This window comes from Ochrobactrum sp. AN78 (genome assembly GCF_029909885.1).
In the GTDB taxonomy this organism is placed as follows: Bacteria; Pseudomonadota; Alphaproteobacteria; order Rhizobiales; family Rhizobiaceae; genus Brucella; species Brucella quorumnocens.
This window is the reverse complement of record NZ_JASAMU010000001.1, coordinates 112,274-169,944: the sequence shown is the minus strand read 5'-3', so window position 1 is coordinate 169,944 and position 57,671 is coordinate 112,274. Positions and strand designations below refer to the sequence as shown.

Below are 57,671 nucleotides of genomic sequence, written 5' to 3'. Positions count from 1 at the left end.
TCAAACAAGCTCTAAAACATATGCCTCAAAATCGGAACCGATTTTGAAAAGCAAAATGCCCTCCGGCAGTTTTCTATTCTGCAGAAGGGCATCTATCACTTGAATAGATCGATTTCACCTTCCGCATCTCTTCCGACTTGGAAGCGATGCGGATGCCATAACGGGCTTTGGCTTCAATTATATGACAGTGTGAGGCAGCTTTAGATGATTATCCCGGCTGCATGTGCCACCTGTGCACCAGCTTCATAATAGGCTTCACGCAAGCCGCGGAAATTCTGGGCCTTGGGATCGGTGACAGGCAAAGGCAGATCATCCTCGGAAATCGCGCCGGAAACGAGTTCTGCCAGCAAACGTCCGAATACGGTGCCCGGTGCAATACCGCGACCATTATATCCGGAGAAGCCAACCACATTCCGGTCAAGACGATGGAACTTCGGCAGGCTGTCATTGGTCATACCGATCTTGCCATACCATTCGGCTTCAAACTCGACATTTCCGATCTGCGGGAACAGGCGCTTCAACGATTTTTTAGCCCATGCCGTATGAACGGCCGCGCCCGTATTGCGCAACGCTCCAACGCTGCCAAACACCAGACGGCCTTGGCTGTCGAAACGGAAAGACGATAGAACTTCCTTCGTATCCCAAGCGCCCTGACGTTCTGGCAGAATGCTCTTTTTTAAATTGTCGGAAAGCGGCTTGGTCGCCATGTTGAAATAAGGCAGATGCACCAATTCCGCGCGAACCTCTGCCCAAGGCACATTGGTATAGGCATTGGTTGCGACCACAACCCAGTCAGCTGTCACAGTACCTGTGGCAGTCTTCACCACCCACTTGCCATTCTGCTCGGTGGCACCCGTTACCGGGCTTGCCGTATAGATTTGCGCGCCTGCTGCAACCGCTGCATGTGCCAGACCGCGCACATAAGCAAGCGGCTGAATCGTACCGGCCCGCAGATCAAGCAGCGATCCGGCATAGGCTTTCGTGCCAACCTTGGCTTCGGTTTCCTTCGCATCAAGCAGCTTCACATTGGCACCGCGCCGCGCCCATTGCTCATAGCGATCTTCAAGTTCCTTGAGACCGTTCTTGCCAACAGCGCAATGCAGCGTTCCCTGCTTTTCAACTTCACAGCTGATCTTATGCTTCTCAATCAGTTCAAACACCAACTTCGGCGCATTTCCAAGAACGTCGAGCAAACGATCGCCGTGCTTTTGGCCCAGCACACCTGGCAGATCATCAGGCATGACCCACATGCCTGCATTGACCAGACCGACATTGCGACCCGAGCCGCCATAGCCGATTTCGATCCCTTCCAGCACGATTGCTTTCGTGCCCTTTTCCGCAAGATGCAGCGCCGTAGAAAGGCCGGTAAATCCGCCGCCGACAATCACCACATCGGCGGTCAAATCGCCTTTAAGCGTTGTGGTCTTCGGTGCGGCTGGAGCGGTCTTTTCCCAAAGGCCATGAGAGCGCGGATCGTTGAGCATGAACGGCAACCATTTCATATGATGAAAAACAGACGGCATTTATCGCCAAAACTATTTCACGTGCTGGCAGTCTCAAAGACAGCAATATTTATGCAACAATTCATTCCCGTTCGGAATGAACTAAGCCTGAATAGTCTGTGTTGCCGACCTGCCCCGCGATCCACTGACAGAACACCTGTGTCAGCGGGTTCTCAAGCTTGCCTTCGGGAACCACCAGATAATAGTCATTCTCGGTACGCATCGGCTGCTCAAAAAGCATAACCAGTTCGCCGTTACGCAATTCCTGTTCGATCAGATAAAGCGGCAACAGCGCAAAGCCAAGACCTGCGAGAGCAGCACCGATCACCATCGAAAACTGATCAAAGCGATGGCCACGATAGGCAGACTTGCCTTCCACTCCACAGCTTTCAAACCATTGCGCCCACATCTTGGGGCGCGTCGCCAGATGCAGCAGCGGCTCATCTTCCAGCTCTTCCGGGGTTGCCGGATGGCGCGCTTTGAGAAGACTCGGACTTGCAACAGGCACAATCACCTCTGAGCACAGGAAGGCGCAGGTCGCATGTGCCCAGACCGGCTGGCCATAATGGATGGCAAGATCGAAAGGCTGTTCTTCAAAGTCGAAAACGCCGGAACGCGAGGCCACATTGATTGCGATACCGGGATGCTTTTCAATAAAATCTGGAATGCGCGGCATTAGCCAGCGCGTACCAAAGGTCGGCAGCGTTGCCACACTAAAGGAAGAGGTCGATTGCGCAGACGCCATGGCGCGCAACATCGTATCCTCAGTCTGATTGAGCAGACGCCGCACTTCCGGCAGGAACTTTCGCCCTGCGTCAGAGAGGAGAATGCGCTGGCGGATGCGCTCAAACAGCAATACACCGAGCTGGCTTTCGAGATCCTTGATCTGACGGCTGACAGCACTCTGGGTGAGATTGAGTTCATTGGCGGCTTGCGTGAAACTGCCATGTCGGGCCGCACATTCAAACGCCTGTAGCGTGGCAATGTCGGGGATCAGTCTCCTGCTAAGCTTCATTCCAATCTCGCATTAACATAGTTGCGTTCGTCGCGATCATAACGGCAAAACGGCTGATATGATACATTTTCATCATAATCCCGGCATGTTCCTCCCGCAAATAACATGTCCGTCCCCAAGATGACACAAGTTCTACGGAAGCTTTCGCAATGAACGAGCATAAATTCATTTCGCCAGACGCCATTCGCTCTGCGTTCTCAGCAGCGATGTCGGCCATGTATAAGCAAGAAGTGCCTGCCTATGGCACATTGATGGAGCTCGTCGCCGACGTTAACGCCAAGGTTCTGGCGGATGACACTCATCTGCACGAGCGCCTGACGGAAACCGACTCGCTCGAGCGCATTTCCGAAGAGCGTCACGGCGCAATCCGCCTCGGAACGGCTGCTGAACTTTCCATGATGCGCCGCGTTTTCGCTGTCATGGGCATGTTTCCGGTCGGTTATTACGATCTGAGTGCTGCTGGTGTGCCTGTGCATTCCACCGCCTTTCGCCCGATCGACGACGCAGCACTCAAGCATAATCCGTTCCGCGTTTTCACCTCTCTGCTGCGTCTTGATCTGATTTCAGATGAAAAGCTGCGTGAAGAATCGGAAGAGGTCCTTTCCAAACGCAATATCTTCACGCCGGGCGCTATCGCTCTCGTCGAGAAGGCAGAGGCGGAGGGCGGTCTGAGTGATGCAGACGCCAAGGCATTGGTTACGGAAGTTCTCGAAACTTTCCGTTGGCACGACCATGCCAATGTCAGCGCCGATCTGTATCATCGCCTCCACGATGCACATCGCTTGATTGCTGACGTCGTGTCGTTCAAAGGCCCACACATCAACCACCTGACCCCACGCACGCTCGACATCGACGCCGTGCAGGTTCAGATGCCAGAACGCGGCATTAACCCGAAAGCCGTTGTTGAAGGCCCGCCAACCCGCAAATGTGCGATTCTTCTGCGTCAGACCTCGTTCAAGGCACTGGAAGAAGAAGTCTCGTTCATCGGTGAAGATGGCAAGTGGACACCTGGCTCGCATACCGCTCGTTTCGGCGAAATCGAACAGCGTGGCGTCGCTCTCACACCAAAGGGCCGTGCGCTTTACGACAAGCTGCTCAACGACACCCGCGCAGTTGCACGCCCTGCCCCTGATGGTTCAAACTCGGCTGAATATGTGAAGGCACTGAGCGACATCTTTGCGGCTTTCCCTGACACATGGGCTGGCATTCGCGAAGAAGGCCTTGGTTATTTCGCCTATTCGGTCAAGGATGCCGCACGTCTTGCAGCCTTCAGACCAGATACCGATATTGAGACCCTGATCGAAGGCGGCGCAGTCCAGTTCGATCCTATCATCTATGAAGACTTCCTGCCGGTCAGTGCTGCTGGTATCTTCCAGTCCAATCTAGGCGACGACGACGCGCAGGATTTTGTGGAAAGCCCGAACCAGAAGCGTTTCGAGGAAGACCTTGGCGCCAAAGTTCTTAATGAATTCGAGCATTATGCTCGTATCGAACGCGAATCCATCGAAGCTGTACAGGCCCGCCTGAGCGGTCTTGAAGCAGCAGAATAATAATAAAGCAGTTTAAGAGGATAAACATGAACACCGCTGTTAAAAAACTCGACGTGAAAAAAGAAGCCGCTGATCTGCTTTCCAAGCTTGGCGTTGACGCCTCAATCTACACGTCGGGCGACCTCGCTGGCTTCAGCCCGGTCTCCGGTGAACAGATCGCTTCGATCAAGACCCACAGCAAAGAAGACGCAGTCAAGATCATCGACAAGGCTGACGAAGCTTTCCGCGCATGGCGCACTGTTCCAGCTCCAAAGCGTGGCGAACTGATCCGTCTCTTGGGTGAAGAACTCCGCGCTTCCAAGGAAGATCTCGGCCGTCTCGTTTCGCTCGAAGCTGGCAAGATTCCTTCGGAAGGCCTCGGCGAAGTACAGGAAATGATCGACATCTGCGATTTCGCAGTCGGTCTGTCGCGTCAGCTCTACGGTCTTACCATCGCAACCGAACGCGCTGGCCATCGCATGATGGAAACCTGGCATCCGCTCGGCGTTGTCGGCGTTATCTCGGCCTTCAACTTCCCAGTTGCTGTCTGGGCATGGAACTCCGCTCTCGCTATCGTTTGCGGTAACGCAGTTGTCTGGAAGCCATCGGAAAAGACCCTGCTCACCGCTATTGCATGTGACGCAATCCTGAAGCGCGCCATCAAGCGTTTTGGCGATGCTCCAGAAGGTCTGGCTGAAGTCGTACTCGGTGACCGTACTGTTGGTGAAGTTCTCGTTGACAGCCCGAAGGTTCCTGTTCTTTCGGCAACCGGTTCGACCCGCATGGGCCGCGAAGTTGGTCCACGCCTTGCAAAGCGTTTTGCTCGTGCAATCCTCGAACTCGGCGGCAACAATGCCGGTATCGTCTGCCCATCGGCAGATCTCGACATGGCACTCCGCGCAATCGCTTTCGGCGCAATGGGTACCGCTGGTCAGCGTTGCACCACGCTCCGTCGTCTGTTCGTGCACGAAAGCGTTTATGATGCGCTCGTTCCACGTCTTCAGAAGGCTTATGCAAGCGTTTCCGTCGGCTCGCCGCTCGAAACTACTGCTCTCGTTGGTCCATTGATCGACAAGGTTGCATTCGACAACATGCAGAAGGCACTCAAGGAAGCAGCCGCTCACGGCGGCAAGGTGCAGGGCGGCGAACGCGTCGATGCTGGCCATGAAAACGCTTACTATGTGCGTCCGGCTATCGTCGAAATGCCAAAGCAGCAGGGTCCAGTTCTCGAAGAAACCTTCGCTCCGATCCTTTACGTCATGAAGTATTCTGACTTCGACGACGTGCTGACGAGCCACAACGAAGTTGGCGCAGGTCTGTCCTCGTCGATCTTCACGCTCAACCTGCAGGAAGCAGAACGTTTCCTCTCGGTTGAAGGTTCGGATTGCGGCATTGCCAACGTCAACATCGGCACTTCGGGTGCTGAAATCGGCGGCGCATTCGGCGGCGAAAAGGAAACTGGCGGCGGTCGTGAATCGGGTTCGGATGCGTGGAAAGGCTATATGCGCCGTGCGACCAACACCGTAAACTATTCGAAGGCTCTGCCGCTCGCACAGGGCGTTTCCTTCGATATCGACTAATCGGTCTGATTTCGGATCAAAAGAAAACCCCGCTTTTGGCGGGGTTTTTTATTGGCTTAATCTTTGAATTGGCACAACGCATTGACCGATGCTTCACTTAGCCATGCGATTAGCGAGATTGTCGTTATGACGTGCCGAAAATCATGGCCTTTGAGAACCGGCGCGCAGCGTACTTGAGTACGTGAGCACCGGAAGCGCAAAAAGACGGGATTTGCAGGCCGTCAGAGCGGCAATATCAGCCCATACGTTCGGAGGCGAACGACCCGGGAGAGGCCGGGAATACGACGGTGCGATTGCCGTTGAGGAATGAACGGTGATGGATATGCGCGTGAACGGCACGCGCCAAAACCTGCGCTTCGACATCACGTCCGATGGATACGTAATCCGCAGCACTCTGCGCATGGGTTACACGCGCCACATCCTGCTCAATGATCGGACCTTCATCAAGATCAGCGGTGACATAATGTGCGGTAGCACCAATCAGCTTCACACCGCGCTCATAGGCCTGCTTATACGGGTTCGCACCCTTGAAAGACGGCAGGAAGGAGTGATGGATATTGATGATGCGGCCCGACATTTTCTGGCAGAGCGGGTCTGACAAAACCTGCATATAACGCGCAAGAACCACCAGTTCAGTGCCGGTATCGTTGACGATATCAAGAAGGCGCTGCTCGGCCTCTGGCTTGTTAGCCTTGGTTACAGCGACGTGATGGAAGGGAATGTCGTGGTTCACGACGACCTTCTGGTAGTCAAAATGGTTCGACACGACACCGACGATATCGATTGGCAGTGCCCCGATCTTCCAGCGATAGAGGAGATCGTTGAGGCAATGACCAAAACGCGACACCATCAGCAATGTCTTGGTGCGATGTGCATTGTCGTGGAAATCAAAATTCATCTCGAAAGGTGCAGCGATCGGTGTAAAGCCGTCGCGCAAAGCATCAAGCGGCACGCCTTCCTCAGAAATGAAGCTAACCCGCATGAAGAAGCGGCCAGTATCCAAATCGTCAAACTGCGCACTGTCGACGATGTTGCAACCCTTGCCCGACAAATAACCGGAAATAGCGGCAACGATGCCACGCGTGGATTTACAGGTGACGGTCAGGACAAAGTTATGCATCGGACTTCCTCAAAAGCATTCCCAGCAAAAGTACAGAGCGGTTTACGCCGTACATTGCGTAAAAACTAAATGATAGAGCGGTTCGTATTATTCAGTTTAACCAGAACTGTTCTATCGTGCAGGCACAACCACATCGTGATTTCTACTGCACGACGCAGTGCCAGCCATGCCAGAATGCGTAATGCACTGACCGGATTGCGCTATCAAGTGCTTTACGCGGCAGATGTCGTGAATTTGGCCTGCTCGTTATACGGTGGACGTGACCTTGGCGAGATTACGCGGCTTGTCTGGATCAAAGCCCTTGCGGCGCGTCACTGCTTCAATAATACGATAATAGTTGATTAGCGACACAAGCGGGTCGAGATGTCCATTGCCGGTGCTGGCCGATGGTATGCGATAACCTGGCACTTCAGCATTTCCAAATGATACAAGGTTGGCACCAAACGAGCCGAGACGGTTGAGTGCTTCAATGCTTGTTTTCAATGCCTCGTCCCGCGGGATGAAAGAGATAATTGGAAAGCCATCTTCCACCAGACGCATCGGGCCGTGCATCAATTCTGCGAGCGAGAAAGCTTCTGCATGGATGTTCGCCGTTTCCTTGGCTTTCAGCGCCGCTTCAAGCGAAATGGCATAGGCTGTGCCGCGTCCACCTGTGAACAGCGACCGGGCATTGAAAAGCAGATCTTCGACTGTCTCACGGCCTTCGGGCTTCGTCGCAGCGAGCGCTTCCGGCAAGCGTCCCAATCCGACTTGCAATCCTTTGTCCTCGCTTGCCGCAGCGACAACCCCAGACAGTGCGGCCACAGACGCGATGAAAGACTTGGTTGCGGCAACGCTTTTTTCTTCACCAGCGTGAAGTGCCAGAACAATATCGGCAGATTTTGCCAGTGGGCTATCAGTGACATTCACCACCGCGACGGTCGTTGCACCACCACGTTTTGCTGCCTCCTGCACGGCAATGATGTCGGGACTTGCGCCCGATTGCGACACGGTAAAATGCAGACCACCCTCCAGTTTCAGCTTCGCGCCATAAACGGAGGCCACTGATGGACCAATCGAGGCAACGGGAATGCCGGTGGCGATCTCCATCAGATATTTGAAGAATGTAGCCGCATGATCGGAAGAGCCACGTGCAGCGGTCGTGATCACCCAAGGCGAATTTTCAAACAGCCGCCCGATCTCCGCAAATGTTGCCGCCTCTGCTGCAAGAAGTTTCGCCACCACAGATGGCGACTGTTCGGTTTCCTGTAGCATCAATGATGGGGCAGTCTGCATGATCATTCTCCGGAAAAGAAAAGTCTGCACGAGGCAGACTTTCTTCATATCAATGTTGCGGCTGTGGCTCCACCGCCGTTTGTGTGTTTTTTGCGTCAGGTTCCTTGATACGGAACCATGCCACATAGAGCGCGGGAAGGAACAGCAGCGTAATGGCCGTACCGGCAATGATGCCGCCCATCATGGCATAGGCCATCGGCCCCCAGAACACCTCACGCGCAATGGGGATCAGTGCCAGACTTGCAGCTGCTGCTGTCAGCGCAATCGGCCGCATACGGTGCTGACTGGCCATCACGACAGCATCCCAAGGATGAATGCCATCGGTTATATGCTCCTCTACCTGCACGATCAGAATGACCGAATTTCGGATGAGAATACCGATGAGTGCCAACACCCCAAGGATCGCCACGAAGCCAAGTGGCTTGCCACTTGGAAGCAGTGCTGCAACCACGCCAATCAGACCCAGCGGAGCCACTGCCACCACGAGGAACAACCGCTGGAAGCTCTGCAATTGCAGCATCAGCACTGTTGCCATGACGAACAGCATCAGCGGCACCACAGCCGCAATCGGCCCCTGACTCTTGCCACTTTCCTCAACTGTGCCAGCCGTTACAACGGAATAGCCAGCGGGGAGCTTATCGACGAACGCCTTCACCGAAGGTTCAAGTTCTTTGACGATAGTATCCGGCATCGTTTTATCAACGATACCAGCAGCAACCGTTATCGTTGGAATGCGCGAACGGCGATAAATCACCGGCTGCTCAAGCTCGTAGCGGAAATTGGCAATAGCTGCCAGCGGCACCGAACTGCCGTTGCCAGTCGCAATCTGCAGGCTTTGCAATGTGTCGATGGAATCGCGTTCATGCTTCTGCGCGCGAACAATGACATCGATGAGATAAATTGAATCGCGAACCTGCGTGATGCTGATGCCGCCAACAACGCCGTTCAATGTCGTGGCAATATCCTTGGATGAAATGCCAAGCTTCCGCGCTTTATCCTGCATCACGTCGACACGGATAACGCGCCCCGGTTCATTCCAGTTGTAGTTGACAACACCGAGCCGCTTATCAGCACTCATAATGCCAGCAAAATCCTGAGCAATGCCGCGCAGCTTCTGAACATCAGGGCCGGAAATGCGATACTGCACCGGACGCCCGACCGGCGGTCCAAGTTCAAGGAATTTCACAAACGTATCTGTACCCACATAATCCTTGCGCAGAACGTCATCGAATTTCGCTTTCAGGCGATCACGCGCTTCCACATCCTTGGCCACCACCACCATCTGTCCGAAATACGGATTGGCTGGCTGCACATCGAAAGAGAGAATGAAACGGATCGCGCTTTGTCCGACATAGGTACTCCAATGCTCGATATCTGGATTGTCCTTGAGCATTGTCTGTTCAAAACGCTCCATCTGTGCCTTGGTATCGGCAATGGAACTGTTCTGCGGCAGGGTCCAGTCGATCACCAGTTCCGGACGGTCGGACTGTGGGAAGAACTGACGTTCGATAAAGCCCATACCGAACACAGAAACAACGAACAGAGCGATTGTCGTGATAATGGTGATCCACTTATGGCGCATGGCCAGAAGCAGTGTCGTCGAAAAGGCTTTGAAAAAGCGACTGCGCTTTTCCTCATGATGCTTCATTTTCTTAGGAAGAAGCGTCACACCGAGAAGCGGCGCAAACAACACGGCCACAATCCATGAAACGATCAGCGAAACCGCAATCACCACAAAAAGCGTGAACGTATATTCGCCCGCCTGACTGGTGTTGAGACCAATCGGAATGAAGCCCGCGATGGTCACGAGCGTACCCGTCAACATCGGAAAAGCCGTGTGCGAATAAACATAGGTCGCGGCCTTGTTGATGGGGTCGCCCTGCTCCAGCCGGGCAACCATCATTTCCACCGCAATCATCGCGTCATCGACCAGAAGCCCCAGCGCGATAATCAGCGCACCAAGTGACACGCGTTGCAATGAAATATCCATCAAAGACATGGCAAGGAAGGTAATTGCCAGCACCAGCGGGATGGACAGCGACACCACGAAGCCTGCTCGCAAGCCAAGGCTGATGAAGCTCACGGCCAGAACGATCACAACCGCCTCAAACAGTGCCTGCGTGAAACCCGAAACAGCATCTTGAACAACTTCGGGCTGATCGGCCACTTTCAATACATTGATACCAACCGGCAGTTCCGCCTTCACTTCTTGCATCAATGCGTCCAGCTTCTCACCGAACTCAAGCAGATTGCCATTTGGCTTCATGCCAATGCCCAGACCAATCGCATCTTGGCCGTTGACCCGGAAAATCGATGATGGTGGATCGACATAACCGCGCGTGATGGTCGCCACGTCCGACAAGCGGAAGAAACGATCATTCACACGGAGGTTGACCGCACGAAGATCGGCTTCCGAATTGAACTGCCCGCTGACGCGAACGCTGATCCGCTCAGGCCCGGCCTGCACCACACCGGACGGCGTAATGGCATTTTGATCCTGAAGCGCTTTCAGAATGGCCTGCTGATCAAGGCCAAGGGCTGCCACTTGTCGGGTCGAGAACTCGAGATAGATTGCCTCATCCTGCGCGCCAATGAGTTCAACTTTACCGGCATTGGGTATGGTCAGAATTTTCGTGCGTACATCTTCCGCATAATCACGCAGCTGCCGCATCGACAGCCCATCCGCAGTGAAGGCAAAGATATTGCCAAAAACATCGCCGAACTTGTCGTTGTAATAGGGACCATAAACGCCTTCGGGCATGTTTGGTTTGATGTCGTCGAGCATATGACGCACTTCGGACCAGGCTTTTGTGACCTGTTCCTTGCGGACCGTATCCTTCAAAAAGACGAAGACGACCGACTTGCCTGCCGTGGTGACGCTGCGTGTATAATCGAGTGTGTCGAGTTCTTCGAGCTTCTTCTCGATACGATCCGTAACCTGATTCATCGTTTCATCGATGGATGCGCCCGGCCAGTTGGCCTGCACCACCATCGTCTTCACGGTAAATTCCGGATCTTCCGCGCGCCCTAGATCAAGATAGGAGATGAGCCCCGCGACCAGAAAGACGAGCATGAAATACCAGACCAGCGACCGGTGGTTCAAAGCCCAATCAGAAAGATTGAAACCTTTTTTCATAGGCTGCTTCCCTTCGCATCCAGACGGACTTTTTGCCCTTGCTTGAGTTCGTTCACTCCGGCAATCGCCACATAGCTGCCAACTTCAACATTATCGGCAACAAAACTCTCGCTGCGACGTTCGACAACCTGAATGTCTTGGAGGCTTACGGTCTGTGTTTTAGGATCAATGACCCAGATTTCGGTTTTGCCATCTTTCTCAAGCAAAGCCTGTATCGGCAAAATCACGTGGTCTTTTTCCGCTCTTGCAAGCCCCGCCCTGATGGTCGCGCCAAGGCGGAAACCTTCCGGCGGATTCTCAAGCGCGATCCGAACCCGACGTGTACGGGTCTGAGCATCGGCCTGGGGCGCGACCTCGCGCACAGTGCCATTTCCAGTCACCGTCGGATCAGCTTGCAGCTGCACATTAAACGGCGTTCCCGCCACGAAATATTCTGTCATGCTGTCGGGGATATCGAGAACCGCTTCACGAATGTCGGGCCTTGCAACCGTCATCACTGCCTGCCCTGCGGCCACCACCTGACCAACTTCGGCATTGGTGGCTGAAATGACGCCATCAAAATCCGGACTTAAAACAGCATATCCGCGCTGATCTTCCGCCTTGCGCAATCCAGCCTGCGCTTTTTCAAGCCCGGCCTGGGCGCTGTCACGCGCCTGCTTTGCAGCATCATAATCGGCCTGTGAAATATTGTTGCCTTTGAGCAGAATACGCAGACGTTCTTCACTGGCCGCAGCATTGGCATATTGTGCTTCAGCACTGGAAAGATCAGCTTTTGCCGACTGCACCGAAAGATCGAGCGTGGAAGGGTCGAGCATCGCAACCATTTCGTCTTTCTTGACGAGATCGCCCACGATAACCGGGCGCGCAATGATGCGACCAAGAACCCTAAACGCAAGGTCGGTCGAATATCGTGGTTCGATGGTGCCGGCAAAACTGGTCTGGATCGCAGGCTTGGGTGTTGCAATCGTGTAAAGCACCGGGCGAATTGCTTCGGCTTCCGATGATTTGTCATCATCCTTGCCACAGGCCGCAAGTGTTATGAGCGAACCAACAATAGCGAGGCAGCTCAAGAGCTTCATGGTCGGCTTCATTGTGCACCGGCTCCTTCAAGACCCTGCATAATCTCGGTCTGAGCGCCCGAACGAAGCATTTGTGCGCCTTTCGTAACAATGAGTTCGCCAACACCCAAACCGGAAGCAACGATCACTCGTTCTTTTTCATAGGCCAGCACCTTAACCGGCACGAGGGTCGCAACTTGTGTGTCCTTCGCTACGCGCCAGACAGCTGTGCGGCCCGAATCGGACGTCATGGCGCTCCATGGCAGGATCACCACTTGCTGATTTTCCATATGGACAGTGCCCGTTATAGTGGCACCAAGCGCCATCTGTTCAGGCGTATTGGCAATGCCAACTTTCACGCGCACGGTGCCAGTCTGTGCATCAACCACTGGCGAGATTTCGCGAATTTTTCCTTCCGCCTGAACGCTATCATCCGACAGCAAAGCGAGGGTAACGTCCATGCCAATCTTGGCATAATTGACCAGCGTTTCCTGAACATCGAAGATCGCATCACGCGGACCATCTTCGGCAATCGAAAACGCCGTTTGCGCAGCCTGAACCACCTGCCCGGTTTCAATATTGCGGGCCGTCAACACACCCGAAACCGGCGCATGAAGTTCTGTATAGGAAAGCTCATCACGCGCATTGCCAAGCTGGGTTTCAGCATTCATCAACGTGCTTTGCGCCGTGCGGTAAACTTGCTCGGACTGATCGAATTGCGAACGCGTGGTAAACCCTTGTGCAAGCAAGGCTTGCTGGCGTCTGAAACTGGCTTCTGCCTGCACTAGCTGGGCTTGTGCGGCGTCCTTGGAAGCCTGCGCGACGCGCATATTGGATTGCTGCTCGGCATTGTCGATCCGCGCAAGGATTGCACCTTTTTCGACATGCTGGCCGATTTCGACCATACGCTCCACAACCTGCCCATTAACGCGGAACGATACATTGACCAGCGAACGGGCAGCTATCGCGCCCGACAGCGTAAGCTTTGGCTGATAGTCGATTAACTTGCTTTCTGTCACGGCAACAGCAACGACGCCGCTGGTTTCAGCATGAGCATAAAACGCTGAAGCGAGGACCCCTGTTGTAACAACGAGAACGCCCATAATCGCTCGAAGCGCACTATGTGCCGCTTTCACAAGAGGATAAAATTTTGTGGCCATCTATACGATTCTCGCTCTTTTCCTGGAGGGCACAATGCAACCAAAATAATGCTGAGAAAAGCATGCTTTAAAAACATCATTAATCATCATGTTCGCATATAAAAATGCGTCTCTCAAAATAGCTTTGGGAAAACGCTGGAAATCTAAATAATAAATCAGAATAATTTATAGTCGTATTTCTTCAACAAGCCGATTGCCTGTTGCATTCAACTCATAACGTGTGCGCTGCGTCCGTTCATCACGCTGCCGGATGCGGATATAGCCCCCATCAGCGCCAAGAGCTACAACCTCACGCAACACAAGAGCGTGAGCTACTCCAAGTATTCGTGAAAAACTGCGACTGTCCGATGCTATATCAAACGCAAGCGCAGCAATAATACCGGCGCCAAGCCGCGAAATCCTACCCGATGCAGCTTCAAGCGCATCCACCAGTGCCATATACTCGGCTTCTTCCATCAGGCATTCACCGCCTGAACTGGGCGGAAAGAAACGATCACCGATTTTGACGTTGGCGTGTAACTTTCGTCACCGGCACTACTAAGCGGCACCAGCACATTCATTTCCGGGTAATAGCCCGCGATACAACCACGCGGAATATCATAGGGCACAAAGCGGAAATCACGTGCAACGCGTTCAACCCCATCTGCAAAATCACCGACAACATCGGCTCGATCACCCGCTTCAACACCAATGTCCGACATATCAGCAGGGTTCATGAAAACCACCTGCCGCTCGCCATAAACGCCACGATAGCGGTCGTCCATGCCATAAATCGTAGTGTTGTACTGATCGTGACTGCGGAAAGTCTGCAAGACATAGCGTCCGGGCTTTCCACGCGCCTGTTGATGCTCGACGGCCTCTGGCATCGCCCCGCTCCAGAACGTTGCTTTACCGTTAGGCGTTACCCATTCCAGTTCGCGCGCCGTGTTGCGTAAATGGAAACCACGCGGCACACGGACACGCACATTAAAGTCATAGAAATCGGGCAAGACCCGCGAAATATGATCGCGGATAAGGTCGTAGTCATCAGCCAGTTCTAACCAATCGACAGGCTTTGCACCCAATGTTGCATTTGCCATGCCGGCAATGATTGCAACTTCCGAGCGGAGCAACGCCGAAGCCGGGTGGTTGATGCCGCCTGATCCATGCACCATGCTCATGGAATCTTCGACGGTAACAATCTGCGCCACACCTTTGGAATTAAGATCAATCTCGGTGCGCCCGAGACACGGCAAAATGAACGAATCCTGCCCCGGCAAAAGGTGCGAATGGTTGAGTTTCGTTGCGATATGCACGGTCAATCGCTGGCTGGAAAGTGCCTTGATAATCATCGGACTGTCAGGCGTTGCGCGGGCGAAATTGCCACCCAGAGCAATAAAGGCTTTCGCCGATCCATCGAGCATGGCTCCGATCGCACCAAGCACATTGTGCCCCGGTTCGCGCGGCGCTTTGAAACCAAATTCCTTTTCCAGCGCATCCAGAAAGTCGGCAGACGGGCGTTCATTGATTCCGACCGTGCGATCACCCTGCACATTGGAATGGCCACGAACCGGGCACAGCCCCGCGCCTGGCTTTCCAATATTGCCGCGCAGCAGCATGAAATTGGTGATTTCGCGGATCATAATCACCGAATGACGATGTTGCGTGATACCCATCGCCCAGGTGCAGATAACGCGGCCAGCCTGCATGTAAATGTGAGCGGCATGTTCCAGAGACTGACGCAGAAGCCCCGACTGGTCCTCAATTTCGTCCCATGAAGTTGCATCGACAGCTGCACGATAAGCTTCGAATTCCGCCGTATGCTCTGCCAGAAATTCACGATCCAGAACCGACGGTTCACCAGCTGCGAGCGCTGCATCATCAGCCGCAAAGACCGCCTTGGCCATGCCACGGAACGCGGCAAGATCGCCACCAAGACGCGGTTGATAATAATCGCTGGCGATAGCTTCACTGCCGCCATGCATCATTTCAAGCTTGTTTTGCGGATCGGCGAAGCGCTCAAGTCCGCGTTCGCGGACCGGATTGAAGACCACGATCTTGGCACCGCGCTCTGCTGCGCGCCGCAGATCGCCAAGCATGCGGGGATGGTTGGTGCCGGGATTTTGTCCGACTACAAAAATAGCATCGGCTTGCTCGAAATCCTCAAGCAAAACAGTTCCCTTGCCAACACCTACCGATTGTTTGAGCGCCACACCGCTGGCCTCATGGCACATGTTGGAGCAGTCAGGGAAATTGTTCGTGCCATATGCCCGCACGAAAAGCTGATAGAGAAATGCCGCTTCGTTGGATGCACGGCCCGAGGTGTAAAATTCCACACGGTCTGGCGTATCGAAGCTCTTCAATATGTCGCCAATAGCGCCAAAAGCTTCATCCCACTCAACGGCTTCGTATTTGTCGGTTGCTGCATTGTAGCGCATCGGATGCGTCAGACGCCCCGTGTTCTCGAGCGCATAATCGGTCCACGATTGCAGTTCCGAAACCGTATGCTCTATGAAGAACTTCGGTGTTGTGCGTCGCTCGGTCGCCTCCCAGGCCACCGCCTTCACACCGTTCTCGCAGAACTCGAACGACGAGCCGTGCTCGGGATCGCCCCATGCGCAACCAGGACAATCGAAACCGTCTGGCTGGTTGGCCTTGAGAAGAGCACGCGCACCGGTAAGCGGTGCACCGCTGGCAAGCAATTGCTTGCCACAGCTTTTCAATGCACCCCACCCACCTGCAGCACTCGACCGCTTGCCGATGAACTTGGTTCCCGAAGCTTTGCTCATGTCGTCATCCTCAATTGCATAGCTTTTGCGCTCAACGCGTATCACATAACGATGCAATATTTCTCACAATTTCGGCATCCACTATGCGCCAAAAATGGCCAATCGCCGTCGTAAAGACACTACTGGTCACTCCGATATCGCACCGACCATGGAAGCCGACTTTTAATATAGTTGAATTACACAGCCCATTAAATAGAGTGCTCCCCAAAAGTGTGAAACGGTTTGCACTTGATTTCAGGTCAACAATCCTTCATGCGATTGGTAAAGAAAACTGACCACAAGGGGTGGGAGAATGCCGAACATCGTTGAGATTGCCGATCTGAAACGGCTTGCACAACGTCGTGTCCCGAAGATGTTCTTCGATTATGCTGATTCCGGCGCTTGGACTGAGTCTACTTATCGGGCAAACGAAGCTGATTTCGCAAAGATCAAACTGCGTCAGCGCGTGTTGGTCGATATGACCAATCGTTCGCTTGAAACAACAATGGTTGGTGAAAAGGTGGCCATGCCGGTCGCCCTCGCCCCGACAGGTCTCACCGGCATGCAGCATGCCGACGGCGAAATGCTCGCAGCGCAAGCCGCAGAGGCCTTCGGCGTACCATTTACACTGTCGACGATGAGCATTTGCTCCATTGAAGATGTTGCATCCGTGACCAAGAAGCCATTCTGGTTCCAGCTTTACGTGATGAAAGATCGAGAGTTTGTAAAGAACCTGATCAGCCGCGCCAAAGCTGCTGGCTGCTCTGCGTTGGTTCTCACGCTTGACCTTCAAATTCTGGGCCAACGCCACAAGGATCTGCGCAACGGACTTTCGGCTCCGCCAAAGTTTACGCCGAAGCACATCTGGCAGATGGCAACCCGTCCCGGCTGGTGCATGGGGATGCTCGGCACGCAACGCCGTACGTTCCGTAACATTGCAGGCCACGCCAAGAATGTAGCCGATCTCTCTTCGCTGTCCTCATGGACTGCGGAACAATTCGATCCGCAGCTCAACTGGAACGACGTTGCGTGGATCAAAAAACAATGGGGCGGCAAGCTGATTCTCAAAGGCATACTCGACGTTGAGGATGCAAAGATGGCAGCGAAGACCGGCGCCGATGCGATTATCGTGTCGAACCATGGCGGCCGTCAGCTTGATGGTGCGGTCTCCTCAATTTCGATGCTCAAGCCAATTGTTGACGCTGTCGGTGACAAGATCGAAGTACATATGGATGGCGGCGTCCGTTCGGGTCAGGATGTATTGAAAGCCCGTGCCCTTGGTGCGCAGGGTGTCTTCATCGGCCGTCCATTCCTGTATGGGCTTGGTGCAATGGGCAAAGAAGGCGTAACGCTCGCGCTGGAAATCATTCGCAAAGAACTCGATATCACCATGGCGCTTTGCGGCAAGCGCAACATTAACGATATCGATCAATCGATCATCCATTCGGTCGATTTCAAGTAAAAATTGTAGAACCCGGCTCAGGCCGGGTTTTTCAACGCCTGTATCATGGCTTTACCAACTACGAATACTACCTCTAGTTTAGTGTTCACTAATAAGAAGTAACGATAGTTTAAGCATATTCATTTACCATCTTTAGCCAACGGTTCGGGAACCGCGATTATTTCGGTTGGAGTTGGGTAGATGAGATATGTTTCCGCGATAGCGCTCATGGCATGCAGTATGCTGATCAGTGCAAATGGAGCGCACGCTGCTGACATTGTTTATGAAGAACCGGTCGTGGTGGCACCCGTCCCTCTTGCCTCTGCCTGGTATATTCGCGGCGATATTGGCTATAATTTCAAGAATAAGACTGATGGCGATTGGGCATTCTGGAATCAGTTTGATCCACCTTATCGTGGCATCGATGATACTTTGCGCTATGACGATTTCAAACTCAAAGGTGGCGCTTCCTATGGTGTGGGTGTCGGCTATCGTTTCAATGAAATGTTCCGTACCGATGCAACGCTGGATTTCTTCCGTGCAGGCATCAGAGGTCGCACCGATTGCCCAAGCTACGTAAAATCGGCGCTCGGCTTCAACCCGATTGAAGACAATTGCCATTATGAAGACTCTTCGACAGCCAATGTCTGGACAGCAATGGCCAATGCCTATGTCGACCTGCCTAAAATGGGAATGGTAACACCTTATCTCGGCGCAGGACTGGGTGCAGCTTATGTGAAGTACGATACCTGGAAAACCAAGGAAATCTGCTCCATATGCACCTATACCAGCGACAAGGACGGCCTCGACAGCTGGCGCTTTGCCATGGCTCTGATGGCCGGTGTCAGCTACGATCTGACCGATCAGCTCAAGCTTGATCTTGGTTACCGTTATCTGAGGGTGAACGGCGGCAAGGCCTATGGTTACGATGCTGCTGACCGCAGCACAAACCCGTTTGGCAACGTTGAAGGTCCGGGCGCAACTGGAACACAGGCCAAGGACAACGGCTTCAATATCCATACGGTCCGTGCGGGTCTTCGCTACGAATTTCGTTAAAATTGGCTTACTACATAATTTAGAGCGCATCCCGAAAAGTGTGAAACGGTTTTCGGAAAAAGATGCGCGTTAAAACAGATAATTAGAGCGGCCTTTGTGCTCCCAAGAGAGCGCATGGCGCTCGCTCTAGATTCTTTTAACTGTCGCATGTTCGCGAACGTTAAATGAATCCATTTGAGCGCGACATGCTTTAATCACTATCGAAAAGCCCGGCATTTTGTCGGGCTTTTTTATGCTCGTGCAGCCGGTGCTTTTGAGAGAAGCACCGTGCGGATTGCAAAGCTTGAATGAATGCGCGCAACGCCGGGCAGACGTGATAGAATTTCCTTGTGAATGATTTCATAGGAGGCCGCGTTTTCTGCTTCGACCCGCAGGATGTAATCAGCATCCCCGGTCATCAGGTAGCATTCCTGCACTTCCGGATGGCGGCGCACAGCTTCTTCAAAACGATTGAGATATTCTTCCGTTTGGCGATCCAACGTGATGCGAACGATTGCAACCAGCCGCTCATCGCCCCCAGAAGAACCGACAATCGCGGTATAACCGCGAATAACACCGCTTTCCTCAAGTATCTGCACGCGCCTGAGACAGGCCGACTGCGAAAGGCCAACTTCGCTGGCAAGCTGGCTGTTTGTCATACGGCCATCGCGTCTTAAAGAACGGATGATATTGCGGTCTATGCTGTCCAGTGTCGCCATGAATATTCTTCGAACAATGAGCTAATAAGTGCGTAAATCATGCTAATTTTCGCATAATCTACGACAAAATGCAAAAACATTCGAATAGTCTTCGACTATCATGGTCTCTATTGCTTTGGGGGCAAGGAATAGCGACCAGTCAGCCGCAAAAGCCCGACACCTAAACAATGTGCTTTTGGGAGGAAGCGGATTAAATTCCAGGCATCCCACTAACAAACCGAGCGCACTGGAAATGACCGATATGTCGATGCATTTTTCTCAAACGGAACGAGACCTCGCCGCAGGCGGTGTTCTCACCATCGACTTGGCAGCCCTGCGTCACAATTACTCGACGATTGCAAAGCGCATCGCGCCAACCCGCGCAGCTGCTGTTGTCAAAGCTGACGCTTATGGCTTGGGCGCCGACCGCGTAGCGCCAGCTTTCTATGACGCAGGCTGCCGCGATTTCTTCGTCGCCCATCTTGGCGAAGCAATTACGCTCCGCCCTTTTCTCAATCCTGATGCGACGCTTTATGTGTTGAACGGCCTTCAGCCCGGCACGGAAGCTGCCTGCGCACGTGAGAACATCCTGCCTGTTCTCAACTCACTGGAGCAGATTGAAAACTGGTCGGCACTTGCCGCAAGCCTCAACGAAAAACTGCCCGCTCTGCTGCAAATCGATACCGGCATGTCGCGCCTTGGTCTGTCAGCCAAAGAACTTGATCAACTGGTCGATGACCAGCATCTGCTTGACCATATCGATGTAAAATTCGTCATCAGCCATCTTGCAAGCGGCGATGAACCGGAAAACCCGGCAAATGCCCGCCAGCTTGCGGCCATGAATACAGCTCTCGCACGTTTGCCAAACCTGCCTGTGGCCTTTTCAAATTCCGGCGGCTGTTTCCTTGACAACACCTATCACTACAATCTCGCCCGTCCCGGCGTAGCCCTCTATGGCGTCGGTCCTGAAAGGGGCGAGAATCCTATGAAGCCGGTCCTTGAGCTATCAGCGCGTGTTATCCAGGTGCGTGACATCGATAAGGGTGCGGCAGTCGGTTATGGCGGCACATTCGTAGCAAGCAAGCCTATGCGGATTGCAACCATTGCGGTCGGTTATGCCGATGGTTGGTTCCGCGCTTTGAGCAACAAAGGCTCGGCTTTCTATGGCGACACGCGCCTGCCGATTGTTGGTCGTGTTTCGATGGATTCGATCACGCTCGATGTAACAGCACTTCCAGAAGACACGCTCAAGCTCGGCAGTCTGGTCGAACTCGTCGGACCACATCAGCGGCTCGAAGATGTAGCGCGGGATTGTGACACCATTCCTTATGAAATCCTGACTTCGTTAGGCCACCGCTATACCCGCGTTTACGTCGATAGCGAAACTGGCACACACGCATAATAATAAGAGGCGAACATGCAGATCACCATTCTCGGCAGCGGCGTCATCGGCGTCACCAGCGCCTACTATCTGGCCAAGCTTGGCCATGAAGTCACTGTCGTTGACCGCGAGGAAGGTCCTGCACTGGAAACCAGCTTCGCCAATGCCGGGCAGGTTTCGCCGGGCTATGCATCGCCATGGGCAGCACCCGGCGTTCCTATGAAAGCCGCCAAGTGGCTTTTCCAGAAACATGCACCGCTGGTTCTCCGCCTGACCACAGATCCAAAGCAATATAGCTGGCTGTTGCAGATGCTCGCGAACTGCACCGAGAGTCGCTACAAGATCAATAAAACCCGCATGGTTCGTGTGGCCGAATATAGCCGCGATTGCCTTGTCGCACTGCGCGAGGAAACCGGCATTCAATATGACCAGCGCACACAGGGCACTTTGCAGCTGTTCCGCGAGCAGTATCAGCTCGACGGCATCGGCAAGGATATTGAAGTTCTGCGTCAGGATGGCGTGCCGTTTGAAGTGCTCGACCGCGAAGATTGCGTGCGGGTTGAGCCTGCTCTGGCCCGCGCCAGAGACAAGTTCGTCGGTGGTCTGCGCCTGCCCCATGACGAAACCGGCGATTGCTTCAAATTCACCAATGAACTGGCCAAAATCGCCGAAGGCCTTGGCGTCAAATTCCGCTTCGGCGTCGACATCAAATCGCTGCTGATCTCTGGCGGCAAGGTTTCCGGCGTTGAGACTTCGGAAGGTGTTCTGACGGCTGATCGCTATGTCCTGGCACTTGGCAGCTACACGCCCGCTCTGGTCAAGTCGCTTGGCCTGAACGCTCCGATCTATCCGGTCAAAGGCTATTCGATCACGGCTCCGATCATCAATGAAGAACTGGCTCCGGTCTCGACCGTGCTTGATGAAAGCTACAAGATTGCCATCACCCGCCTTGGCGACCGCATCCGTGTGGGTGGCATGGCCGAAGTCTCCGGCTTTACCAAAGACCTGCCGGCTGCACGTCGCGCAACGCTCGATCTGTCGGTGAGCGACCTGTTCCCTGGTGGCGATCTCAAGGCTGCAACCTTCTGGTCTGGACTGCGTCCGATGACCCCGGATTCAACGCCGATCATCGGTGCAACACGCTACGACAACGTGTTCATCAATGCGGGCCATGGCACACTTGGCTGGACCATGGGACCAGGCTCAGGCAAGCTGCTTGCTGACCTCATATCCGGCAACACACCGGATATACGCGCCGACGACCTTAGCATTGCGCGATATAATTGAGCTGTTCACTCAGCCAATCATATGGCGCAGCAATCCGGCCGATGCAATCGCCACAACGACCGTAACGAGCATCGGAAACCGTGTTGCGGCGGCAATTGTCAGCGCAAGTGCAATCATATCGGCTGGATTGCCGGTGAAAAACTCTGGCGCAATAACGCTGATCAGCACGCAGCCGGGCGCGCTTTCCAGCAGCATCTGCGCTCGCGGGCTCAAAGTGCGATTTCGAAGAAAAATGTAGCCGCCGATGCGGGTCATGTAAGTGACCGACGCCATCAGCAATATGGTCAGAGCGTGGATAGGATCGATCATCATTCTGGCTTTGCCTGCTTCCATGCCACGATCAGGCCAGCAGCGACACCCGCTGGCACATACCAGGCGCCAGGAATGCTCAGATAGGTTATGCCCGCAACAATAAGGCTCACGAGCCATGGCAGAGCGGCAACCGGCCCCTTCCACATGCTGGCAAGAATAACGATAAAGACTGCTGGAAACGCCATATCGAAGCCGAAGCGGTTCACGTCACCAAGAACCGGACCAACCAGCGCGCCGACAGTCGTGAAGAAAATCCAGGTTGCGTAAAGGCCAAGTGCGGCGCCAAAATAATAGCGAATGCTGAAACGGTTGCCTGACTTGCGCGCATCAGCAAGTCCCATGGCCCAGCTCTCGTCACACATGAAGAACAGCGTCAGAAAAGCCTTGCGCTTCGGCAGATGCTTGATAAGCGGCGCAAGCGCTGCACCCATCAGGAAATGCCGACTATTGACCAGAAATGTGATCGCGACAATCAGCAGGATATGCGGCGGAGACGTCCAAAGTCCAATGGCAGCAAATTCCGAACCACCGCCAAAATTCAGACCGGTCATCATCGGCACTTCAACCGGGCTCAGACCCTTTTGTGTGGCCTGTGCGCCCAAGAGCAGTGCGAACGGAACAAAACTCAGACAGACGGGAATGGCTTCCCGCAGGCCGCGCAGGCCTTCAGATCGCCGGGAGACGCCGCTTTGCCCCTCGACAAAATCCATACTACGCATCGACTATTTCCTTTTTGAAGAGCAACAATGCGCTCATTCCGAACCGGGAAAATACGTCAATTCGTGCAGATTATTGTTGCTTTTACGCTCTTAATACACAAAATATTGGCTGTAAATATCAACAATATGTCATTAGGCGCATTATAATGCCAACATCAATTGATGCAATTGATCGTGCCATCCTCCGGGTACTCCAACAGGAAGGTAAGATTAACAACACCGAACTTGCCGAGCGTGTTGGCCTTTCCCCTTCCCCGTGCCTTCGCCGGGTGAAGCAGCTGGAAGATGCTGGCTTCATCGAACGCTATGTCGCTCTGGTCGATGCTGCGAAGCTCGGAATGGGCTTCACCGTTTATGTGCGCATATGGCTGACAGGCCAAGATGAAGAGACTGTCACAAGCTTTGTGAAGGCGATTGAAAAGCTGCCGCAGATTGTCGAATGCCATTTGATGGCGGGTGATTGCGATTTTCTGCTGCGCGTCATTACGCCTGATCTGGAAGGTTTCAGGAAATTCCAGATGGAATATATCGGCAAGATAAAGGGCGTTCGGAATATAAAATCCGAAATCCCGATGCAGCAGATAAAGCGCTCATGGGTCGTGCCGCTATAGGCACTTTGGGCAACGGATTAGAAACTTGGTGGTGTGCAGGCGCTTACCACCTCGCAAGCCACCGGCCCCACGCATTTGAACCGATGCGGCAGCTTGCTTGAGAAGTAATAGGCATCGCCCGGCCCCAAGATTCGGCGCTCGCTGCCGACCGTCACTTCGATGCGACCGGAAATGACGATGCCCCCCTCTTCACCTTCATGCATGAGCAGAACTTTGCCGGTATCCGATCCCGGCTCGTAGCGCTCTTTGAGGATTTGCAACGAGCGCGAAAACAGATGATCACCCACCTGCCGATAGGAAATTGGCCCCTTGCCGATCTCCACCAGTTCATCCGCCTGATAGAAGACCTTGTGCGGCGCATCCGGCTCAAGCGCAAAAAACTCGGCCATTCCGATAGGAATTCCATCCAGAATGCGCTTTAATGCACCAACCGACGGATTGGACTGATTGGCCTCGATCAGCGATATGGTGGAATTGGTTACGCCAGCACGTTTTGCAAGCTCTCGCTGAGACAGATTCTGCCGCATTCGCACATAGCGTAGCCTGCCTCCGATATCGATGCTCATCGACGGTTCCCCTTATTGTTTATGATGTTCGATATATCACAAACTTTTATTTCAAAGCACGTAGTTTCAATAAGTTAAATTTATAGAGAAAAGGACTTGTTGCCTTCGATAATGCATGGCCTCCTGTTCTCAAAATAGGAGGTCTTAATGCTTAACAACACCAACGCGCCAAGTCTTGATAACTTCTGGATGCCGTTCACGGCGAACCGCCAGTTCAAGGCCGCCCCACGCCTGCTCGCAAGCGCTTCGGGCATGTATTACACCGATGTCGACGGCCATCAGGTTCTGGATGGCACGGCTGGCCTTTGGTGCTGCAATGCCGGTCATGGCCGCAAGCAGATCACTCAGGCCGTTGAACGCCAGATCTCGACCATGGACTTTGCGCCGACCTTCCAGATGGGCCACAACGTCGCTTTCGACTTTGCCGAAAAGCTCGCAGCCATTGCGCCCGGCGGCCCGGATGCCAAGCTTGATCGCGTGTTCTTCACCAATTCCGGCTCGGAATCGGTCGATACCGCACTGAAGATCGCCATCGCCTATCAGCGCGCCATTGGTCAGGGCACCCGTACCCTCATCATCGGCCGTGAAAAAGGTTATCACGGCGTTGGCTTCGGCGGCATTTCTGTCGGCGGCCTCGTCAACAACCGCCGCTTCTTCCCGCAGATTCCTGCCGATCACATGCGCCATACGCTCGATATTGGCCGCAATGCATTCTCCAAGGGCTTGCCAGAACACGGCATTGAACTCGCCGACGATCTGGAACGTCTGGTTCAGCTGCACGGCGCAGAAAAGATTGCCGCCGTCATCGTTGAGCCAATGTCCGGCTCTGCCGGTGTTGTGCTTCCGCCAAAGGGCTATCTCGAACGCATTCGCGCGACCGCTGACAAGCACGGCATTCTGGTGATCTATGACGAAGTCATCACCGGCTTCGGACGCCTCGGCACACCATTTGCGGTTGATTATTTCGGCGTTGTTCCTGATCTCGTCACCACCGCCAAGGGCCTCACCAACGGCGCAATCCCGATGGGTGCAGTTTTCGCCAGCCGCACAGTACATGATGCGCTGATGACCGGCCCGGAAAACGCCATCGAGCTCTTCCATGGCTACACCTATTCCGGCCATCCGGTTGCCTGTGCTGCCGGTCTTGCCACGCTTGAAATCTACGCCGAAGAAGGTCTTTTGACCCGCGGCGCAGAACTGGCCGAGCATTGGCAGAACGCACTTCATTCGCTGAAGGGCGCGCCAAATGTCATCGACATCCGCAACTTGGGCCTCGTTGGCGCAATCGAACTGTCGTCACGCGAAGGCGCCATCGGCGCACGCGCTTACGATGTCTTTGTCGATTGCTTCAAGAAGGGTCTTCTGATCCGTGTGACCGGCGATGTGATCGCGCTTTCGCCACCGCTCATCGTGGAAAAGGAACAGATCGACACAATCGTTTCCATGATCGGAGATGCGCTTAAACGCGCGGCCTGATCACCACCCAGATCGAGCCGCAACTTGGCCGCCGCTTTCCTCTGCGGCGGCTTTTTTCATGAGCATTTCTAACAAAACCGCAAAGCAATTTCACAATATAGCTTGCAAAAACAATTAGATAGAGAATTTGCGGCCTTGTACGTAACCAGAACTGCTCTATGAATCACATTCTGCGGAAAGTGGTCCAAGGGATTCTGCACATTATCATTTTAGCGGCCACTAAGTGCGAAGCCACCAAAAGCGTAATAACGTTACATTACATCACTCAAACTAACTCTGAGAAGGCGTAAACTTCGCCACAAGCGCATGACTATCACCGGGATAGGTGAAGCGCACATGCGTCACCGGTTGATCGGCATTCCATGTCTGGCGCTCGACGACAAGACAGGGCGAACCGGCAGGCACGCCAAGCGTCGCAGCGTTTTCCTCGGTTGAGACAACCGCGCGGATGGAATGCTGCGCATTGCTCCACGGCACGCAGGAAACAAGCCATGGACCGGGTGACTGCTCCGCAAAATTAGTACTGGCTGCACTTGGCACAGCATCGAGACTGATGAAGCGTTCTTCCAGCGCAAAGACCCGCTTCCCAGCATAATGACGGCAGACAAGTTCGATCAGCGGCGTGTGTCGCGGCATGTCAATATGGCGTGCATCGGCAGGGCCACTCAACCGCTCGTTTCGTTTCAGCAGCTCAAAACGATAAGGCACGCCAAGCGCTGCAACCTCGTCGCGAATATCATGGATTTCAAGAATCGCGGCTTGCGACTGCGGGAAGGAAACAAAGCTGCCCGAACGGCGCTTTCGCTCAATCAGACCGGCTTTTGCCAGCTGCGTCAGCGCCTTGTTCACGGTCATGCGCGAGCAATTATAATAGTCGGTCAGCTCGTGCTCAAACGGGATGCGATGACCGGGCTGCCATTCGCCAGAAATAATGCGCGTTTCAATATCATCCAGAATACGCTGATGCAGCGATATCGTAGCTTCGCTTTGTCTGGATGAAATATCCTGCACTTTGTTCCCTTTAATTAGTTCAGCAATTCGCCGATTGCTTTCTGGAAAGCACGCTCTGCCGCATCGCGCAAGCGGTGATGTCCACGCTCCACCTGTTTCACGCCGCGCACCCACACATCAGAGGCACGCGCACGACCGGCAAAAATCCAGCCATCGAGAACCGCATCCCCTTTCGCATGGGGCAAACGCTCAACATCAAGCGATACAAAATCTGCCGAAGCACCCTGTTTCAAGCCATCGCCTTCGCGACCCATGGCAACATTGCCGCCTGCCAATGCACCATCAAACAAGGCTCGTCCGGTTGAGCCTTCATTTTTCGCCAGAACATTGCGCGCGCGATGCAGCAAACGCTGCGAATATTCATACTGCCGCAACTCATCGCCAATGCCTATCAGCACGTTCGAATCCGACCCGATGCCGAACTTGCCGCTCGCGGCAGCAAACGCTGCTGCATTGAAAGTGCCGTCGCCGAGATTGGCCTCCGTCACCGGACAAAGACCCGCAATCGCACCAGCCTCGGCCATGCGCACGGTTTCCGCATCGGTCATGTGCGTTGCGTGAATGAGGCACCAGCGCGACGACAATTCCTGATGGTCAAGCAGCCATTCGACAGGTCGCTGCCCAGACCACGCAATGCAGTCCTCAACTTCCTTTACCTGCTCGGCAATGTGAATATGCACTGGCGCGTCGGGCAAAAGCTTCGCTGCAAATGTCAGCTCATCCGGGGTGACCGCACGCAGGCTGTGGGGCGCCACGCCAAGCACAGCACCGTCGAAGCCAGAAAGAGCCCTCTCGCAGCCCTCGATCAGCCGCGCAAAACTCTGCTGATCGTTGATGAAACGGCGCTGGCCCTCGTTGGGATCGGCACCGCCAAAGGTCGAATGTGCATAAAGCACCGGCAACAAGGTCAGACCGATGCCAGCAGTTTGCGCTGCTGCGACAATGCGGTCCGCCATTTCCGAGATATTGCTGTAAGGCGTGCCGTCGCGATCATGATGCAGATAATGAAACTCACCAACGCGGGTAAACCCGGCTTCCAGCATATCGACATAGAGCCGCAACGCGACTGCTTCCGCCTGTTCCGGCGTCATGGTCAGCGCGAACTTATACATGATCTCGCGCCAGCTCCAGAAACTGTCAGCCGATGGGCCGCGCCGTTCAGCAAGGCCAGCCATGCCATATTGAAACGCGTGGCTGTGAAGGTTTGGCATCCCCGCTACGATCACCTCATAGCGCTCGTCTCCCGTTTTGGCTTCAACGCCAATCTCGACAGAAGCAATTTTTCCCTGAGCTAAACCAAGCCGCACATCCTCTGCCCAGCCCGTATGCAAAAGTGCCTGACCAGCGTGGATAAATTGTGTTTTTGGGACTGCGGCTGACATTCGGCGAAGCTCCTCATTCCGCCCAATTTACCCACCCATTTTTCAACAGATAGCAATTGGATGCATTTTTTCTCTTGGCGGTTCCGTTAATATGTATATACATTATTGAAAACCAGGGGAAGCGAGAAAACGCTCATGACACAGAAATCGAACTTCGTTTTAACGCAGGCACGCATCGCCACTCTATCGGAAAAGGCAGATGGACTTGGTTTGATCGAAGCTGCAGCAATTGTCGTCAAAGATGGCAAAATCGCTTATGTCGGCGCAGAAATTGATCTTCCTGCTGAATATGCCTCGCTTGAGAAGATTGACTGCGAAAACCGTCTGATCACGCCCGGTCTGATCGACTGTCACACGCATCTGATCCACGCAGGCAATCGCGCGCATGAATTTGAGCTGCGCCTGAATGGTGCCACTTACGAAGAAGTTGCCCGCGCGGGCGGCGGCATTGTTTCCTCAGTTAAAAACCTGCGTGCGGCCAGCGAAGATGATCTGGTCCGTGAAACCCTGCCCCGCCTCGATGCGCTGATTGCTGAAGGTGTTACGACGGTTGAAATCAAATCGGGTTATGGTCTCGACCTGACAAGCGAAGCAAAGTCATTGCGTGCGGCTCGCCGTCTTGGGCATGAACGCGATGTCGCTATTCGCACGACCTTCTTGGGCGCACACGCTCTGCCGCCGGAAATGAATGGCGACAAAACGGCTTTCATCGACAAGATCGTCAACGAAATGCTGCCTGCTATTGCGAGCGAAAATCTCGCCGATGCAGTGGACGGATTCTGCGAAGGCATCGCCTTCCTGCCTGACGAAATCGCACGCGTTTTTGATGCCGCAAAGGCTCATGGCCTTCAGGTCAAACTCCACGCAGACCAGCTTTCCAATCTGCATGGCGCAGCTCTGGCTGCATCTTACAATGCGCTGTCTGCCGATCATCTTGAATATACCGATGCGGAAGGTGCAGCCGCCATGGCAAAGGCCGGAACTGTCGCAGTTCTGCTTCCCGGCGCTTATTATTTCATCCGCGAAACGCAAAAGCCCCCCGTCGAGCTTTTCCGTGCGGCTGGCACAAAGATGGCACTCGCCACCGACAACAATCCCGGCACTTCGCCGCTGACCTCGCTGCTGCTCACCATGAATATGGGCGCAACCCTGTTCCGCATGACGGTTGATGAATGCATTGCAGGCGTCACCCGCGAAGCAGCCCGTGCTCTTGGTGTACTCGACAAGACCGGAACGCTTGAAGTCGGCAAAGACGCTGATCTCGCCATCTGGAGTGTCGAGCGTCCGGCAGAGCTTGTTTATCGCATTGGCTTCAACCCGCTCTGGAAGCGGGTTTTCAAAGGCCAAATTTAATCAGAGTTTATTTCAACGCGCATCTTGTCCGAAAACCGCTTCACACTTTTCGGGATGCGCTCTTATGGAGCTTTCCATGTCCCTCGTTCTTCGTCCCGGCAGCGTTTCGCTTGGCATACTTGAACAAATCTATCGCGGCAATCTCGCCGCCCGCATTGATCCGTCCTTTCATAAGGGCGTTGAAAAGGCAGCGGCACGCATCGCCGAAATCGCCGCGGGCGATGCGCCGGTTTATGGCATCAATACTGGCTTTGGTAAGCTTGCCTCTATCCGTATTGCTCCCGAAGACGTGGCAACACTTCAGCGCAATCTCATTTTGTCGCATTGCTGCGGCGTCGGCGAACCGCTGAGCGAAGACATCGTGCGCCTCATCATGGCGCTGAAACTCATTTCGCTTGGCCGTGGTGCATCGGGCGTGCGGCTCGAACTCATTACACTCATCGAGGCCATGCTTGAAAAAGGCGTGATACCAATGATCCCGGCCAAGGGTTCGGTTGGTGCTTCTGGCGATCTCGCACCGCTTGCTCATATGGCAGCGACCATGATCGGCGAAGGTGAAGCCTTCTATCAGGGCGAACGCCTGCCATCTGCTGACGCGCTCAAGAAAGCGGGCCTCAAGCCCGTCGTTCTGGCGGCTAAAGAAGGTCTCGCACTCATCAACGGCACACAGACCTCTACTGCACTCGCATTGGCCGGTCTGTTCCGCGCGCATCGTGCATTGCAGGCAGCCCTTGTCACCGGCGCGCTTTCGACCGATGCGGCGATGGGTTCAACTGCCCCGTTCCATCCGGATATTCACACCCTGCGCGGACATCAGGGCCAGATCGATACGGCTGCAGCACTGCGCAATCTCCTTTCCGGCTCGGTCATTCGCGACAGCCATCTTGAGGGCGACCAACGCGTGCAGGACCCTTATTGCATCCGCTGCCAGCCACAAGTTGACGGTGCCTGTCTCGATATTCTGCGTCAGGCCGCTCGCACGCTGGAAATCGAAGCCAATGCCGTTACTGATAACCCGCTGGTTCTCTCCGATAACAGTGTTGTCTCAGGTGGTAACTTCCATGCCGAACCTGTTGCTTTCGCAGCCGACCAGATCGCGCTTGCCGTGTGCGAAATCGGCGCGATTGCCCAACGCCGTATTGCACTTCTGGTCGATCCAGCGCTGTCCTTTGGTCTGCCCGCCTTCCTTGCCAAAAAGCCGGGCCTCAATTCCGGCCTGATGATTGCGGAGGTAACCTCCGCAGCACTGATGAGCGAAAACAAGCAGATGGCGCATCCGGCATCGGTTGATTCCACACCAACTTCCGCCAATCAGGAAGATCATGTTTCCATGGCTTGCCATGGGGCGCGCCGCCTGTTGCAGATGACTGAAAACCTCAACGCCATTATTGGCATTGAAGCACTGACCGGCGCGCTCGGCGTTGAACTGCGCGGCCCACTCGAAACCAGTCCAGAACTGAAAAACGCCATCGCCGTTCTGCGCGCGCATGTGCCTACGCTCGACGTTGATCGCTACATGGCCAACGATTTGGCAAGCGCAAGCTCCATCATCGCCGATGGCTCTTTTACCGGCAGCATCAGCGCAAACATCCTGCCTGCACTGGAGGCCTGATATGAGCGCCTTTGAACTCCATCAGGGTTCATCACCCGTCATTCTCGGCCTGCCCCACACCGGAACAGATGTGCCGGAAGACATCTGGGCACGGCTCAATGACAATGGCCGCATTCTCGCCGACACCGACTGGCATATCCATCAGCTCTATGACGGGCTGCTGGACAATGTCACGACCGTCCGCGCCACCTTTCATCGCTATTGCATCGATGCCAATCGCGATCCCGAAGGCGTCAGCCTCTATCCCGGCCAGAACACCACGACACTGATCCCGACCACCGACTTCGATGGCCTTGCCATCTGGAAAGACGGCGAAGCGCCTAAAGAAGCGGATATTGCTGACCGTATCAGTCGCTTTCACAAGCCTTATCACGATGCGCTTTCAGCCGAAATCGAACGCGTGAAGGCGATCCATGGCGTGGCGATCCTTTATGATTGCCACTCGATCCGCTCGCATATTCCGTTTCTGTTTGAAGGCAAACTGCCTGATTTCAACATCGGCACAGATTTAGGCAAAACCTGCGATCCGAAGATCGAAGCCGCTGCGGTGAAAGTGACTGCCGGTGCCACCGGCTACACGTCCATTCTCAATGGCCGTTTCAAAGGCGGCTGGACGACCCGTCATTATGGCAGGCCCGAAACCGGTGTCCATGCCATCCAGATGGAACTGGCGCAATCAACCCATCTCGAAACGGAAGCGGTGCCCTTCGCCTATGATACCGCCAAGGCTGAACCGCTGCGTATTCATCTCAAAACCCTTTTGCAACGGCTGCAAACAATAGCCGTCCAACTATAATTTCGAGGAGAACACTGTGTCCAACCCACGTCATAATGAACGCGACGTTCGTGCTCCACGCGGCACCGAACTCAACGCCAAGAGCTGGCTCACCGAAGCGCCGCTGCGTATGCTTATGAACAATCTCGACCCCGATGTTGCCGAACGCCCGCATGAGCTGGTTGTCTATGGCGGCATTGGTCGCGCTGCCCGCACATGGGACGATTTCGACCGCATCGTCGCAACACTAAAGACGCTCAACGACGACGAAACCCTGCTGGTGCAGTCAGGCAAGCCGGTCGGCGTGTTCCGCACCCACAAGGATGCGCCGCGCGTTCTGATCGCCAATTCCAACCTCGTGCCGCATTGGGCAACTTGGGATCATTTCAACGAACTGGATAAGAAGGGCTTGGCCATGTATGGCCAGATGACCGCCGGTTCGTGGATCTACATCGGCGCACAAGGCATCGTTCAGGGCACCTATGAAACCTTCGTGGAAGCCGGTCGCCAGCATTACGATGGCAACCTCAAGGGCAAGTGGATTCTGACAGGCGGTCTTGGCGGCATGGGCGGCGCACAGCCACTTGCGGCCGTTATGGCTGGTGCCTGCTGTCTGGCCGTTGAATGCGACGAAACCCGCGCCGATTTCCGCCTGCGCACCCGCTATGTCGATGAAAAGACCCACAGCCTCGATGAAGCCTTGGCCAAGATCGACGAATGGACCAAAGCAGGCGAAGCCAAGTCTATTGCACTGATCGGCAATGCCGCTGATGTTTTCCCGGAACTCGTCAAGCGCGGCGTGCGCCCAGACATCGTCACAGACCAGACCTCCGCGCATGATCCGGTGCATGGCTATCTGCCAATCGGCTGGAGCGTTGCTGAATGGCGTGCAAAGCAGGAGAGCGACCCGAAAGGCGTTGCGAAAGCTGCCCGCGCTTCGATGAAAGTGCAGGTTCAGGCTATGCTCGACTTCTGGAATGCAGGCATTCCAACCGTGGATTATGGCAACAATATCCGCCAGATGGCACTGGAAGAAGGTCTGGAAGACGCTTTTGCCTTCCCCGGCTTCGTGCCTGCCTATATCCGCCCGCTGTTCTGCCGCGGCATTGGACCTTTCCGCTGGGCTGCTCTCTCCGGCGATCCGGAAGATATTGCCAAGACCGACGCCAAGGTGAAGGAACTGCTGCCAGACAACAAGCACCTGCACAACTGGCTCGACATGGCGAAGGAACGCATCGCGTTTCAGGGCCTGCCAGCACGCATCTGCTGGGTTGGTCTCGGCGATCGTCACCGCCTCGGCCACGCTTTCAACGAAATGGTCCGCAATGGCGAACTGAAAGCACCTATCGTCATTGGTCGTGACCACCTCGATAGTGGCTCGGTTGCATCGCCAAACCGCGAAACCGAATCCATGAAAGACGGCTCGGACGCCGTATCCGACTGGCCACTGCTCAATGCGCTGCTCAACACCGCATCGGGCGCAACATGGGTATCGCTCCATCATGGCGGTGGCGTCGGCATGGGCTTCTCTCAGCATTCGGGCATGGTCATCTGCTGTGACGGCTCCGAAGATGCCGACCAGCGCATCGGACGCGTATTGTGGAACGATCCGGCAACCGGCGTCATGCGTCATGCCGATGCGGGCTATGAAGAAGCGCTCGATTGGGCAAAGCAGCAGGGTCTGCGTCTGCCGGCCATCCTGGGTAATTAATCCATGCACATCTTACGCAGCACCGACCACAAACACATGCCGTGGAAAAACGGCGGCGGTGTAACGGTTGAAATTGCGATCAGTCCTGAAAATGCGTCAGTCGATAATTTCGACTGGCGCATTTCCACAGCAACCGTTGCCAATGACGGCCCGTTTTCGGTTTTCTCTGGCATTGATCGCACATTGTCGGTGCTGGAAGGCAACGGCATTGTCCTCGATGTTGAAGGTGTGGAAACCACCCTCACCCGCGAGACAGCGCCCTTTGCTTTTGCCGCCGATACCAGCTCTGGTGCCCGCCTCATCGACGGAACAATCACCGATCTCAACGTCATGACGCGACGCGGACGCTTCACGCATCACGTCGAACGCATCGTCATTGATGATTCGAGAATTGTTGCATCCAATCGCGGCACCATGCTTATTTTCTGTGCAGAAGGCAATTTCGATCTAAAAACAGACAGCAGAATCGCGCATCTGAGCCTGCATGATTGCTTGGTCATGTCGGGAGAGGCTCAGTTTTCTCTAGAACTTATTGGTAAGGGGATCGTCTATCGGATTTCGATTATAGAAGTATAATCAACAATCTACGGGAAATTTGAACAGTTTGGCGGCCAAAGGATTCTTTACGCGCCTCTCTGGACAGAAATCTCCGCCCTGCTAATTTGTCCGCAACCGATATGTATATGCTTAAAACACTATAAAAGGGGTACTCGCATATGAAAACATCCTGGTTGGCTGGCGCTGCAGTTGCAGCGCTCACCTTCGCTTCTGCCGCACAGGCAGAAACAAATGTTTCGATTGGTTTTTCCGGCTGGACCGGCTTTGGTCCGCTGACGCTCGCCAAGGAAGCAGGCATCTTCAAGAAGAACGGCCTCAACGTCACGCTGAACAAGATCCCACAGGCAAGCCGCCATCTGGCTCTGGCTTCCGGCGATATTCAGTGCGCTGCAACCACTGTTGAAACATGGATCATCTGGAACTCGGCAGGCGTGAAGTCCAAGCAGATTTTCCAGATGGACAAATCCTATGGCGCTGACGGCATCGCCGTGCGTGGTGATGTCAATTCCTTTGCTGATCTCAAAGGCAAAACGGTTGCGGCGTCGGCTCCCGGCACTTCACCGTACTTCTTCCTTGCCTTCATGCTGGCCAAGAATGGCATGACCACCAAGGACGTGAAGATCGTCAACATGGAGCCGGGACCGGCTGCACAGGCTTTCGTTGCAGGGCAGAACGACGCTGCCCTGACCTACGAACCATATCTGTCGACGGTACGTGCAGCACCCGACAAAGGCAAAATTCTTGCCACAACACTCGAATATCCGGCTGTCATGGACACCGTTGGCTGCACCCCGGATTTCCTTGAAAAGAACCCGGAAGCCGCAAAGGCACTCGCCAACAGCTATTTCGAAGCGCTTGAAATGATCGCAGCCGATCAGGCTAAGTCCTACGAAATCATGGGCAAGGACGTGAAGCAGTCGGGCGAAGAATTCGGTAAATCCGCAGCTTATCTGCGCTGGCAGGACAAGGCCGCTAACCAGAAGTTCTTTGAAGGCGAGTTCAAGGAGTTTTCGGAAGAAGCCACCAAGCTCCTGCTTGACGCTGGCGTGATCAAGAACAAGCCGAACCTCGACGATATTGTCGATACAAGCTTCATCAAGTAATCACATCGAGAAAGCAGGCTCGGAGTTCGCTCCGGGTCTGTTTCATTTCCGCTCCATTCTGAGGAGCGACCGTCTCACTAAACGGATATGTCTATGCAGCCTATGCAACCGATTGGAAACGGAGCCCGAATTCTTCTGGGAATTCTGTTCTTCGTGCTTTTCTTTGCTTTCTGGGGCGTCGCCACGCTCGGAGGCTTCGTTTCCCCCACCTTCCTCGCCGATCCGATCACCATGGTTCAAGACGGATGGGATCTCATCGCCAATCAGGGCTTCCTTTCGGATATCGGTATGACTGTCTGGCGCGTGCTGGGTGGCTTCATCATGGCAAGCATCGTTGCCATTCCGCTAGGCATAGCCATGGGTGCATATAAACCCATTGAAGCGCTGCTCGAACCGTTCGTCTCCTTCGCACGCTATTTGCCTGCATCGGCTTTCGTACCGCTTCTCATTCTGTGGTCGGGCATTGGCGAAACGCAAAAGCTGCTCGTCATCTTCATCGGCGCAGTCTTCCAGCTCATTCTGATGATCGCTGTCATTGTTTCCAACACGCGCCGCGATCTGGTTGAAGCAGCCTATACGCTTGGCGCGAAAGACCGTGGCGTTATTCGTCGCGTATTGATGCCTGCAAGCGCACCCGATATCGCAGAAACGCTGCGTCTCGTGCTTGGCTGGGCCTGGACTTACGTGATCGTTGCAGAACTGATCGGCGCATCATCGGGCATCGGCTACATGATTATCAATTCGCAGGCGCTTATGGCCACCGGACAGATCATTTTCGGTATCATTGTGATCGGCGTTATTGGCCTGATTTCCGATCTGGCCTTCAAATATTTCAACCGCTGGCTCTTTGCCTGGAGGTTCGCATAATGGTTACGGCATCCCAGCAGGAACTTGTTATCAAAGGTGTGAGCCGCACATTCCCAGGTGTTCATGGCGGCGGACCTACTTTGGCATTGCAGCCAACAGACCTGATCATTCCCAAGAATGATTTTGTCACCATTCTCGGCCCTTCGGGCTGTGGAAAGTCCACGCTTCTGCGCATCATTGCCGGTCTCGACAAGCCAAGCACCGGCACGGTGACACTGGAAGGTCAGCCCGTCAAAGGGCCGGGTGCCGATCGCGGCATGGTGTTTCAGTCCTATACACTGTTTCCATGGCTCACCATTCGGCAGAATGTCGGTTTCGGCCTGCGCGAAAAAGGTATGCCGGAAAAACAGGCGCGCGAAATTGTCGATAATTATATCGACAAGGTTGGCCTGCGCGGGTTTGAAAACCATTGGCCGAAGCAGCTTTCAGGCGGGATGCAGCAGCGCACGGCAATTGCCCGTGCGCTTGCCAACGATCCGAAGATTCTGCTGCTCGACGAGCCTTTCGGCGCGCTCGACAACCAGACCCGCGGGCTGATGCAGGAACTGCTGCTCGGTATCTGGGAGCGTGAGCAGAAGACAGTCGTCTTCGTCACCCACGATATTGAAGAAGCCATCTTCATGGCGACCCGTGTGGTCACGATGACGGCTCGTCCCGGCAAGATCAAATCGATCACCCCGGTCGATATCGAGCATCCGCGCTCCTACCATGTGAAGGCCAGCCCGGAATTTTCAGAACTACGTCTGAAGCTCACCGAAGAAATCCGCAGCGAAGCAATCACAGCCGCCAAGCAGGCCGCCTGAAAATAGATGTTTCGCTTCACGCGTTGAAGGCATAAGAAAAGGCTGCGATGTTCTTCGCAGCCTTTTTCTTTTTAGCGTTTGCGCGCATCTGATCCGAAACCGCTACACACTTTTCGGGATGCGCTCTTTTCGGGATTCATCATGGCCGTTTCAGCAGAACTTGAAGAACGCATCGTTTACGTGAATGGCGAATATGTCGCCGCGCGCGATGCCAAAATCTCGATCTTTGATCGTGGTTTTCTCTTTGGTGACGGAATTTACGAAGTAACCGCCGTGCTTGACGGCAAGCTGATCGATAGCAATCCGCATATGAAGCGCCTGCGTCGTTCGACAGGTGAAATCGGCATTCCGATGCCGATGAGGGAAGATGAGATTGTCGAGATCGAGCGCGAACTGATCCGCCGCAACAATCTGACCGAAGGTCTGATCTATCTTCAGGTGACGCGCGGCGACGGTCGCGACCGTGATTTCGTTCCTATAAAGGACATGAAGCCTTCTGTGGTGCTTTTCACGCAGTCGGTATCACTGATCGAGAAACCTGTATTGAAAACCGGCGCACGGGTACTCTCCCTTGAAGACCTGCGCTGGAAACGCCGCGACATCAAGACCGTTTGCCTTTTGCCGCAGGCTCTCGCCAAGGAAATCGCCAAGGGTTCCGGTTGCGATGAAGCCTGGATGTTAGAGGACGGCTATGTCACGGAAGGCGCATCTTCGACCGGCTATATTGTCACGCAGGATGATGTCATCGTCACCCGCCCAAACAGCAACGCGGTCCTGCCGGGCTGCACGCGCCTGTCGCTGCTGAAGCTCATCGCTGAGACCGGTATGAAGCTTGAAGAGCGTCTTTTCACGATTGATGAAGCCTATGCTGCGAAAGAAGCTTTCATGACCAGCGCGGGTACTTTTGTAACGCCGATTTCGTTTATCGACAACAAGCCTATTGGCGGCGGCAAGCCCGGTCCGGTTGCGCTGAAGCTGCGCGAGATTTATCTCGACCACGCGCGCCGTACGGCGATCTGAAAAATACAAACTGAGCTAAAAATACAAATCGGGCCGGAACAATGTTCCGGCCCGAATGGCTTCTGCCTCCCTCTCCCAAAAGGCGAAGCACCAGCGCGATAACGCGCCGATTGTGAGCTTTTTTCCGCAAAAACGGCCTCTGAAACACGTTAAATCGTGTTAAACGATTGTCAGGAATATGGCCATTCCATGGCCAAGCCCCGTTTAGCGGCGCTGGTTGTAGACATCGATGCAGACAGCACCCAGCAGAACGATGCCCTTAATGACCTGCTGATAATCAATCCCGATCCCGAGGATCGACATGCCGTTGTTCATCACGCCCATGATGAGCGCGCCGATCACCGCACCCGTCACACGCCCCACACCACCATAAGCCGATGCACCACCGATGAAGCAGGCGGCAATCACATCAAGCTCAAAACCAAGGCCAGCTTTTGGTGTTGCCGTGTTGAGACGAGCCGCGAAAACCAGACCGGCAAGCGCTGCCAGCACGCCCATATTCACGAAGACGAGGAAGGTCAGTCGCTCGGTCTTGACGCCCGAAAGCTTCGCCGCATGACGATTGCCACCAACAGCATAAATCTGACGACCGATTACTGTGCGATTGGTTAGGAACGCGTAGGCAGCGATCAAAACGGCCATGATAATCAATACGTTAGGCATACCGCGATGCGATGAAATCAGCAGCGCGAGATAGGCAATACCAGCGAAGAACAGAATATTCTTGGCCACAAACAGGCCAAACGGTTCTGTCTCCACCTCATGCGCGATATGGCGCGCGCGCGATCTTGTGTTCTGCCAGACGATGAAACCCGCAATTGCCACACCAAGTATCAGCGATGTGAGATAGATACCGCCTGATGTTGTGCCAATAAACTCCGGAATGAAGCCGGACGAAAGCTTCTGGAAAACCTGCGGGAATGGCCCGACCGACTGCCCACCAAGAACAGCAAGCATCAGCCCCTTGAAAACCAGCATCCCCGCGAGCGTTACGATGAAGGACGGAATGTTGAAATAGGCGACCCAGAAACCCTGCATCGCACCGATAATCCCCCCGGCAATCAAGCACAGAATGGCTGCAACAGGAAACGGAATACCCCATTTCACCATCATGACAGCTGCCAGTGCGCCGATGAAACCGCAGACCGATCCGACAGACAAATCGATGTGCCCGGTCACAATGACCAGCAGCATTCCGAGCGCCATAATGACGATATAACTGTTCTGCAGTACGAGATTGGTGAGGTTCAGCGGCTTCATCAGCACGCCGCCGGTCACGATCTGGAAAAAGATCATGATCGCGATGAGCGAAAGCAACATTCCCGATTCGCGCAGATTGTTTTTGAGATAACGCCCCACACCGCTTGGCGCTTTCTGGCCGCTCTGGATGACATTGTCGCTCATTGTTGTTTTCCCTTATTCCGCATGATGGCGCGCATGATGTTTTCCTGCGTCGCGCCCTCGCCAGCCACTTCGCCAACGAAAGCGCCTTCATGCATAACGACGATGCGGTCGCACATTCCGATGAGCTCGGGCATTTCCGAAGAAATGACGACCACGCCCTTGCCGCTGTCGGCCAGTGAATTGATGATTGTGTAAATGTCATATTTTGCACCGACATCGATGCCGCGCGTCGGTTCATCGAGGATCAGCACATCCGGCCCCGTGAACAGCCATTTCGACAGCACCACCTTCTGCTGGTTGCCGCCTGAAAGCGTGCCCGTTTCCTGATAGACGTTGTGGCAGCGGATGCTCATCTGATCGCGATAGCTGTTCGCGACCTTCATTTCGCGAATACTGTCGATCACACCCTTGGGGCTGACGCCGCGCAAATGTGCAAGCGATATGTTGCGCGAGATATTTTCGCCGAGAACAAGGCCCAGCTTTTTGCGGTCCTCAGTCACATAGGCGAGCCCCGATTTGATGGCGCGGGCGACCGTGGAAATATCAACCGGAGTGCCATTCATACGAGCTTCACCGGAAATATTCGTACCCCATGAACGCCCGAAGAGGCTCATGGCAAACTCGGTACGACCAGCGCCCATCAGGCCTGCAATACCGACGATCTCACCGGCTCGCACCTTAAACGAAACGTTCTTGACGGAGTGGCGCTCCGGATGCAGCGGATGATAAACGGACCAGTCATCCACCTCGAAAATCACATCGCCAATCTTCGGGTCGCGCTTAGGATAGCGGCTTTCCAGATCACGATCGACCATCTTGCGGATGATATCGTCTTCCTCGACCTCGCCCGCATTGCAATCAAGCGTTGCTACAGCGCGACCATCGCGCAGCACCGTGATCTTGTCAGCTACTTCACGAATTTCATTGAGCTTGTGCGAAATCAGGATCGAAGTGATGCCCTGCGCGCGAAACTCGCGCAGCAATGCCAGCAAGGCCGCACTATCAGTTTCGTTGAGGCTTGCCGTCGGCTCATCAAGGATCAGAAGGCGCACACGCTTGGAAAGCGCCTTGGCAATTTCAACAAGTTGCTGTTTGCCGACACCAATATCCGTCACCAGAGTATCCGGCGATTCCGTCAGGCCAACCTTCTTCAAAAGCGCCTTTGTGCGGCTATGCACCTCGCTGCGGTCAATAACACCATAGCTTGCAGGCGGATTGACGAGAAAAATATTCTCGGCAATCGTCATGAGCGGCACCAACGCCAGCTCCTGATGGATGATGACAATGCCGAGCGCTTCGGAATCATTGATATCGCGGAAGTGGCGCTCTTCTCCGTCGAAGAAGATCGAACCTCCATAGCTGCCAGAGGGATAAACACCCGACAGCACTTTCATCAGCGTTGATTTGCCCGCGCCATTTTCGCCGACAAATGCGTGAATTTCTCCCGGCATCACGGTAAAATTGACATCGCTCAACGCCTTCACGACACCGAAGGATTTGCTGATACCGCGCATCTCAAGCAGGGGTTTACCGGCAATATCCGGCTGACCGCTGTTCTGCTCAAGCGGGACAGGATTGGCTACGTTCATCGCTCGCTCCCATTACTAGAGCGCCGCGTGCCCTCTGGGGCGCACAAATGTCGCTCTAACATTCTGTATTTACAGCATAATTTTGCCTTAACTTACTCAAGTTGAAGGAATTAAGCTGTGGCCTGCCATGCCATCATTCTGCGAACCCTCAGCTCTCAAAAAGACAACGCTGTCAATCTGTTAGCCTAACCCAGTTCGAAAACTGGGCGGCGGGGATGATGGCAATGAGCAGGCATTCCGGACGCGTTCTAAACATTTGTTTTCACGCACATCTTTGTCCGAAAACCGTTTCACACTTTTCGGGATGCGCTTTTCAGCACGCGTCCGGGCACAAATTTACTGGATCTGGTCTTCTTTGTAATAACCGCTATCGACTAGAACCTGCTTCCAGTTCGACTTGTCGACAATAACCGGCTTGAGCAGATAGGACGGCACAACCTTGACGCCATTGTCATAGGTCTTGGTGTCGTTCACTTCTGGCTCTTTTCCGGTCATCAGCGCATCAACCATATCGACGGTGACTTTGGCGAGTTCGCGGGTGTCCTTGAAGATTGTAGAATTCTGCTCGCCAGCAAGGATCGACTTGACCGAAGGTACTTCAGCATCCTGACCGGAAACCGCAGGCATCGGCATGTCGCCGCTGCCATAGCCAACGCCCTTCAGCGAAGACAGGATACCGATGGAAATGCCGTCGTAAGGCGAAAGCACAGCGTCTAGCTTCTTGTCGGAATAGAAGGCCGAAAGGATTGAATCCATACGTGCCTGAGCCGTCGCACCATCCCAACGCAGGGTTGCTACCTTGTCCATGCCCGTCTGGCCGCTGGCAACGACGACCTTGCCGCTGTCGATATATGGCTGCAGAACGGACATAGCGCCGTTGTAGAAGAAGTAGGCATTGTTATCGTCAGGCGAACCACCGAAAAGCTCGATATTGAACGGGCCTTCCTTGTTCTTGAGATCAAGAGCGGTCTCAATGGACTGCGCCTGAAGAACACCGACCTGGAAATTGTCGAAAGTCGCATAATAGGACACGTTTGGCGTGTCGCGGATCAGGCGGTCATACGCGATGACCTTGATGCCTTCTTCATTGGCTTTTGCCAGAACATCGGAAAGCGTGGTGCCGTCGATGGATGCAACCACGAGAACCTTGGCACCTTTGGTGACCATGTTTTCAATCTGTGCAAGCTGGTTCGGCACATCGTCTTCAGCATATTGAAGGTCGGTCTGATAACCGCGCTCCTGAAGCACCTTTACCATGTTGTCGCCGTCCGCAATCCAGCGCGCCGACGACTTGGTTGGCATTGCTACACCCACAAGACCTTTGTCCTCTGCCTGTGCAAAGCCGGTAAAGGCAAAGGCGGCCATCGCCACTGCCAGTGTTAATGATTTTATGCCTGCCATTGTCTCACTCCCAAATTGGGACAGGCTCTATAAGCCTGCCGTTCTCCCAAAATTTCCGCCCCCGCCGTTAGGCCCTGCGGAATTCCTCCAAAACAAGATGCTAAGCCTTCGTTTTTACGCATGTCTTTGTCCCAAAACCGGTTCCCACTTTTGGGAGACATGCTCTAGCCTGCGATCTTGTCCCATGCCTCAACCGCACGCTGCGCGCGTTCACGCACGTCAGCGACCGTCAAACCAGCCTTGTAAAGACTGGAACCAAGCCCGAAACAGCTCACTCCCACTGCCCGATAAGTCGCAAAATCAGCTTCCGAGACGCCACCCACGGCACCCACCGGAATATCCTTCGGCAAGACCGCGCAAATGGCCTTGATGCCGTCAGCGCCCAGCACACTTGCCGGGAAAAACTTGAGCGCCGATGCGCCTGCATGAATGGCGCTGAAAGCCTCCGTCGGTGTGAACACTCCGGGCATCGTCACCATGCCGTGCTTGGTCGCACGGCGAATGACATCGGGTTCGACATTGGGGCTGACCAGAAGTCGGCCACCAACATCATTGAGCCGATCCACATTCTCGACCGAAAGCACTGTGCCAGCACCAATCAGCACATTGTCTGGCGCGAGTTTCGCAGCCTTTTCAATGGATACAAACGGCTCTGGCGAATTGAGCGGAATTTCAATCGCCTCAAAACCCACCTCGATCAGAGCGGAGACAACACCTTCCGTTTCTTCTGGCCGAATGCCGCGCAGGATTGCCACCAGCGGATAGCGAAGCTTTGGCCATGCGATACGTTCGCTCATCGCGCTCCTCCCGCAAATGCGTGTTTTGCCGCCATAAACAGCCCATCGCGCACCAGCTCATCGGCTTCGATGCGGTTCACTTTCACACCAGCAATCTCAAGTGCAGAAGCATAAAGCGCGCCCATCATGCCGTCGGAAAGCAGCAGAACCTCGCTTGGTTTACCAAACAATGTGCGGCCACCGGCAACTTCCAGCCCGATCAACAGACCTGACAGACGTGCAAGCTGATCTGTCGGCTTACAGTCATGCACCAGCCAGCCAGCACGCACCGTAAAGAGCGCATTGGCGATAAGCTCAGGTGTCTCAAGCGAAGCTTTGACACCTGCTGCAAAGGCAGCGCTTGTCGGATCGACCGGCCCAGCTCCTTCAAGCGCACCAGCCAGAACCGACTTGTCTTTCAGGAGTGCAAACAATTCGCCCGTCATGAAAGAGCGGTAGTCGTTGAGCTTGCCGTCTGCGATATGTACCCATTTGGCGTGCGTTCCGGGCATCACCACCACGGCATCACGCGTGCCGCGATGCACCAGACCAAGCAGCTTGGTTTCCTCGCCGCGCATTACATCCGGCGCATCCTCGCTGCGCCGCGCAACACCTGGCAGCATGATGACATGGCGTTTTGCAGGCACCCGAACTGCAGCAGCAACAACGCCTGTCAGCCCCGCAGGCAAGCTCATATAGGGCGCTTCGATCCAGCCGGTCCGCGAACCGGCCATACCGCAGATCACCACCGGCAGATCATCGGGCGCATTGACCTGAGCCAGATGCTGTTCAAGCAGCGTCTCAAAACCCGCTTCTTTGGCGTGCAGCAGCCCGTCATCGCCACGGCTTTCCTTGAGCACAGTGCCATCGACATCCAGCGTCCAGAGGCGAAACCGGGTCGTTCCCCAGTCCGCAACTGCCGCAAATGGCTTCTGAACCCCCGACATCAGTGGTTATCCCGCGGCAGGCCACGCGTATGCGCAATATCCTGATACTTGACCGCGTTTTCGAGAACGGCACCCGTTTCCATCTGACCAACAACCGCGCGCTGGATTTCCTGCCACGGAGTCTGGCTTTCCGGGTATTTGTAGCCGCCCGCAGCTTCCAGAGCTTTGCGACGCTCTGCCAGTTCTTCATCGGAAATCAGAATATCCGCCGTACCACGACCGATATCAATGCGAACCCGATCACCCGTCTTGAGGATGGCAAGGCCACCGCCAGCCGCAGCTTCAGGCGATGCGTTGAGGATCGAAGGCGAACCCGACGTGCCCGACTGGCGACCATCACCGATGCAAGGCAAGGAGCTGATGCCCTTCTTCAAAAGATAGTCAGGCGCGCGCATGTTCACGACTTCTGCGGCACCCGGATAACCGATTGGCCCTGCACCACGCATGAACAGCACGGTATGCTCGTCGATTTCCAGCGACGGGTCGTCAATGCGGTGATGATAATCTTCCGGGCCGTCAAACACGACAGCCTTGCCTTCAAAGGCATTCGGGTCTTTCTCGTCAGTGAGATAGCGATTGCGGAATTCTTCCGAAATAACGCTGAGCTTCATGATTGCCGAAGAGAAGAGATTGCCGCGCAGCACGCGGAAGCCGGCATGTTTCTTCAATGGATCATCATAAGTCTTGATGACATTGCTGTCTTCAATCGTGGCATTCTTGCAGTTTTCACCGATGGTCTTGCCGTTAACAGTGATCGCATCTTCATGAATGAGGCCCTGCCCCATCAGCTGATTGACGACTGCTGGCACACCGCCCGCATGGTAATAATCTTCACCGAGATATTCACCCGCTGGCTGAAGGTTGACCAGAAGTGGAATTTCCTCGCCATATTTCTGCCAGTCATCGACAGTCAGCTCCACGCCAACGTGACGCGCCAAAGCGTTCAAATGGATCGGCGCATTAGTCGAACCGCCAATCGCAGAATTGACGCGGATTGCATTAATGAAGGCTTCCTTGGTCATGATGTCTGTTGGCTTCAGATCTTCATAGACCATCTCAACAATACGACGACCGGTCAGATAGGAAACTTCCTGACGGTCACGATAAGGCGCTGGAATTGCAGCCGAACCCGGCAACTGCATGCCGAGTGCTTCGGCAAGCGAATTCATCGTCGTGGCCGTGCCCATCGTATTGCAATAGCCAGTCGATGGGGCCGAAGAAGCAACCAGCTTCACGAAGCCCTGATAGTCGATCTCGCCCTTGGCAAGCAACTCGCGTGCCTTCCAGACGATTGTGCCCGAACCGGTACGCTCGCCACGGAACCAGCCATTGAGCATTGGGCCAACCGACAGCGCAATCGCCGGAATATTGACGGTCGCAGCAGCCATCAGGCAGGCAGGTGTAGTCTTGTCACAGCCAATGGTCAGCACAACGCCGTCAAGCGGATAGCCATAAAGCACTTCCACGAGGCCGAGATAAGCAAGGTTACGGTCCAGACCCGCCGTCGGACGCTTACCGGTTTCCTGGATAGGATGAACCGGAAATTCGATCACGATGCCGCCCGCTTCACGCACACCTTCACGAACGCGATTGGCCAGCTCCAGATGATGACGGTTGCACGGTGAAAGGTCAGAACCCGTCTGCGCAATGCCGATGATCGGTCGACCGGATTGCAGCTCTTCCTGACTGAGACCGTAATTCATGTAGCGCTCAAGATAGAGCGCAGTCATGTCGACATTGTCCGGATTATCGAACCATGCGCGCGAGCGGAATCTTGGTGCCTTTGGCGTAACGGGCTTATTCATTTCACTGTCCTGCGTGGGTAAGAGACCGTCGGGCGGTCCCAATTCCTTCGACACCGATCCTCAAAGTCAGATCGGCGTGCTGAATGTTTGTTTCATCGCGCATCTTGTTCCGAAAACCGTTTCACACTTTTCGGGATGCGCTTTAATCTTCAAAAGCTTCAACCACATGCCGCTGCCCCAGAAGGAAGGCATCGGCAACATGGGTCAGAGGTGCCAGGTCAACATCACTCTGCCCTTCGCCAACCAGCTTCACAAAATTCTGGTAAAGGCGCTGATATTCACGATCCGGCTCGGCCATTTTCTCCGTGCCTGCGATGGTCAACCGACTACCGCCATGGCTCAACAGCAGCGTTCCTTTATCGGTCTCGACACGAATATCCCATGTCTGCGGACCCGTCTGTCGCCAGTCGAGCTCAAACGAGACCGGCACGCCGCTTTCCGTCTCAAACTTTAGATCAGCAGCAATCGGTGCCGCTCTATTTTCGGGGAAAAACAGGTCGGATTTCGTCAGGAAAAACCTTGCCGGCATAATATGCGTGACAATAGACAGCGCATTGATGCCCGGGTCGAAAACGCCAAGACCGCCTGGCTCCCAGATCCACTGCTGGCCGGGATGCCAATGGCGCACGTCTTCTTTCCACGAAACCGCAACAGACTTGATTGCAGCGTCTTTCAGAAATTCGCGTGCAGGTTCGACGGCTGCGGCTTCGCGCGAATGCCATGTTGCATAAAGCGTCACGCCCTGTTTCTCAGCGAAACGCGTCAGCGCCTGCACTTCCGAAATCGTAGCCCCCGGAGGCTTTTCCAGCATCACATGCTTGCGCGCTTTGAGTGCCGCATAGGCTTGGTTAAAGCGCCCCTGCGGCGGCGTGCAGAGCGAAACCGCATCAATGGCGACATCACTTCCAAGCAGCTGGTCGATATCGTGGAAAGATGGCAGACCATCGAGACCAGCGTTGCGGCTGGCAACGGCGGCAAGATGAATGCCGTTTACGACTTCAATGGACGGTAGATGCTGGTCGCGCGCAATCTTGCCAAGACCAACAATAGCAAGAGAGATATTGGACTGAGCTGACATCTTACAGCGCCTTCACTGCAACATCTTCGGCTTTCGCCTGTGCCAGTCTGTTGACCAGCGGATAACGGAAAGGCTTTGCCGAAATCTCGAACTGATCACCGACTTCCGTCTTCACTCCTTCGGAGAAAGACAGTGTCGCCGTGCCAAAGAAATGTACATGAATATCGCCCGGACGACGGAACAGCTCGTACTTGAAATGGTGATGTTCCAGATTGGCAATCGTGTGCGACATGTTCGCTTCGCCCGAAAGGAACGGCTTTTCAAAGATCACCTGATCGCCGCGACGAATCCGTGAAACGCCTTCAACATGATCCGGCAGGTCCCCCACATAAAGCTCCGGCCCCAGCGACGCCTGACGCAGCTTGGAATGCGCGAGCCAGAGATAATTCTGCTTTTCCGTCACATGATCAGAAAACTCATTGGCAAGGCAGAAGCCGAGGCGAAACGGCGTGCCATCTGGCCCAATCAGATAGATGCCTGCGAGTTCCGGTTCTTCACCACCATCTTCGGCAAAAGATGGCGAGACCAATTCACCGCCCGTTTCAACCAGCGCCGAACCATCACCTTTATAGAACCATTCCGGCTGCACGCCGGTTTGGCCGGGCTTTGGCTTGCCGCCTTCAACACCCATCAAAAACATACGCATGGAGTCGGTCGGCTTTTCAGCAGCCTGTGCTGCCTTGTGCATCTTGTCGCGACCGTCAGCAGAACCAAGATGTGTGAGGCCCGTACCTGCAACAATCAGATGTGCTGGATCTTCATGGGTAATCGGCAGGCCAACCTGACCACCTGCAAGTGCTGCATGAATATCGACAGCCTCACCCTTGCCATTATGTTTCACTTGCTCGGCCACCTGCTCGGCAAGACTGATACCTGCAGAAATTGCTGCCCAGGCCAATTCATAAGTTGTTGTTACGCCATTAACGATGTGTGCCGCGCCCTCGTCATCGCAAGCAGCCACACGTGTTTCTCCGCGCGCGTCGCGGAACTGTATCAGACGTAACATTGAACCTCCCAATTTCCGCAAAACCATCGCGGAACATTATCCTGACCGTTCAAAAACACATCCGTGCCATTTGACGGCTCCTTCTTATTAATATGACTATTTTGCCAAACACCGCTTTGTCAAGCAAGCTCGAAGAACTGATCACGCGCCCCGTCGCTACCTTACCGGGAAAGTAGATTTAGCCTATTGATTTTAAATAATTATTCTAGATTATGCACGTTTGTCGCACCTCAATGGCTTACCAGGATTCAGAAATATACTTGCTATAAAGTAATATTATATGCTTCATAATCGCTAAGGCCGGGAGGGCCTTTTATTGGGAGGAACTATTATGAAACGCAGTTTGACGGCCCTGACGGCCGCATTTTCTTTCGCCCTGATTTCGAGTGTATCTGCAGCCTCACTGACGGTCGGCTTTTCGCAGATCGGTTCGGAATCGGGCTGGCGTGCAGCCGAAACCAGCGTCACCAAGCAGGAAGCTGAAAAGCGCGGCCATACATTGAAATTCGCCGACGCACAGCAGAAGCAGGAAAACCAGATCAAGGCCGTTCGCGGCTTCATTGCGCAGGGCGTCGATGCCATCCTGATCGCGCCAGTAGTTGCGACAGGCTGGGATGCGGTGCTGAAGGAAGCCAAGGAAGCAGAAATTCCTGTTGTGCTTCTCGACCGCCAGATCGATGCACCGGAAGATCTCTATCTCACTGCTGTTACCTCCGATCAAGTCCATGAAGGCAAGGTCGCTGGCGAGTGGCTGGTGAAAGACGTGGGCGACAAGCCTTGTTCCGTGGTTGAACTTCAGGGAACCACAGGTTCGTCCCCGGCAATCAACCGTAAAAAGGGCTTCGAAGAAGCTCTTGCCGGCCACGACAATATCAAGATTTCCCGCTCTCAGACCGGCGACTTCACCCGCACCAAGGGCAAGGAAGTCATGGAAAGCTTCATCAAGGCTGAAGGTGGCGGCAAGGATATTTGTGCTGTCTACGCCCATAATGACGACATGGCCGTCGGCGCAATTCAGGCCATCAAAGAAGCAGGTCTAAAGCCAGGCACCGACATCAAGATCGTGTCGATCGATTCCGTGCCGGATATTTTCCAGGCAATGGCCAATGGTGAAGCCAATGCAACGGTTGAGCTGACGCCAAATATGGCTGGCCCGGCATTCGATGCCATCGAAGCTTTCAAAGAAAAGGGCACGGTTCCACCAAAGTGGATCCAGACCGAATCCAAGCTTTATACACAGGCTGACGATCCGAAGACTGTTTATGAGGCCAAGAAGGGGCTGGGCTACTGATCGCATCATCTTATCCGGGCTGCGCAAGTTGCGTAGCCCGGATAGAACTCGCAAATCAGCAGGCGGAAAAATCATATGGCTCGCTCTGATATCGGCGCAGCGTCAGTAACGGCGACCCCGCTGCTTGAAGCTCGTGGAATAACAAAATCATTTTTCGGCGTCACAGCGCTTGATCATGTCGACTTTGCTCTTGCGACAGGTGAAATCCACGCTTTGCTTGGGGAAAACGGCGCAGGGAAATCGACGCTCATCAAGATATTGACTGGCGCTTATCACAATTTTGACGGCGCGATACTGCTCGAAGGCCAGTCGATCGCCCCGGCATCCGTCACCGACGCGCAAAAACTTGGCATCGGCACAGTCTATCAGGAAGTCAATCTTCTCGAAAACCTCACAGTCGCCGAAAACCTTTTTCTTGGCCGGCAGCCAAGTCGGTTCGGCTTTGTTGATCGCCGTCAGATGGAACGCGATGCAGCAGCACTTTTATCACGCTATGGACTGACGATTGAGGTCAGCGCACCACTTTCAGCCTATTCCGTCGCTATACGACAGATCATCGCCATCGCCCGCGCCGTCGATCTTTCGGGCAAGGTTCTCGTACTGGATGAACCGACCGCCAGCCTTGACGCGCGTGAGGTCGATATGCTGTTCGGCGTGTTGCGGCAATTGAAAGCTGAAGGTCTCGGTATCATCGTCATCACCCACTTTTTGGATCAAGTCTATGCTATCGCCGATTGCGCCACCGTCTTGCGCAATGGACGGCTGGTTGGCAGCCGCAATCTTTCCGAATTACCACGCACCGACCTCATTTCCATGATGCTCGGCCATCAACTGCAAGAGACCGTGCGCAGACAACTCACCGAAGAAGTGAGCGACGACACCGCCGCACCCATTCGATTTTCGGATTTTGGCAAAAAAGGCAGCGTTGTGCCTTTCGATCTTGCGATCAAGCCGGGCGAAGCGGTCGGTATTGCCGGATTGCTCGGCTCAGGACGCACCGAAACCGCACTTCTCATGTTCGGTGTAGATCAAGCCGACAGCGGCACACTGACGGTAGACGGCAAAGAGACAAAACTGCCTACACCTGTGGCGGCTATCGCTGAACGCTTCGCCTTTTGCCCAGAGGAACGTAAGACGGATGGCATCATCGGCGACTTTTCGGTTGCTGAAAACATTACCCTCGCCGTGCAAGCAAAACGGGGCTGGTCAAAGCCTATTTCTTCCCGCGAAAAAGCAGCTCTCGCCCAGCGCTATATCAAGGCGCTCGATATTCGCCCGCCTGATCCCAACAAACCAATCAAATTTTTGTCCGGCGGCAACCAGCAAAAAGCCATTCTGGCCCGCTGGCTCGCTACCGATCCGCGCCTTTTGATCCTCGATGAACCGACGCGCGGCATCGACATCGGCGCACATGCGGAAATTCTGAAACTGATCGGCGAACTCTGTACTGAAGGCATGTCACTCGTCATCATCTCTTCGGAATTTGAAGAGCTGGCTGCTGTCGCCAATCGTGTCATCGTGCTTTCCGACCGTCGCCACGTTGCAGAACTCAAAGGCGAAGAAATCACCGCCGACAATATTGTTCGCGCAATTGCCGAGACCGGTCATGTCAGCGAAAAGGAAGCTGCAGCATGATCGCTCGCCTGCTCAAAAAACTTAAAAGACTAGCGCCCCAGCTCGCCGCGCTTGTGGCAATTCTTGCTGCAAACACGATCATATCGCCGGGATTTCTGGATATTTCATTTCAAAATGGGCGTCTCTATGGAAGTCTGATTGACATTCTGGTGCGTGCTGCACCCGTGGCCATTCTGGCCATCGGCATGACGCTGGTGATTGCCACACGTGGCATTGATCTATCCGTGGGAGCCGTAATGGCGATAAGCGGCGCATGTGCTGCGTCGTTGGTCGTCTCAGGCTATCCGCTGGCAATTGTCATTCCGGTCGCATTGGGCGTTGGCCTGCTCTGCGGATTGTGGAATGGGTTTCTGGTTGCAGTTTTCGATATTCAGCCCATCATCGCGACGCTCATCTTAATGGTCGCGGGGCGTGGCATTGCGCAGCTCATCACCGAAGGCGCGATCCTCACTTTCAATAATGATGCCTTTGCGGCGCTTGGTTCGGGCTCGCTGCTTGGTGTGCCCATTCCGGTGCTGATCTGGCTACTTGCTGGTATCGTCGTTGGCTTTGCAGTGCGTTCAAGTGCGCTTGGATTCCTCATCGAGGCGACCGGCATCAATCGCCGCGCAGCCATGCTGGCAGGTGTTAAAGCGCGCTTTCTTCTATTCAGTGTCTATGCGGTTTCAGGCGCAGGTGCAGCGCTCGCAGGTCTGATCGCAACCGCCGATATTCGCGGTGCAGATGCCAACAATGCAGGCCTCTGGCTTGAACTCGACGCCATTCTGGCAGTCGTTATCGGCGGCACCTCGCTTAATGGTGGTCGTTTCTCGATCATGGCCTCACTGCTTGGCGCACTGATTATCCAGTCGATCAATACAGGCATTCTGATGGCGGGCTTCCCACCGGAATTCAACCTGATCATCAAGGCGGGCATCATCATTATCGTACTGACATTCCAGTCACCGGCAATTGTCAATCTGATCGCCTTCCTGCGTACTGAGCGCAAAGGCAATGCAGCCAAAACAACACATCAAAACCAGCAGGGAGCACAATGATGAGAGTGCTTCGCAATCTTCCATTCCTGACAACCGTGGCCATTTTTCTACTCGCTTATGCGATCTGCGTCATCCAGTTTCCGAACATGCTTTCAACGCGGGTTATCGGAAATCTTCTCACAGATAATGCCTTTCTTGGCATTGCCGCAGTCGGCATGACATTTGTCATCATCTCCGGCGGCATCGACCTTTCAGTCGGATCGGTTATCGCTTTCACCAGCGTTTTTGTGGCTGTCCTTGTCGGCCAGTTGGGTGTGCACCCTCTAGTGGCTTTTGGATTGGTGCTGGTGCTTGCTGCCCTCTTCGGTGCGTGGATGGGCATGATGATCCATTTTCTGGGTATTCCGCCCTTTGTGGCGACGCTTGCAGGTATGTTTCTAGCGCGTGGCGCAGCCTTCCTCATCTCGACACAATCCGTGCCGATTTCGCACCCCTTCCTCGATACGCTTCAGGGGCTTTATTTCCGGCTTCCGGGCGGAGGCAGACTGACATTCATTGCAATGGTGATGCTGTCCGTCTTCATAATCGGCGGTATTATCGCGCATCGCACGCGCTTTGGTGCTAATATTTATGCACTCGGCGGCAATCAGCAATCAGCCGAACTGATGGGGGTTCCCGTTGGCCGCACAACAATCGGCATCTATACGATGTCCGGTGTGCTTTCGGGTCTCGCTGGCATTGTCTATACGCTCTACACGTCTTCTGGCTATTCGCTGGCAACCGTCGGTGTAGAACTCGATGCTATCGCTTCGGTGGTAATCGGTGGAACGCTTCTGACCGGTGGCGCAGGTCTTGTAGCAGGTACTTTCGTCGGGATTCTGATCCAAGGCCTGATACAGACCTATATTGTTTTCGATGGAACGCTGTCTTCCTGGTGGACGAAAATCGCAATCGGTATATTGCTGTTCCTGTTCATAGCACTACAGCGTGGACTTGTTTGGTTTGCTGATATGAGATTAGCACGCCAACGTATGAAGGAGGCCTGAATTGGGATTGCTGGAAACGGCTATAACAGGGCGTAAACGACATAACAGCCATTCGGTTGTCGTGGGTGAGCTCGGTCGCGGCATCGTCGCGGGAACCATCCCCGAAGGCTCAATCCTGCCCGGCGACAACGAGCTTTCGTTGCGATTTGGAGTTTCCCGCACTGTTCTGCGTGAAGCGATGAAGACCCTTGCCGCAAAGCGGTTGATTGAAGCCAAGGCAAAGGTAGGCACCCGCGTTTTAGGTCGAGCAAGCTGGAACTTCTTCGATCCCGATGTGCTGACATGGCGTTTTGACGCTGGCTTTGACGAAGTCTTCGTCGACCATCTAGCTGAAATGCGCATGGCGCTTGAACCTGCTGCCGCCGCTGCCGCCGCACAAAATGCGACCAGCGAAGAACTCGTCGAACTCTATGCCCTGGCTGCGAAATTCGACGATCCCGCACACACACCAGAATCGATTGCCAAGGTCGATCTCGAATTTCATCTCGCTATTGCGCGCATGTCTGGCAATCCGTTCATGCGTTCGGTCAGTGGGCTGATCGAGGCAGCTCTCGCCATCTCGTTCCAGCTATCCTCGCCCGCAGCTTCCCCCGAAGGCATTGCGGAATGCGCCGCTAATCATCTGCGTATCGCTCATGCCATTGCGTCACGTGACCGCCAGAAAGCGCGCGCAGCTATGGAGAGTGTGATCACACTTGGCGTCGAACGCATCCGCGTCGCGATTTAAACCACTGGTCAGGATACCTTCAGATCAAATTTCGGATCGCCGCGCAACGTATTGCTGACGGTGCAGATTTCTTCGGCCATCTCCGCAAGACGATGCTTCTCGCCTTCGGTCAGCTCGCCATCAAAATGGAATGTTATATCGAATCGTTCGATCCGTGACGGCCCCTCATGTGCCTTGTCACCTTTTACTTCCACCCGAACATTGGTGAGCTTTTCACGCAATTCGAGCTTGGTAGCAGCAATCCGCGCACTCAGCGCCATGCAGGCAGCAACCGACGCATAAATCAGGTCAAGCGGGTTAAACCCCGCCTGACTGACGCTGGTGACAATCTCCACCGTGCCGCCTGTCGGCGTGGTGATCGTTGGAAGCTTACCATGCGGCATTTCCGCGACCGCCCCGGTCTCACGGGTCCTGACCTTCAGTTCACTCATGGCTGAACTCTCCTGTATTCGATACCGCGTGCAAGCCAGCAGCTGACACTCACATCTGATATTCCACCTTTAGCATCGCGGCGGAAAACGAGTTTCCATTCACCAGGCGACGGCGCATCCAGCGAGCGCTGAACCGGTAACAGCCAGACATCCGTCCCGACACTATAAAGCGGATACATGTCGCTCTTGCCCAGAAAACCTTCGAAAGCACCATAGATCGCACCACCTTCGGCAACGAGCAAAAGATCGGCATCCAGCTCATCGCTGTGATAGCGGCCAACGATGTCCTGCCTGGCTTCGCCCTTGATGCGGTTCATCGTCAGACGCAGATTCTCGTCGTCGCGTGAAAGCTCGATCACGTCGCCATCGCGCTTTATCGTCGTCACGGACGAGCGAGCCTCGTTCACGCCCACCACATCCATCATTTCTGGCCCGGTGCCAAAACGTGCTTTGATCAGACCACGTCCAGAATCCTCAAGACTCAGAACAAGGCCTGTTTCCTGACACAACCATGAACCGAACCAGGCCGCACCCGCTTCGACGCGTTGTGGTTCGGACGTCGATGCGCCCAAAGCAATATTCATCAATTTGAAGGCAACGTCCGAGGCACCGCCCTCGAAGTTAAACATGGCAATCGTTGATAACCGCTCATCAGCGCAATGCCAGCGCTGGCAGCGCCAACCACGCAACGCTCCGCCATGGCCGGTTAGCCTTTTGCCGCCCGCTTCCTCAAATTTGAGGCCGAAACCATAAGGTGCATTTGTACCGTCGCTGAATGTTTGCGGTCCGCTCAGGCGGCGATAAATACTGCTCTCATCGTCCCGCGTTGCATCAATGAACTTCTCCCACGCGATCATGTCATCAAGGGATGCGCAGATACCCGCGTCACCCATCCAGTGAAGGCGATTGATTGCGGGCAGAAAGCCGCGAACCGTGTCGCCCTCATATCCGGTACATTCAGTGAAAAGCGCTGTATCCGGGATCAATTCGGCTGTCTTCATGCCCGCAGGCTCAAAAATGCGTTCGGACAAAAGCTCGACCAGCGAGCGTCCGGTATGGGCTTCAATCAAATCTGCCAGAATACGGAAATTACCGTTGCAGTAGGAATAGTGCGAACCGGGTTCAAAATGCGTGGTTTTCAACCGTCGCAGCAGGCTTTGTGCCTGTTCAGGCAAGAATACGGCTTCAGGATCCGCACCGCACAAAACCGTCAGCGCCCAATAATCGCGCAAACCAGACTGGTTATTGCAAAGTTCACGCGTGCTCGGGCGCTCTTCTTCGAACTTGTCGAGATAGGCTGCTAAGGCATCATCCAGCAGTTCTGGTTCACCAATAGCGTCAAGCAACACGCCACAAGTGAACTGCTTGCTGATCGAGCAAATCGGCATCCGCGTTTCTGCGGTCATCACTTGCCGCGTCGCAAGATCGGCAAAGCCCCACGCGTGCCGCAAAACAACCTCGCCGTCCTTGACGACGGCTACGACGCCGCCGGGGCCTTTGTAGTTTTGGGGAATGTTGCGAACAAAGGCTTCAATGGCGGACGTATCAAACTTGGACATGATCGACTCAAGACTCACAAAAAATCAATGCGTGACAAGACGCATCATTTTACGCGATCTATCAAGGCCATAGCCGCGTGTGGATTGTGCGCCTTATGGCCGCTGATGACATAAAGATAGACATCACGAGCCACATTGTCAGCAAGTGGCGGCTTAATGGTTTTAAGACTATCGGGCACATGACCAACCGCTATGGCTTTGGCCCGCTCGGCCCAATGATCAAGCTCGCCCTGACTGTAACCAAGCCTCAAGTCTTCCTGTGTACCCATGATCCGCAGATAGGCAAAAGGCGCGGTCATGTCGGCGATTTCGACAAATTTGCTGTCACCCGCAATCACCACCGCAACGCCATATTCCCGCAGCAGTGCAATGAAATCCGGCGAGTTGAAACTGTCGTGACGCACTTCGACAGCATGGCGTAGATCACGCCCGTCGACACGTTTTGGCAGAAGTTTGAGGAAAGCTTCAAAATCGGCTGGATCGAATTTCTTCGTGCCCATGAACTGCCAGTTGATGACGCCGAGCTTGTCTTTCAGCTCAAGAAGACCGCCTGTCACGAATTTCTCGATACCCTCGCCTGCTTCAGCCAGCACACGCCGATTGGTCGAAAAGCGTGGTGCTTTCAGCGAAAATACAAAGTCATCCGGCGTCTCATCATGCCACTTGGCAAAAGTCGTAGGTTTCTGCGGACCATAATAGGTGCTGTTGATTTCGATGGAGGTCAGCTTGCTCGAAGCATATTCGAGCTGACGTTTTTTGGAGAGCTTTTCCGGATAGAAACTCTTGTCCCACTCCTCAAAAGCCCAGCCACCGATACCCACTCGGATTTTGCCTGAATTAGTCTCACGCATTTTATCCATACCTCCGCGACATGAGTTCATGAGCGTTGCTCATGATGTTTAAGCTGTATTCATATCGTTCGCTATGCTGTTATCAATAGGCTTTACTGGAGGAGTAAACAAATGTCGGAAACAAAAGATCCGATCGTCATCGCCAGTGCGGTGCGAACACCGATCGGAAGTTTTCAGGGAGCGCTCAAGGGGGAGAGTGCAACAGCACTGGGCGCTGTCACAATCAAGGAAGCTGTCCACCGAGCCAGCCTCAATCCGGATCAGATCGACGAAGTGCTTATGGGCTGTGTATTGCCGGCAGGGCTGGGACAGGCGCCCGGACGTCAAGCCTCAATTCATGCTGGTCTCCCGCAGGCTGTGCCGTGCTCGACTATCAACAAGGTTTGCGGATCAGGCATGAAAACAGTCATGCTGGGCGCTGATCTCATTTCGGCAGGAAGCGCGGAAATCGTTGTTGCGGGCGGCATGGAAAGCATGACCAATGCACCTTATCTGCTTGAAAAGGCGCGCGGTGGCTATCGCATGGGCCACGGCAAAATCTACGATCATATGTTCCTCGACGGCCTTGAAGACGCCTATGACAAAGGCCGTGCCATGGGAACTTTTGCGGAAGAAACCGCAGACCATTATCAGTTTACCCGTCAACAGCAGGATGAGTTTGCTCTGCGCTCACTCTCGCGCGCACTCAAGGCTACTGAAGCGGGCTATTTTGCGAAAGAGCTGGTCAATGTTGCGGAGCTTGACCGCGACGAACAACCGACCCGCGCAAAGCCTGAAAAGATACCAAACCTCAAGCCTGCCTTCCGCGAAGGCGGCACGATCACTGCTGCTAATTCTTCCTCAATTTCGGATGGCGGGGCCGCCCTCACCCTGATGCGGCTATCCAAAGCTGAAAAGCTTGGCATAGAACCGCTTGCCATTATTCGTGGTCATGCAAGTCAGGCACAACAGCCAGCCCTTTTCACCACGGCCCCGATTTTTGCGATGAGGAAACTCTTCGACAAAACCGGCTGGAATGTACGCGACGTCGATTTGTTTGAAATCAATGAAGCTTTCGCCGTTGTTGTTATGGCTGCAATGCAGGAACTCGACCTCCCCGCCGACAAGGTGAATATCCATGGCGGTGCGTGCGCTATGGGCCATCCGATTGGCTGCTCTGGCGCACGCATCATCGTCACGCTGCTTCATGCCATGAAGCAGAACGACCTCAAGCGTGGCATGGCTTCAGTCTGTATCGGCGGCGGTGAAGCGACAGCCATTGCACTTGAAACGTTGTGAGGGGGAAAAATGGATATTGAAGGAAAA

50 protein-coding genes (1 of these 50 cut by a window edge) are annotated in these 57,671 nt (G+C 54.3%); 24 read left to right on the top strand and 26 right to left on the bottom strand.

Annotation, left to right across the window (positions count from 1 at the left end; all coding sequences use genetic code 11):
- Positions 1-200 precede the first annotated feature (200 nt).
- Together QBD00_RS00840 and QBD00_RS00835 are read right to left on the bottom strand one after the other, a co-directional pair.
- On the bottom strand, positions 201-1,484 hold the full coding sequence (locus QBD00_RS00840; RefSeq protein ID WP_095447954.1) for an NAD(P)/FAD-dependent oxidoreductase: 1,284 nt from the start codon (positions 1,482-1,484) through the stop codon (positions 201-203).
- A gap of 100 nt (positions 1,485-1,584) precedes the next feature.
- Positions 1,585-2,517 (bottom strand): LysR family transcriptional regulator, encoded by a 933-nt coding sequence (locus QBD00_RS00835; RefSeq protein WP_095447162.1) that lies wholly within the window; start codon positions 2,515-2,517, stop codon positions 1,585-1,587.
- A 149-nt stretch (positions 2,518-2,666) separates the two neighbouring features.
- Here QBD00_RS00835 and QBD00_RS00830 point away from each other — a divergent pair, with 149 nt between their 5' ends.
- Both QBD00_RS00830 and QBD00_RS00825 read left to right on the top strand, forming a co-directional pair.
- Positions 2,667-4,067 (top strand): VOC family protein, encoded by a 1,401-nt coding sequence (locus QBD00_RS00830; protein ID WP_318578446.1) that lies wholly within the window; start codon positions 2,667-2,669, stop codon positions 4,065-4,067.
- Between the two features lie 26 nt (positions 4,068-4,093).
- Positions 4,094-5,626 (top strand): aldehyde dehydrogenase family protein, encoded by a 1,533-nt coding sequence (locus tag QBD00_RS00825; protein WP_318578445.1) that lies wholly within the window; start codon positions 4,094-4,096, stop codon positions 5,624-5,626.
- 235 nt (positions 5,627-5,861) lie between these two features.
- Here QBD00_RS00825 and purU read toward each other — a convergent pair whose 3' ends face one another.
- From purU to QBD00_RS00790, 7 genes are all read right to left on the bottom strand, one after another.
- Entirely contained in the window at positions 5,862-6,746 is an 885-nt protein-coding gene (purU, locus tag QBD00_RS00820) for a formyltetrahydrofolate deformylase (RefSeq protein ID WP_095447165.1), read from the bottom strand.
- A 246-nt stretch (positions 6,747-6,992) separates the two neighbouring features.
- Positions 6,993-8,021, bottom strand: coding sequence for an SIS domain-containing protein (locus QBD00_RS00815; RefSeq protein ID WP_095447166.1), 1,029 nt, complete (start codon positions 8,019-8,021; stop codon positions 6,993-6,995).
- A 49-nt stretch (positions 8,022-8,070) separates the two neighbouring features.
- Complete coding sequence (locus QBD00_RS00810; protein WP_151093592.1) at positions 8,071-11,157, bottom strand: efflux RND transporter permease subunit; 3,087 nt, start codon at positions 11,155-11,157, stop codon at positions 8,071-8,073.
- Positions 11,154-12,248, bottom strand: a complete 1,095-nt coding sequence (locus QBD00_RS00805; RefSeq protein ID WP_318578444.1) for an efflux RND transporter periplasmic adaptor subunit — start codon at positions 12,246-12,248, stop codon at positions 11,154-11,156. Before QBD00_RS00805 ends, QBD00_RS00810 begins: the two co-directional genes overlap by 4 nt.
- Positions 12,245-13,375, bottom strand: coding sequence for an efflux RND transporter periplasmic adaptor subunit (locus tag QBD00_RS00800; RefSeq protein ID WP_095447169.1), 1,131 nt, complete (start codon positions 13,373-13,375; stop codon positions 12,245-12,247). Before QBD00_RS00800 ends, QBD00_RS00805 begins: the two co-directional genes overlap by 4 nt.
- A 165-nt stretch (positions 13,376-13,540) precedes the next feature.
- Positions 13,541-13,831, bottom strand: coding sequence for a hypothetical protein (locus QBD00_RS00795; protein ID WP_404901385.1), 291 nt, complete (start codon positions 13,829-13,831; stop codon positions 13,541-13,543).
- Positions 13,831-16,143, bottom strand: a complete 2,313-nt coding sequence (locus QBD00_RS00790) for an FdhF/YdeP family oxidoreductase (protein WP_318578443.1) — start codon at positions 16,141-16,143, stop codon at positions 13,831-13,833. Before QBD00_RS00790 ends, QBD00_RS00795 begins: the two co-directional genes overlap by 1 nt.
- A 292-nt stretch (positions 16,144-16,435) precedes the next feature.
- Between QBD00_RS00790 and QBD00_RS00785 the strand changes: the two genes are divergently transcribed.
- Both QBD00_RS00785 and QBD00_RS00780 read left to right on the top strand, forming a co-directional pair.
- Positions 16,436-17,584, top strand: coding sequence for an alpha-hydroxy acid oxidase (locus QBD00_RS00785; protein ID WP_318578442.1), 1,149 nt, complete (start codon positions 16,436-16,438; stop codon positions 17,582-17,584).
- A 180-nt stretch (positions 17,585-17,764) separates the two neighbouring features.
- A complete protein-coding gene (locus tag QBD00_RS00780) occupies positions 17,765-18,619 on the top strand; it encodes an outer membrane protein (RefSeq protein ID WP_095447172.1) in 855 nt (284 codons plus the stop codon).
- 230 nt (positions 18,620-18,849) lie between these two features.
- Here QBD00_RS00780 and QBD00_RS00775 read toward each other — a convergent pair whose 3' ends face one another.
- Positions 18,850-19,317: an Lrp/AsnC family transcriptional regulator gene (locus QBD00_RS00775; protein ID WP_095447173.1), complete on the bottom strand. Its 468-nt coding sequence runs from the start codon at positions 19,315-19,317 to the stop codon at positions 18,850-18,852.
- 232 nt (positions 19,318-19,549) lie between these two features.
- Between QBD00_RS00775 and alr the strand changes: the two genes are divergently transcribed.
- Both alr and QBD00_RS00765 read left to right on the top strand, forming a co-directional pair.
- A complete protein-coding gene (alr, locus tag QBD00_RS00770) occupies positions 19,550-20,698 on the top strand; it encodes an alanine racemase (protein WP_318578441.1) in 1,149 nt (382 codons plus the stop codon).
- 15 nt (positions 20,699-20,713) lie between these two features.
- Positions 20,714-21,964: a D-amino acid dehydrogenase gene (locus tag QBD00_RS00765; protein ID WP_318578440.1), complete on the top strand. Its 1,251-nt coding sequence runs from the start codon at positions 20,714-20,716 to the stop codon at positions 21,962-21,964.
- A gap of 9 nt (positions 21,965-21,973) precedes the next feature.
- Here the strand turns inward: QBD00_RS00765 and QBD00_RS00760 are convergent, their stop codons facing one another.
- Together QBD00_RS00760 and QBD00_RS00755 are read right to left on the bottom strand one after the other, a co-directional pair.
- The gene (locus tag QBD00_RS00760; RefSeq protein WP_095447956.1) at positions 21,974-22,273 is read right to left on the bottom strand and encodes an AzlD family protein; all 300 of its coding nucleotides are present in this window, start codon (positions 22,271-22,273) and stop codon (positions 21,974-21,976) included.
- Complete coding sequence (locus tag QBD00_RS00755; RefSeq protein ID WP_318578655.1) at positions 22,273-22,986, bottom strand: AzlC family ABC transporter permease; 714 nt, start codon at positions 22,984-22,986, stop codon at positions 22,273-22,275. Before QBD00_RS00755 ends, QBD00_RS00760 begins: the two co-directional genes overlap by 1 nt.
- A 155-nt stretch (positions 22,987-23,141) precedes the next feature.
- On the opposite strand from QBD00_RS00755, the gene QBD00_RS00750 reads away from it, so the two are divergent.
- Positions 23,142-23,606: an Lrp/AsnC family transcriptional regulator gene (locus QBD00_RS00750; RefSeq protein ID WP_079212180.1), complete on the top strand. Its 465-nt coding sequence runs from the start codon at positions 23,142-23,144 to the stop codon at positions 23,604-23,606.
- Between the two features lie 17 nt (positions 23,607-23,623).
- Here the strand turns inward: QBD00_RS00750 and QBD00_RS00745 are convergent, their stop codons facing one another.
- Complete coding sequence (locus QBD00_RS00745) at positions 23,624-24,172, bottom strand: cupin domain-containing protein (protein ID WP_140903681.1); 549 nt, start codon at positions 24,170-24,172, stop codon at positions 23,624-23,626.
- Positions 24,173-24,319: 147 nt separating this feature from the next.
- Between QBD00_RS00745 and QBD00_RS00740 the strand changes: the two genes are divergently transcribed.
- Entirely contained in the window at positions 24,320-25,648 is a 1,329-nt protein-coding gene (locus QBD00_RS00740) for an aspartate aminotransferase family protein (RefSeq protein WP_318578439.1), read from the top strand.
- Positions 25,649-25,918: 270 nt separating this feature from the next.
- Here the strand turns inward: QBD00_RS00740 and hutC are convergent, their stop codons facing one another.
- Both hutC and QBD00_RS00730 read right to left on the bottom strand, forming a co-directional pair.
- Positions 25,919-26,659, bottom strand: a complete 741-nt coding sequence (hutC, locus tag QBD00_RS00735; RefSeq protein ID WP_318578438.1) for a histidine utilization repressor — start codon at positions 26,657-26,659, stop codon at positions 25,919-25,921.
- Positions 26,660-26,673: 14 nt separating this feature from the next.
- Complete coding sequence (locus QBD00_RS00730; RefSeq protein WP_318578437.1) at positions 26,674-28,041, bottom strand: formimidoylglutamate deiminase; 1,368 nt, start codon at positions 28,039-28,041, stop codon at positions 26,674-26,676.
- A gap of 135 nt (positions 28,042-28,176) precedes the next feature.
- Between QBD00_RS00730 and hutI the strand changes: the two genes are divergently transcribed.
- The 9 genes from hutI to QBD00_RS00685 all read left to right on the top strand — a co-directional run bounded on the left by hutI (position 28,177) and on the right by QBD00_RS00685 (position 37,843).
- Positions 28,177-29,394 (top strand): imidazolonepropionase, encoded by a 1,218-nt coding sequence (gene hutI, locus QBD00_RS00725; protein WP_318578436.1) that lies wholly within the window; start codon positions 28,177-28,179, stop codon positions 29,392-29,394.
- Between the two features lie 76 nt (positions 29,395-29,470).
- Entirely contained in the window at positions 29,471-31,006 is a 1,536-nt protein-coding gene (gene hutH, locus QBD00_RS00720) for a histidine ammonia-lyase (RefSeq protein ID WP_318578435.1), read from the top strand.
- Position 31,007: 1 nt separating this feature from the next.
- Positions 31,008-31,802 carry an N-formylglutamate deformylase gene (hutG, locus tag QBD00_RS00715; RefSeq protein WP_318578434.1) on the top strand — a complete coding sequence of 265 codons (795 nt, stop codon included), beginning with the start codon at positions 31,008-31,010 and terminating at the stop codon, positions 31,800-31,802.
- Positions 31,803-31,818: 16 nt separating this feature from the next.
- Entirely contained in the window at positions 31,819-33,492 is a 1,674-nt protein-coding gene (gene hutU, locus QBD00_RS00710) for a urocanate hydratase (protein WP_318578433.1), read from the top strand.
- A gap of 3 nt (positions 33,493-33,495) precedes the next feature.
- A complete protein-coding gene (locus tag QBD00_RS00705) occupies positions 33,496-34,068 on the top strand; it encodes a HutD family protein (RefSeq protein WP_318578432.1) in 573 nt (190 codons plus the stop codon).
- Between the two features lie 140 nt (positions 34,069-34,208).
- Entirely contained in the window at positions 34,209-35,153 is a 945-nt protein-coding gene (locus QBD00_RS00700; protein ID WP_095447186.1) for an ABC transporter substrate-binding protein, read from the top strand.
- A gap of 93 nt (positions 35,154-35,246) precedes the next feature.
- Positions 35,247-36,020: an ABC transporter permease gene (locus QBD00_RS00695; RefSeq protein ID WP_095447187.1), complete on the top strand. Its 774-nt coding sequence runs from the start codon at positions 35,247-35,249 to the stop codon at positions 36,018-36,020.
- Positions 36,020-36,823, top strand: a complete 804-nt coding sequence (locus QBD00_RS00690) for an ABC transporter ATP-binding protein (RefSeq protein WP_095447188.1) — start codon at positions 36,020-36,022, stop codon at positions 36,821-36,823. Before QBD00_RS00695 ends, QBD00_RS00690 begins: the two co-directional genes overlap by 1 nt.
- 138 nt (positions 36,824-36,961) lie before the next feature.
- A complete protein-coding gene (locus tag QBD00_RS00685; protein ID WP_318578654.1) occupies positions 36,962-37,843 on the top strand; it encodes a D-amino-acid transaminase in 882 nt (293 codons plus the stop codon).
- 204 nt (positions 37,844-38,047) lie between these two features.
- Here QBD00_RS00685 and mmsB read toward each other — a convergent pair whose 3' ends face one another.
- The 8 genes from mmsB to araD1 form a co-directional block, all read right to left on the bottom strand.
- Positions 38,048-39,247, bottom strand: coding sequence for a multiple monosaccharide ABC transporter permease (gene mmsB, locus QBD00_RS00680; protein WP_318578431.1), 1,200 nt, complete (start codon positions 39,245-39,247; stop codon positions 38,048-38,050).
- The gene (gene mmsA / locus QBD00_RS00675) at positions 39,244-40,836 is read right to left on the bottom strand and encodes a multiple monosaccharide ABC transporter ATP-binding protein (RefSeq protein WP_264231695.1); all 1,593 of its coding nucleotides are present in this window, start codon (positions 40,834-40,836) and stop codon (positions 39,244-39,246) included. Before mmsA ends, mmsB begins: the two co-directional genes overlap by 4 nt.
- A gap of 336 nt (positions 40,837-41,172) precedes the next feature.
- The gene (gene chvE, locus QBD00_RS00670) at positions 41,173-42,237 is read right to left on the bottom strand and encodes a multiple monosaccharide ABC transporter substrate-binding protein (protein ID WP_095447192.1); all 1,065 of its coding nucleotides are present in this window, start codon (positions 42,235-42,237) and stop codon (positions 41,173-41,175) included.
- 164 nt (positions 42,238-42,401) lie between these two features.
- Positions 42,402-43,034, bottom strand: coding sequence for a 2-dehydro-3-deoxy-6-phosphogalactonate aldolase (locus QBD00_RS00665; protein ID WP_318578430.1), 633 nt, complete (start codon positions 43,032-43,034; stop codon positions 42,402-42,404).
- Complete coding sequence (locus tag QBD00_RS00660; protein WP_318578429.1) at positions 43,031-43,960, bottom strand: 2-dehydro-3-deoxygalactonokinase; 930 nt, start codon at positions 43,958-43,960, stop codon at positions 43,031-43,033. Before QBD00_RS00660 ends, QBD00_RS00665 begins: the two co-directional genes overlap by 4 nt.
- Entirely contained in the window at positions 43,960-45,765 is a 1,806-nt protein-coding gene (locus QBD00_RS00655) for an IlvD/Edd family dehydratase (RefSeq protein ID WP_095447195.1), read from the bottom strand. The genes QBD00_RS00660 and QBD00_RS00655 overlap by 1 nt, the downstream gene beginning before the upstream one ends.
- 142 nt (positions 45,766-45,907) lie before the next feature.
- Positions 45,908-46,843 (bottom strand): Gfo/Idh/MocA family oxidoreductase, encoded by a 936-nt coding sequence (locus QBD00_RS00650; protein ID WP_318578428.1) that lies wholly within the window; start codon positions 46,841-46,843, stop codon positions 45,908-45,910.
- 1 nt (position 46,844) lies between these two features.
- Positions 46,845-47,849 (bottom strand): AraD1 family protein, encoded by a 1,005-nt coding sequence (araD1, locus tag QBD00_RS00645; RefSeq protein WP_318578427.1) that lies wholly within the window; start codon positions 47,847-47,849, stop codon positions 46,845-46,847.
- 331 nt (positions 47,850-48,180) lie between these two features.
- Between araD1 and ytfQ the strand changes: the two genes are divergently transcribed.
- The 5 genes from ytfQ to QBD00_RS00620 all read left to right on the top strand — a co-directional run bounded on the left by ytfQ (position 48,181) and on the right by QBD00_RS00620 (position 53,525).
- The gene (gene ytfQ, locus QBD00_RS00640; RefSeq protein WP_318578426.1) at positions 48,181-49,140 is read left to right on the top strand and encodes a galactofuranose ABC transporter, galactofuranose-binding protein YtfQ; all 960 of its coding nucleotides are present in this window, start codon (positions 48,181-48,183) and stop codon (positions 49,138-49,140) included.
- A gap of 75 nt (positions 49,141-49,215) precedes the next feature.
- Positions 49,216-50,775: a sugar ABC transporter ATP-binding protein gene (locus QBD00_RS00635; RefSeq protein ID WP_318578425.1), complete on the top strand. Its 1,560-nt coding sequence runs from the start codon at positions 49,216-49,218 to the stop codon at positions 50,773-50,775.
- On the top strand, positions 50,772-51,812 hold the full coding sequence (locus QBD00_RS00630; RefSeq protein ID WP_095447200.1) for an ABC transporter permease: 1,041 nt from the start codon (positions 50,772-50,774) through the stop codon (positions 51,810-51,812). The genes QBD00_RS00635 and QBD00_RS00630 overlap by 4 nt, the downstream gene beginning before the upstream one ends.
- Entirely contained in the window at positions 51,812-52,798 is a 987-nt protein-coding gene (gene yjfF, locus QBD00_RS00625) for a galactofuranose ABC transporter, permease protein YjfF (RefSeq protein ID WP_095447201.1), read from the top strand. The genes QBD00_RS00630 and yjfF overlap by 1 nt, the downstream gene beginning before the upstream one ends.
- 1 nt (position 52,799) lies before the next feature.
- Positions 52,800-53,525 (top strand): FadR/GntR family transcriptional regulator, encoded by a 726-nt coding sequence (locus QBD00_RS00620; RefSeq protein ID WP_095447202.1) that lies wholly within the window; start codon positions 52,800-52,802, stop codon positions 53,523-53,525.
- Between the two features lie 8 nt (positions 53,526-53,533).
- On the opposite strand, the gene QBD00_RS00615 is transcribed toward QBD00_RS00620, so the two are convergent.
- From QBD00_RS00615 to QBD00_RS00605, 3 genes are read right to left on the bottom strand one after another with little or no spacing between them, the layout of a single operon-like run.
- Positions 53,534-53,956, bottom strand: a complete 423-nt coding sequence (locus tag QBD00_RS00615) for an OsmC family protein (protein WP_095447203.1) — start codon at positions 53,954-53,956, stop codon at positions 53,534-53,536.
- On the bottom strand, positions 53,953-55,515 hold the full coding sequence (locus QBD00_RS00610; protein WP_318578424.1) for a D-aminopeptidase: 1,563 nt from the start codon (positions 55,513-55,515) through the stop codon (positions 53,953-53,955). The genes QBD00_RS00615 and QBD00_RS00610 overlap by 4 nt, the downstream gene beginning before the upstream one ends.
- Before the next feature lie 44 nt (positions 55,516-55,559).
- On the bottom strand, positions 55,560-56,366 hold the full coding sequence (locus tag QBD00_RS00605) for a DUF72 domain-containing protein (protein WP_318578423.1): 807 nt from the start codon (positions 56,364-56,366) through the stop codon (positions 55,560-55,562).
- Positions 56,367-56,477: 111 nt separating this feature from the next.
- Between QBD00_RS00605 and QBD00_RS00600 the strand changes: the two genes are divergently transcribed.
- Both QBD00_RS00600 and QBD00_RS00595 read left to right on the top strand, forming a co-directional pair.
- The gene (locus QBD00_RS00600; RefSeq protein WP_318578422.1) at positions 56,478-57,644 is read left to right on the top strand and encodes an acetyl-CoA C-acyltransferase; all 1,167 of its coding nucleotides are present in this window, start codon (positions 56,478-56,480) and stop codon (positions 57,642-57,644) included.
- A gap of 9 nt (positions 57,645-57,653) precedes the next feature.
- Positions 57,654-57,671: the beginning of a 3-hydroxyacyl-CoA dehydrogenase gene (locus tag QBD00_RS00595; RefSeq protein ID WP_318578421.1), read on the top strand. Its footprint extends 747 nt past the window's final position; the window shows 18 of its 765 coding nt (coding positions 1-18); the start codon lies at positions 57,654-57,656; the stop codon falls past the right edge of the window.

Coding starts and splice junctions, on each gene's coding strand:
- QBD00_RS00840 (WP_095447954.1), bottom strand. CDS start 1,484: ATGCTCAACGATCCGCGCTCTCATGGCCTTTGGGAAAAGACCGCTCCA.
- QBD00_RS00835 (WP_095447162.1), bottom strand. CDS start 2,517: ATGAAGCTTAGCAGGAGACTGATCCCCGACATTGCCACGCTACAGGCG.
- QBD00_RS00830 (WP_318578446.1), top strand. CDS start 2,667: ATGAACGAGCATAAATTCATTTCGCCAGACGCCATTCGCTCTGCGTTC.
- QBD00_RS00825 (WP_318578445.1), top strand. CDS start 4,094: ATGAACACCGCTGTTAAAAAACTCGACGTGAAAAAAGAAGCCGCTGAT.
- purU (WP_095447165.1), bottom strand. CDS start 6,746: ATGCATAACTTTGTCCTGACCGTCACCTGTAAATCCACGCGTGGCATC.
- QBD00_RS00815 (WP_095447166.1), bottom strand. CDS start 8,021: ATGCAGACTGCCCCATCATTGATGCTACAGGAAACCGAACAGTCGCCA.
- QBD00_RS00810 (WP_151093592.1), bottom strand. CDS start 11,157: ATGAAAAAAGGTTTCAATCTTTCTGATTGGGCTTTGAACCACCGGTCG.
- QBD00_RS00805 (WP_318578444.1), bottom strand. CDS start 12,248: ATGAAGCCGACCATGAAGCTCTTGAGCTGCCTCGCTATTGTTGGTTCG.
- QBD00_RS00800 (WP_095447169.1), bottom strand. CDS start 13,375: ATGGCCACAAAATTTTATCCTCTTGTGAAAGCGGCACATAGTGCGCTT.
- QBD00_RS00795 (WP_404901385.1), bottom strand. CDS start 13,831: ATGGAAGAAGCCGAGTATATGGCACTGGTGGATGCGCTTGAAGCTGCA.
- QBD00_RS00790 (WP_318578443.1), bottom strand. CDS start 16,143: ATGAGCAAAGCTTCGGGAACCAAGTTCATCGGCAAGCGGTCGAGTGCT.
- QBD00_RS00785 (WP_318578442.1), top strand. CDS start 16,436: ATGCCGAACATCGTTGAGATTGCCGATCTGAAACGGCTTGCACAACGT.
- QBD00_RS00780 (WP_095447172.1), top strand. CDS start 17,765: ATGAGATATGTTTCCGCGATAGCGCTCATGGCATGCAGTATGCTGATC.
- QBD00_RS00775 (WP_095447173.1), bottom strand. CDS start 19,317: ATGGCGACACTGGACAGCATAGACCGCAATATCATCCGTTCTTTAAGA.
- alr (WP_318578441.1), top strand. CDS start 19,550: ATGACCGATATGTCGATGCATTTTTCTCAAACGGAACGAGACCTCGCC.
- QBD00_RS00765 (WP_318578440.1), top strand. CDS start 20,714: ATGCAGATCACCATTCTCGGCAGCGGCGTCATCGGCGTCACCAGCGCC.
- QBD00_RS00760 (WP_095447956.1), bottom strand. CDS start 22,273: ATGATCGATCCTATCCACGCTCTGACCATATTGCTGATGGCGTCGGTC.
- QBD00_RS00755 (WP_318578655.1), bottom strand. CDS start 22,986: ATGGATTTTGTCGAGGGGCAAAGCGGCGTCTCCCGGCGATCTGAAGGC.
- QBD00_RS00750 (WP_079212180.1), top strand. CDS start 23,142: ATGCCAACATCAATTGATGCAATTGATCGTGCCATCCTCCGGGTACTC.
- QBD00_RS00745 (WP_140903681.1), bottom strand. CDS start 24,172: ATGAGCATCGATATCGGAGGCAGGCTACGCTATGTGCGAATGCGGCAG.
- QBD00_RS00740 (WP_318578439.1), top strand. CDS start 24,320: ATGCTTAACAACACCAACGCGCCAAGTCTTGATAACTTCTGGATGCCG.
- QBD00_RS00730 (WP_318578437.1), bottom strand. CDS start 28,041: ATGTCAGCCGCAGTCCCAAAAACACAATTTATCCACGCTGGTCAGGCA.
- hutI (WP_318578436.1), top strand. CDS start 28,177: ATGACACAGAAATCGAACTTCGTTTTAACGCAGGCACGCATCGCCACT.
- hutH (WP_318578435.1), top strand. CDS start 29,471: ATGTCCCTCGTTCTTCGTCCCGGCAGCGTTTCGCTTGGCATACTTGAA.
- hutG (WP_318578434.1), top strand. CDS start 31,008: ATGAGCGCCTTTGAACTCCATCAGGGTTCATCACCCGTCATTCTCGGC.
- QBD00_RS00705 (WP_318578432.1), top strand. CDS start 33,496: ATGCACATCTTACGCAGCACCGACCACAAACACATGCCGTGGAAAAAC.
- QBD00_RS00700 (WP_095447186.1), top strand. CDS start 34,209: ATGAAAACATCCTGGTTGGCTGGCGCTGCAGTTGCAGCGCTCACCTTC.
- QBD00_RS00695 (WP_095447187.1), top strand. CDS start 35,247: ATGCAGCCTATGCAACCGATTGGAAACGGAGCCCGAATTCTTCTGGGA.
- QBD00_RS00690 (WP_095447188.1), top strand. CDS start 36,020: ATGGTTACGGCATCCCAGCAGGAACTTGTTATCAAAGGTGTGAGCCGC.
- mmsB (WP_318578431.1), bottom strand. CDS start 39,247: ATGAGCGACAATGTCATCCAGAGCGGCCAGAAAGCGCCAAGCGGTGTG.
- mmsA (WP_264231695.1), bottom strand. CDS start 40,836: ATGAACGTAGCCAATCCTGTCCCGCTTGAGCAGAACAGCGGTCAGCCG.
- chvE (WP_095447192.1), bottom strand. CDS start 42,237: ATGGCAGGCATAAAATCATTAACACTGGCAGTGGCGATGGCCGCCTTT.
- QBD00_RS00665 (WP_318578430.1), bottom strand. CDS start 43,034: ATGAGCGAACGTATCGCATGGCCAAAGCTTCGCTATCCGCTGGTGGCA.
- QBD00_RS00660 (WP_318578429.1), bottom strand. CDS start 43,960: ATGTCGGGGGTTCAGAAGCCATTTGCGGCAGTTGCGGACTGGGGAACG.
- QBD00_RS00655 (WP_095447195.1), bottom strand. CDS start 45,765: ATGAATAAGCCCGTTACGCCAAAGGCACCAAGATTCCGCTCGCGCGCA.
- QBD00_RS00650 (WP_318578428.1), bottom strand. CDS start 46,843: ATGTCAGCTCAGTCCAATATCTCTCTTGCTATTGTTGGTCTTGGCAAG.
- araD1 (WP_318578427.1), bottom strand. CDS start 47,849: ATGTTACGTCTGATACAGTTCCGCGACGCGCGCGGAGAAACACGTGTG.
- ytfQ (WP_318578426.1), top strand. CDS start 48,181: ATGAAACGCAGTTTGACGGCCCTGACGGCCGCATTTTCTTTCGCCCTG.
- QBD00_RS00635 (WP_318578425.1), top strand. CDS start 49,216: ATGGCTCGCTCTGATATCGGCGCAGCGTCAGTAACGGCGACCCCGCTG.
- QBD00_RS00630 (WP_095447200.1), top strand. CDS start 50,772: ATGATCGCTCGCCTGCTCAAAAAACTTAAAAGACTAGCGCCCCAGCTC.
- yjfF (WP_095447201.1), top strand. CDS start 51,812: ATGAGAGTGCTTCGCAATCTTCCATTCCTGACAACCGTGGCCATTTTT.
- QBD00_RS00615 (WP_095447203.1), bottom strand. CDS start 53,956: ATGAGTGAACTGAAGGTCAGGACCCGTGAGACCGGGGCGGTCGCGGAA.
- QBD00_RS00610 (WP_318578424.1), bottom strand. CDS start 55,515: ATGTCCAAGTTTGATACGTCCGCCATTGAAGCCTTTGTTCGCAACATT.
- QBD00_RS00605 (WP_318578423.1), bottom strand. CDS start 56,366: ATGCGTGAGACTAATTCAGGCAAAATCCGAGTGGGTATCGGTGGCTGG.
- QBD00_RS00600 (WP_318578422.1), top strand. CDS start 56,478: ATGTCGGAAACAAAAGATCCGATCGTCATCGCCAGTGCGGTGCGAACA.